The sequence below is a fragment of the Actibacterium mucosum KCTC 23349 genome (assembly GCF_000647975.1).
GTDB classification, from domain to species: Bacteria; Pseudomonadota; Alphaproteobacteria; order Rhodobacterales; family Rhodobacteraceae; genus Actibacterium; species Actibacterium mucosum.
In genome coordinates, this window is sequence record NZ_JFKE01000004.1 from 111,313 (window position 1) to 168,599 (window position 57,287).

The 57,287-nt window shown below is 60.4% G+C and carries 55 protein-coding genes and 1 tRNA gene (2 of these 56 only partly in view); 17 read left to right on the plus strand and 39 right to left on the minus strand.

Annotated elements, in window-relative coordinates; translation table 11 throughout:
* The 9 genes from ACMU_RS09835 to ACMU_RS09875 all read right to left on the minus strand — a co-directional run.
* Positions 1-1,075 carry the 5' portion of a M20/M25/M40 family metallo-hydrolase gene (locus ACMU_RS09835; protein WP_035259698.1) on the minus strand. 278 nt of this gene lie to the left of the window's left edge, so the window shows 1,075 of its 1,353 coding nt (coding positions 1-1,075); the start codon lies at positions 1,073-1,075; its stop codon lies off the left edge, out of view.
* A complete protein-coding gene (locus ACMU_RS09840; protein ID WP_035259100.1) occupies positions 1,075-3,120 on the minus strand; it encodes a hydantoinase/oxoprolinase family protein in 2,046 nt (681 codons plus the stop codon). The genes ACMU_RS09835 and ACMU_RS09840 overlap by 1 nt, the downstream gene beginning before the upstream one ends.
* Positions 3,107-4,915, minus strand: a complete 1,809-nt coding sequence (locus tag ACMU_RS09845; RefSeq protein ID WP_035259101.1) for a hydantoinase B/oxoprolinase family protein — start codon at positions 4,913-4,915, stop codon at positions 3,107-3,109. Before ACMU_RS09845 ends, ACMU_RS09840 begins: the two co-directional genes overlap by 14 nt.
* The gene (locus tag ACMU_RS09850; protein ID WP_035259102.1) at positions 4,912-5,931 is read right to left on the minus strand and encodes an NADPH:quinone reductase; all 1,020 of its coding nucleotides are present in this window, start codon (positions 5,929-5,931) and stop codon (positions 4,912-4,914) included. The genes ACMU_RS09845 and ACMU_RS09850 overlap by 4 nt, the downstream gene beginning before the upstream one ends.
* Positions 5,931-6,908, minus strand: coding sequence for an ABC transporter ATP-binding protein (locus ACMU_RS09855; RefSeq protein ID WP_051588298.1), 978 nt, complete (start codon positions 6,906-6,908; stop codon positions 5,931-5,933). Before ACMU_RS09855 ends, ACMU_RS09850 begins: the two co-directional genes overlap by 1 nt.
* Positions 6,905-7,921, minus strand: a complete 1,017-nt coding sequence (locus ACMU_RS09860) for an ABC transporter ATP-binding protein (protein WP_051588237.1) — start codon at positions 7,919-7,921, stop codon at positions 6,905-6,907. Before ACMU_RS09860 ends, ACMU_RS09855 begins: the two co-directional genes overlap by 4 nt.
* Before the next feature lies 1 nt (position 7,922).
* A complete protein-coding gene (locus tag ACMU_RS09865; protein ID WP_081805479.1) occupies positions 7,923-8,822 on the minus strand; it encodes an ABC transporter permease in 900 nt (299 codons plus the stop codon).
* Positions 8,815-9,792 carry an ABC transporter permease gene (locus ACMU_RS09870; RefSeq protein ID WP_035259104.1) on the minus strand — a complete coding sequence of 326 codons (978 nt, stop codon included), beginning with the start codon at positions 9,790-9,792 and terminating at the stop codon, positions 8,815-8,817. Before ACMU_RS09870 ends, ACMU_RS09865 begins: the two co-directional genes overlap by 8 nt.
* 109 nt (positions 9,793-9,901) lie before the next feature.
* On the minus strand, positions 9,902-11,458 hold the full coding sequence (locus tag ACMU_RS09875; protein WP_236626233.1) for an ABC transporter substrate-binding protein: 1,557 nt from the start codon (positions 11,456-11,458) through the stop codon (positions 9,902-9,904).
* A gap of 340 nt (positions 11,459-11,798) precedes the next feature.
* Between ACMU_RS09875 and ACMU_RS09880 the strand changes: the two genes are divergently transcribed.
* Both ACMU_RS09880 and ACMU_RS09885 read left to right on the plus strand, forming a co-directional pair.
* Complete coding sequence (locus ACMU_RS09880; RefSeq protein ID WP_051588238.1) at positions 11,799-12,581, plus strand: IclR family transcriptional regulator; 783 nt, start codon at positions 11,799-11,801, stop codon at positions 12,579-12,581.
* Positions 12,582-12,725: 144 nt separating this feature from the next.
* On the plus strand, positions 12,726-14,453 hold the full coding sequence (locus tag ACMU_RS09885) for a M28 family metallopeptidase (protein WP_035259108.1): 1,728 nt from the start codon (positions 12,726-12,728) through the stop codon (positions 14,451-14,453).
* 99 nt (positions 14,454-14,552) lie between these two features.
* Here ACMU_RS09885 and ACMU_RS09890 read toward each other — a convergent pair.
* The 12 genes from ACMU_RS09890 to iscR all read right to left on the minus strand — a co-directional run bounded on the left by ACMU_RS09890 (position 14,553) and on the right by iscR (position 23,755).
* A tRNA-Arg gene (locus ACMU_RS09890) sits at positions 14,553-14,629 on the minus strand.
* Positions 14,630-14,677: 48 nt separating this feature from the next.
* Positions 14,678-15,898 (minus strand): cysteine desulfurase, encoded by a 1,221-nt coding sequence (locus ACMU_RS09895; protein ID WP_035259110.1) that lies wholly within the window; start codon positions 15,896-15,898, stop codon positions 14,678-14,680.
* The gene (locus tag ACMU_RS09900; protein ID WP_035259113.1) at positions 15,891-16,487 is read right to left on the minus strand and encodes a YIP1 family protein; all 597 of its coding nucleotides are present in this window, start codon (positions 16,485-16,487) and stop codon (positions 15,891-15,893) included. Before ACMU_RS09900 ends, ACMU_RS09895 begins: the two co-directional genes overlap by 8 nt.
* Positions 16,484-16,975, minus strand: a complete 492-nt coding sequence (locus ACMU_RS09905; RefSeq protein WP_035259115.1) for a hypothetical protein — start codon at positions 16,973-16,975, stop codon at positions 16,484-16,486. Before ACMU_RS09905 ends, ACMU_RS09900 begins: the two co-directional genes overlap by 4 nt.
* Before the next feature lie 4 nt (positions 16,976-16,979).
* Positions 16,980-18,266 (minus strand): SufB/SufD family protein, encoded by a 1,287-nt coding sequence (locus tag ACMU_RS09910; RefSeq protein ID WP_035259116.1) that lies wholly within the window; start codon positions 18,264-18,266, stop codon positions 16,980-16,982.
* Positions 18,266-19,021 carry a Fe-S cluster assembly ATPase SufC gene (gene sufC / locus ACMU_RS09915; RefSeq protein WP_035259120.1) on the minus strand — a complete coding sequence of 252 codons (756 nt, stop codon included), beginning with the start codon at positions 19,019-19,021 and terminating at the stop codon, positions 18,266-18,268. The genes ACMU_RS09910 and sufC overlap by 1 nt, the downstream gene beginning before the upstream one ends.
* Complete coding sequence (locus tag ACMU_RS09920; RefSeq protein WP_051588239.1) at positions 19,014-19,799, minus strand: FkbM family methyltransferase; 786 nt, start codon at positions 19,797-19,799, stop codon at positions 19,014-19,016. The genes sufC and ACMU_RS09920 overlap by 8 nt, the downstream gene beginning before the upstream one ends.
* A gap of 3 nt (positions 19,800-19,802) precedes the next feature.
* Positions 19,803-20,114 (minus strand): heavy metal-binding domain-containing protein, encoded by a 312-nt coding sequence (locus ACMU_RS09925; RefSeq protein WP_035259121.1) that lies wholly within the window; start codon positions 20,112-20,114, stop codon positions 19,803-19,805.
* A 33-nt stretch (positions 20,115-20,147) separates the two neighbouring features.
* Positions 20,148-21,659 carry a Fe-S cluster assembly protein SufB gene (sufB, locus tag ACMU_RS09930; RefSeq protein ID WP_035259123.1) on the minus strand — a complete coding sequence of 504 codons (1,512 nt, stop codon included), beginning with the start codon at positions 21,657-21,659 and terminating at the stop codon, positions 20,148-20,150.
* A gap of 10 nt (positions 21,660-21,669) precedes the next feature.
* Positions 21,670-22,851 (minus strand): cysteine desulfurase family protein, encoded by a 1,182-nt coding sequence (locus ACMU_RS09935; RefSeq protein WP_035259124.1) that lies wholly within the window; start codon positions 22,849-22,851, stop codon positions 21,670-21,672.
* A complete protein-coding gene (locus tag ACMU_RS18760) occupies positions 22,848-23,297 on the minus strand; it encodes a hypothetical protein (protein WP_051588240.1) in 450 nt (149 codons plus the stop codon). Before ACMU_RS18760 ends, ACMU_RS09935 begins: the two co-directional genes overlap by 4 nt.
* Positions 23,297-23,755: a Fe-S cluster assembly transcriptional regulator IscR gene (gene iscR, locus ACMU_RS09945; RefSeq protein ID WP_035259127.1), complete on the minus strand. Its 459-nt coding sequence runs from the start codon at positions 23,753-23,755 to the stop codon at positions 23,297-23,299. Before iscR ends, ACMU_RS18760 begins: the two co-directional genes overlap by 1 nt.
* 150 nt (positions 23,756-23,905) lie before the next feature.
* Here iscR and ACMU_RS09950 point away from each other — a divergent pair, with 150 nt between their 5' ends.
* The 5 genes from ACMU_RS09950 to ACMU_RS09970 all read left to right on the plus strand — a co-directional run bounded on the left by ACMU_RS09950 (position 23,906) and on the right by ACMU_RS09970 (position 27,901).
* Positions 23,906-24,559: an alpha/beta hydrolase gene (locus tag ACMU_RS09950; RefSeq protein WP_035259129.1), complete on the plus strand. Its 654-nt coding sequence runs from the start codon at positions 23,906-23,908 to the stop codon at positions 24,557-24,559.
* Positions 24,560-24,562: 3 nt separating this feature from the next.
* Positions 24,563-24,787 carry a hypothetical protein gene (locus tag ACMU_RS09955; RefSeq protein ID WP_035259131.1) on the plus strand — a complete coding sequence of 75 codons (225 nt, stop codon included), beginning with the start codon at positions 24,563-24,565 and terminating at the stop codon, positions 24,785-24,787.
* Positions 24,784-25,938 (plus strand): HD domain-containing protein, encoded by a 1,155-nt coding sequence (locus tag ACMU_RS09960; RefSeq protein WP_035259133.1) that lies wholly within the window; start codon positions 24,784-24,786, stop codon positions 25,936-25,938. Before ACMU_RS09955 ends, ACMU_RS09960 begins: the two co-directional genes overlap by 4 nt.
* 85 nt (positions 25,939-26,023) lie before the next feature.
* Complete coding sequence (locus ACMU_RS09965) at positions 26,024-26,587, plus strand: hypothetical protein (RefSeq protein WP_152544577.1); 564 nt, start codon at positions 26,024-26,026, stop codon at positions 26,585-26,587.
* Positions 26,588-26,692: 105 nt separating this feature from the next.
* Positions 26,693-27,901 (plus strand): NADP-dependent isocitrate dehydrogenase, encoded by a 1,209-nt coding sequence (locus ACMU_RS09970; protein WP_035259137.1) that lies wholly within the window; start codon positions 26,693-26,695, stop codon positions 27,899-27,901.
* A 63-nt stretch (positions 27,902-27,964) separates the two neighbouring features.
* Here ACMU_RS09970 and ACMU_RS09975 read toward each other — a convergent pair whose 3' ends face one another.
* Entirely contained in the window at positions 27,965-28,171 is a 207-nt protein-coding gene (locus ACMU_RS09975) for a DUF6356 family protein (RefSeq protein ID WP_035259139.1), read from the minus strand.
* A 118-nt stretch (positions 28,172-28,289) separates the two neighbouring features.
* Here ACMU_RS09975 and ACMU_RS09980 point away from each other — a divergent pair, with 118 nt between their 5' ends.
* Positions 28,290-28,751 carry an Lrp/AsnC family transcriptional regulator gene (locus ACMU_RS09980; protein WP_035259141.1) on the plus strand — a complete coding sequence of 154 codons (462 nt, stop codon included), beginning with the start codon at positions 28,290-28,292 and terminating at the stop codon, positions 28,749-28,751.
* On the opposite strand, the gene ACMU_RS09985 is transcribed toward ACMU_RS09980, so the two are convergent.
* Together ACMU_RS09985 and ACMU_RS09990 are read right to left on the minus strand one after the other, a co-directional pair.
* A complete protein-coding gene (locus ACMU_RS09985) occupies positions 28,748-29,617 on the minus strand; it encodes a M48 family metallopeptidase (protein WP_152544578.1) in 870 nt (289 codons plus the stop codon). The two genes, ACMU_RS09980 and ACMU_RS09985, sit on opposite strands and share 4 nt — an antisense overlap.
* Before the next feature lie 139 nt (positions 29,618-29,756).
* A complete protein-coding gene (locus ACMU_RS09990) occupies positions 29,757-30,737 on the minus strand; it encodes a YjgN family protein (RefSeq protein WP_236626247.1) in 981 nt (326 codons plus the stop codon).
* Between ACMU_RS09990 and ACMU_RS19730 the strand changes: the two genes are divergently transcribed.
* The 3 genes from ACMU_RS19730 to typA all read left to right on the plus strand — a co-directional run bounded on the left by ACMU_RS19730 (position 30,618) and on the right by typA (position 33,095).
* Positions 30,618-30,899, plus strand: a complete 282-nt coding sequence (locus ACMU_RS19730; protein WP_236626254.1) for a hypothetical protein — start codon at positions 30,618-30,620, stop codon at positions 30,897-30,899. The genes ACMU_RS09990 and ACMU_RS19730 overlap by 120 nt on opposite strands.
* Complete coding sequence (locus ACMU_RS09995; RefSeq protein WP_407636993.1) at positions 30,899-31,216, plus strand: DMT family transporter; 318 nt, start codon at positions 30,899-30,901, stop codon at positions 31,214-31,216. The genes ACMU_RS19730 and ACMU_RS09995 overlap by 1 nt, the downstream gene beginning before the upstream one ends.
* Before the next feature lie 61 nt (positions 31,217-31,277).
* Positions 31,278-33,095: a translational GTPase TypA gene (gene typA, locus ACMU_RS10000; protein ID WP_035259147.1), complete on the plus strand. Its 1,818-nt coding sequence runs from the start codon at positions 31,278-31,280 to the stop codon at positions 33,093-33,095.
* On the opposite strand, the gene ACMU_RS10005 is transcribed toward typA, so the two are convergent.
* From ACMU_RS10005 to recA, 5 genes are all read right to left on the minus strand, one after another.
* Positions 33,087-33,488 (minus strand): hypothetical protein, encoded by a 402-nt coding sequence (locus ACMU_RS10005; protein ID WP_035259149.1) that lies wholly within the window; start codon positions 33,486-33,488, stop codon positions 33,087-33,089. The genes typA and ACMU_RS10005 overlap by 9 nt on opposite strands.
* A gap of 4 nt (positions 33,489-33,492) precedes the next feature.
* Complete coding sequence (locus tag ACMU_RS10010; RefSeq protein WP_035259151.1) at positions 33,493-33,780, minus strand: DUF1330 domain-containing protein; 288 nt, start codon at positions 33,778-33,780, stop codon at positions 33,493-33,495.
* A 1-nt stretch (position 33,781) separates the two neighbouring features.
* A complete protein-coding gene (gene alaS / locus ACMU_RS10015) occupies positions 33,782-36,436 on the minus strand; it encodes an alanine--tRNA ligase (RefSeq protein WP_035259154.1) in 2,655 nt (884 codons plus the stop codon).
* 69 nt (positions 36,437-36,505) lie between these two features.
* On the minus strand, positions 36,506-36,718 hold the full coding sequence (locus ACMU_RS10020; RefSeq protein ID WP_035259156.1) for a DUF1127 domain-containing protein: 213 nt from the start codon (positions 36,716-36,718) through the stop codon (positions 36,506-36,508).
* Positions 36,719-36,795: 77 nt separating this feature from the next.
* The gene (gene recA, locus ACMU_RS10025; protein WP_035259157.1) at positions 36,796-37,863 is read right to left on the minus strand and encodes a recombinase RecA; all 1,068 of its coding nucleotides are present in this window, start codon (positions 37,861-37,863) and stop codon (positions 36,796-36,798) included.
* A 42-nt stretch (positions 37,864-37,905) separates the two neighbouring features.
* Here recA and ACMU_RS10030 point away from each other — a divergent pair, with 42 nt between their 5' ends.
* Positions 37,906-38,655 carry a gamma-glutamyl kinase gene (locus tag ACMU_RS10030; protein ID WP_236626234.1) on the plus strand — a complete coding sequence of 250 codons (750 nt, stop codon included), beginning with the start codon at positions 37,906-37,908 and terminating at the stop codon, positions 38,653-38,655.
* Here ACMU_RS10030 and ACMU_RS10035 read toward each other — a convergent pair.
* From ACMU_RS10035 to ACMU_RS10075, 9 genes are all read right to left on the minus strand, one after another.
* Positions 38,649-41,012 (minus strand): ATP-binding response regulator, encoded by a 2,364-nt coding sequence (locus ACMU_RS10035; protein ID WP_236626235.1) that lies wholly within the window; start codon positions 41,010-41,012, stop codon positions 38,649-38,651. The genes ACMU_RS10030 and ACMU_RS10035 overlap by 7 nt on opposite strands.
* A gap of 104 nt (positions 41,013-41,116) precedes the next feature.
* The gene (locus ACMU_RS10040) at positions 41,117-42,274 is read right to left on the minus strand and encodes an RsmB/NOP family class I SAM-dependent RNA methyltransferase (protein WP_035259160.1); all 1,158 of its coding nucleotides are present in this window, start codon (positions 42,272-42,274) and stop codon (positions 41,117-41,119) included.
* Positions 42,275-42,277: 3 nt separating this feature from the next.
* On the minus strand, positions 42,278-43,732 hold the full coding sequence (gene guaB, locus ACMU_RS10045) for an IMP dehydrogenase (RefSeq protein ID WP_035259162.1): 1,455 nt from the start codon (positions 43,730-43,732) through the stop codon (positions 42,278-42,280).
* Positions 43,733-43,798: 66 nt separating this feature from the next.
* Entirely contained in the window at positions 43,799-44,758 is a 960-nt protein-coding gene (locus ACMU_RS10050) for a TDT family transporter (RefSeq protein ID WP_051588243.1), read from the minus strand.
* Positions 44,759-44,834: 76 nt separating this feature from the next.
* A complete protein-coding gene (locus ACMU_RS10055) occupies positions 44,835-45,941 on the minus strand; it encodes an ABC transporter ATP-binding protein (RefSeq protein WP_035259166.1) in 1,107 nt (368 codons plus the stop codon).
* Positions 45,934-47,511 (minus strand): alpha-amylase family glycosyl hydrolase, encoded by a 1,578-nt coding sequence (locus ACMU_RS10060; RefSeq protein WP_152544579.1) that lies wholly within the window; start codon positions 47,509-47,511, stop codon positions 45,934-45,936. The genes ACMU_RS10055 and ACMU_RS10060 overlap by 8 nt, the downstream gene beginning before the upstream one ends.
* An 11-nt stretch (positions 47,512-47,522) precedes the next feature.
* Positions 47,523-48,659, minus strand: a complete 1,137-nt coding sequence (locus ACMU_RS10065; RefSeq protein ID WP_035259168.1) for a carbohydrate ABC transporter permease — start codon at positions 48,657-48,659, stop codon at positions 47,523-47,525.
* On the minus strand, positions 48,659-49,651 hold the full coding sequence (locus tag ACMU_RS10070) for a carbohydrate ABC transporter permease (RefSeq protein ID WP_035259171.1): 993 nt from the start codon (positions 49,649-49,651) through the stop codon (positions 48,659-48,661). Before ACMU_RS10070 ends, ACMU_RS10065 begins: the two co-directional genes overlap by 1 nt.
* A gap of 76 nt (positions 49,652-49,727) precedes the next feature.
* A complete protein-coding gene (locus tag ACMU_RS10075; RefSeq protein WP_035259174.1) occupies positions 49,728-51,080 on the minus strand; it encodes an ABC transporter substrate-binding protein in 1,353 nt (450 codons plus the stop codon).
* Between the two features lie 228 nt (positions 51,081-51,308).
* On the opposite strand from ACMU_RS10075, the gene ACMU_RS10080 reads away from it, so the two are divergent.
* From ACMU_RS10080 to ACMU_RS10100, 5 genes are all read left to right on the plus strand, one after another.
* Positions 51,309-52,346: a substrate-binding domain-containing protein gene (locus ACMU_RS10080; protein WP_035259176.1), complete on the plus strand. Its 1,038-nt coding sequence runs from the start codon at positions 51,309-51,311 to the stop codon at positions 52,344-52,346.
* A 3-nt stretch (positions 52,347-52,349) separates the two neighbouring features.
* Complete coding sequence (locus ACMU_RS10085; protein WP_035259177.1) at positions 52,350-53,663, plus strand: GH1 family beta-glucosidase; 1,314 nt, start codon at positions 52,350-52,352, stop codon at positions 53,661-53,663.
* A gap of 12 nt (positions 53,664-53,675) precedes the next feature.
* Entirely contained in the window at positions 53,676-54,626 is a 951-nt protein-coding gene (locus ACMU_RS10090; protein WP_035259182.1) for a glucokinase, read from the plus strand.
* A 100-nt stretch (positions 54,627-54,726) separates the two neighbouring features.
* On the plus strand, positions 54,727-55,377 hold the full coding sequence (locus ACMU_RS19280; protein WP_152544580.1) for a hypothetical protein: 651 nt from the start codon (positions 54,727-54,729) through the stop codon (positions 55,375-55,377).
* A gap of 162 nt (positions 55,378-55,539) precedes the next feature.
* Positions 55,540-56,118 carry a sulfotransferase family protein gene (locus ACMU_RS10100; protein ID WP_035259183.1) on the plus strand — a complete coding sequence of 193 codons (579 nt, stop codon included), beginning with the start codon at positions 55,540-55,542 and terminating at the stop codon, positions 56,116-56,118.
* Positions 56,119-56,122: 4 nt separating this feature from the next.
* Here ACMU_RS10100 and ACMU_RS10105 read toward each other — a convergent pair whose 3' ends face one another.
* Positions 56,123-57,287 carry the 3' portion of an HlyD family secretion protein gene (locus tag ACMU_RS10105; protein WP_161635661.1) on the minus strand. 1,526 nt of this gene lie beyond the right edge of the window, so the window shows 1,165 of its 2,691 coding nt (coding positions 1,527-2,691); the start codon falls outside the window, past its right edge; its stop codon occupies positions 56,123-56,125.

Genomic DNA, 57,287 nt, shown 5'->3' on the forward strand with positions numbered 1-57,287 from the left:
GCAGCATCCCATTGTGGCGCACAACATCGACCCCGGGAGCGTATCGGGCAACATGCGCTTCGATCCGTTCGAACACGTATTCGGGTGTCAAAGGCTCGACGAGGCGGACGTCGCATTTGGCGATGGCTTCATTGGGCAGCACCGTTTTGGTGCCCGGGCCGCCATAACCCCCGTGGAACCCGTTGATCGTAAGTGTCGGGTGGAACATCAGGCGATCCCAATAGGGTCGCTCAACCGGGCCGTCGAGTTGTTGCAGCGCCAGGTCCGCCTTCACTGCGCTTTCGTCGTCGGGCAAACGCGCAATGGCTTCGCGTTCAAGGTTCGTTGCGGCGATAACCGGCTCGTTGATCCCTTCAATCGTGATGTTGCCGTCAGGGTCCTTCATGGTCGCCAACAGCTGAACAAGCGTCCAGATCGGGTTGGGCACAACGCCGCCATAGTTGCCCGAATGCACATCGCGCGACGCGCCCCTGGCCACCAGGTCAAACGACGCCACGCCGCGCACACCAAAGGTAATGACCGGCGCACCGCTTTCATGCAGGGGCCCGTCCGAGGTCACCACAAGATCGGCTTGCAGCTTATCCGCGTTTTGCCGAACGAATTCCGCGATTTGGGGCGAGCCGATCTCTTCCTCGCCTTCAAGAAGGAAGATGATGTTGCAGGGCACCGTACCATGCACCTTCAGATGCGTTTCAATCGCCAGCAATTGCGCAAAATGCTGTCCCTTGTTGTCGCCAATGCCGCGCGCCCATATCCGTCCGTCGCGCAATGTCGGCTCAAACGGCGGGCTGACCCATGCCTCCAGAGGATCCGGAGGCTGCACGTCATAATGCCCATACAGCAGCACTGTCGGTTTTTCGGGATCAACGGTCAGGTGACCCAGAACAAAGGGGTGGCCGGGCGTTTCAACCAGCCCCGCGTCGAACCCCAACTGTTCCAGGTGTTCAACCAGAATCCCGGCCACGTTCCGAATTCCGATATCATGGGCCGAGATCGATGGATGGCTGACATAGTCCATGACCCGCGCAACAAAATTGTCAGCTTCGGCGTCGATATGGGCAAAAAGCGCGTCCATCATGCGGCGTCCTTTGATATCAGCAAAGCGCCCGACGGGTGAACCTCGGCGGTCCAGCCCGGCGCGATGAGGGTTGTGGTGTCCAACTGTGTCAGGATCGCCGGACCCGCCAACCGCGCCCCCGCGCCCAGCGCATTGCGGTCAAAGATCGGTGTGTCTGCCGTGCCGTCGGGCCAATGCACCTGCTGCAATTGCAACGGCGCCGGCATCTCGATCGAGGCCAGGTTGGGAACGGGCACAGGTTCGGTCCGGCCCGTCGCCTCGACCCGCAGCGTCACCAGTTCAATCGGTGCATCCAGAATGAAACCGTAAAGCGCGGTGTGCGCGGCCCGAAAGCTGTCTTCGGTGTCTTCCGCCGTTTGTCCCCATTCAACCGCGATTTCGCCGCCTTGACCGTGAAACCGCACCAATGCACGCGCGACAAGCTCCCGTTGATCCGTTGGGATGTTCTCGGTATCCATCCAGCTGCTGGCATCGGCACTTAGCGCGGCAATGATGGCGTCGCCCTCGGCCTGATCGATTGCGCCTGCAACAGGCAGGGCGCGCGTGAACTCGGCCTTCATATCGGCCGCCAATAGGCCCGCGGCGCACAGCAATCCCGGTGCGGCCGGGATCATCACTTGCTGAATGCCCAAAAGCTCGGCCAAGGCGCAACCATGCAGCGGACCTGCACCACCAAACGGAACTAGCGCAAAATCACGCGGGTCATGGCCGCGCTCGACCGAGATCGTGCGCACCGCGCCAACCATGTTGTTGTTCATGATGGCCAGAATACCCTGCGCGGCCTTCTGCGCCGTCAGCCCAAGCGGGCGCGCGACGTTGGATCCTACAACCTCCTGCGACGCAGCGACATCCAGCGACATGGACCCGCCCAACAACGCGTGTGGCAGATTCCCCAGAACCGCGTGGGCGTCTGTTACCGTTGCCTGCTGGCCGCCATGGCCATAAGCCGCAGGTCCGGGGCTTGCGCCCGCCGAATGCGGCCCAACCGACAGCGTGTCGTTGACCACCGACGCGATAGAACCGCCGCCTGCGCCAATGGTTACCATGTCCACCATCGGCAGCGACAAAGGCCATTCCCCCACCTTGCCCTGCTGGGTCAAGGCAACATTGCCGTCGCGGATCAGGCAGATATCGGCGGATGTGCCCCCAATATCGACCGTGATGAGATCCCTGATGCCACAAGCCGCGGCCGCATCCACGGCGCCAACGACACCGGCCGCTGGACCGGACAACGCCGTCAGCGCCGGTGCCGTGCGAATAACTTCGGTCCCGGCCACCCCGCCATTTGACTGCATCAGCAACAGGGGCGACGCGGCATGGGCCGTATCCAGACGCTGTTGCAGGCGCGAAATGTAACTGGAAACCCCGGGCATGACCGAAGCGTTGAGAACCGTCGCGAGCGAGCGTTCGAACTCGCGCACCACCGGCAGGACGTCTGTCGAACAGGTAATCGCAACACCGGGCAACGCGGCACGAAGAGCCGCCACAACCTGCTGTTCGTGGGCGGGGTTGGCATAAGCGTGCAAAAGACAGACGGCCACGGCTTCGACATTCTGCTTGGCAATGGCGTTGGCAACGCGGGCCACGCTGACCTCGTCAACCGGAGCCAGAACCTTGCCGCCGGTTCCGATCCGCTCGTTGACCTCGTGAATCCGCTCTGCCGGGACCGGACGGGCGGGCTTCACCCACGTAAACAGGTTCGCATGGCGCGGGATATCCTGCCGGCCAATTTCCAGAACATGCCGAAAGCCCTGCGTTGTCACCAACGCCGTCCGCGCGCCCTTGTCTTCGAGGATCATGTTGGTGGCGACTGTTGTGCCATGCAGCACCCGCGAAAGGTCAGCGGCGGCGATCCCGGCATCATCAAGAACCATGTTCACCCCGGTCATAAACGCCTGCGAAGGGTCCGAGGGGACCGACGGCGTTTTTGCCCGCCAAACCTGTCCCGACTGGCGGTCCAGCAAAGAGATATCCGTGAATGTTCCACCGATATCGACGGCCACGGCATAAGACGCATCAAAGCTCATATCAGACGAGGGCATCGACGTACTCCTGACGGTAAAAACGGCGGGTTTCAGGGCGTTGGGCGCGCAATGCCCGTGTTGCGGCGACATCCAGCATGTCACCATTGATGACCACGCCGTATTCCTTGCAAGCGGCATCGGCGGAAACAAAGCCGCCCAGAACATCCTGATGCACGATCTCTGCAGGCCGGTCGAACGGATGGCCGAAACCGCCGCCGCCACCGGTTTCGATCCGCAGAATATCGCCTTTCTTCAGCATGTTGCCATCAGACAAGGGATCCAACCGGATCTCGTGCTCTGTTCCCGGGTTCACGATTGCAACACCGTGGCGCCCCGACTTGCCGCCATGAATGCCCCATGGCGGGTTTTTGACGCTGTCGATCCGGATGGCCAGCATCGTTTCTTCGGCGAGGATCTCGTATTCGCGCACAATGCCGCAACCGCCGCGATAACGACCCGCGCCGCCCGAATCCTGCGCGATGCCATAGGCGCGCATGGTCACGGGATATCCGGCCTCAAGGAACTCTACCGGATAGTTTTCCTGCGCCACGAAATAGACCGCGTCGATCCCGTCCGACGTCGCACGCGCGCCGTATCCAACACCAATCCCGTCTGCCAACAGGTAGGGTTCCAGATCTCCCGCCGCGGTGCGGTACTTGCCGCGCATGATGTTGACCACATAGGCCGAATTGGCGGCTGGCGCCTCGCCCCCGCCGGTGTTCAACAGCCCACACATGGCCGAGATCATCCGCATCGCCGTCAGTCCGCGCAAGCCAAGGGGCGCAGGAAACTCGGGCTGCAGGAAACTGCCTTTGCGAAACAGAACCTCATCCAGCGCGTTTGGCCCGCCGGCATTGCATACCTGGCTGGGATCTCCGCCCAGATAGAACAGGCCCAACGCCATGCCCGGTACACCGTTATTCATCAGATAGTTTATTGGACCGGGGGCCTGATCCGAGCTGTCTCGGGCATCGAAAATGAAACGATCCTCGCCTCCTGTGCCCTTTTGGCGGGTCAGCGAAAACCGCATGTGGAACGGCCCGTTGCCGTGACCATCCGTGTCGATCGCATCGGTGAAGGAATGCGTGCCGTAGTCGAACGTGTCCGCCAACTTGTCACGCACCAGTTTGCGCGTGCGTTGCAGCAGTTGCGCCAACGCGTCCTCGGTCACATCGGCTCCGAACCGGTCAAGGATTTCACCAACCCGGCGCACCCCCAGATCGACCGAAGCCATAAGCGCGCGCATATCGCCGACGCTCTGGTCAGGATAGCGCGAGTTGCGGTGGAAGATGTCCAATACCGCCTGGTTCACGGTTCCGGCCTCGATCATCTTGGTAACCGGGATCATCACGCCTTCCTGGAAGATGTCCGTGGCATCGGGGCTGATCGACCCCGGCCGCAGCCCGCCGATATCGGCGAAATGCGCCCAACTCATCACAAAGGCACAAACCCGCCCCTCGCGAAACACCGGAGCCAGCAGCACCTGATCATTGGAATGCGAAATCGCGCCGTACGAGCCATAACAGTCATTGTACCAATAAACGTCGCCTTCCTGCATGGTTTCCATGGGAAACTTCTCAAGAACCGGTCGCGTCATATCTCCGAAAATCGGCACCATCGACCCAACGGCCATGGTTCCGTTGCCATCAAACAGCGCGGTATAAAAGTCCTTCTTTTCGCGGATGAACGCTGAAATGGCGGTGCGTTCGATCAGAGCCTCCATCTCGGATTGAGCGGCGGCAATCGCGCCGCGGATGATCTCGAGGGAAACCGGATCGCAAAGCGCCTCGGCTGCCCGAATTTGCGTGCTCATCGGAGGGTCCTTTCTGAACGAGACAGCGACAGCACGGTCTGACCCGGCGCGCCGGATTCGACGCGGGCATGGGCACTGGCAATGTCTTCAAGTGAATAGCTGGCCCCGATCCGCGGGCGCATTTGCCCCTCGCGGATCAGGGTGTTGATCGTGTCCTCGGCCTTGCGCCTCTGGTCTGCTGGCAAACGGAATCCCTGAAGGAACCGAATGGTCGCACCCAGGTTGGCCAAATCGTAATAAGGCAGCACCGGGTTGGGGTCCGAGCTTGACGAATAGCTGGCGATCACGCCGTGGGGCGCAAGGCAGGCAATATCGGTGTCCAGATTGGCCGCCAGATCCACTTCGACAATCCGGTCAACGCCACGGCCGTCCGTGGCGGCCATTACCCTTTCGACCAGATCGGTGCCGTGTCGGTCGAACACAACAACATCGCCAGCCCCGGCGACCACGCTGGCCGCAGCCCTGCGACCAACGGTTGCGATGACGCGCGCGCCCATGCCCACGGACATCTGCACACAGGCCCAGCCCACGGCCCCTGCCCCACCCTGAACCAGCACGGTCTTTCCCGCCACCGGCCCGTCGCCCGCCACGGCCAGCCACGCCGTCAAAGCCGGAACGCCCAGACAGGCGCCTTCCTGGAAACTCAGCTCTTCGGGCAGCGTGACGGCCTGATCTGACGGCAAGGCGATATACTCGGCCGCTGTTCCATCGGATCGCCCCGCCGTGCCATAGCCACCCTGCGCATTCCATAGCCAGACCCGCTCGCCCACCCGTTCCGGTAAGATTTCGGCCCCCACAGCTGCAATTACACCAGCGCCGTCGCAATGCGGGATAACCGCCTCATGGGCCATCGCCATCCCGTTCCAACCGGCGCGCCGCTTGACGTCAGCGGGATTGATGCCCGACGCCCTGACCTGAACCAACACCTCGTGCGCGTCCGGCACCGGGCGCGTCATCTGCACCATTTCCAACACTTCGGCGGCCGGGCCAGTGCGTCGATATACGGCTGCACGCATCATGAACCGGCAAAGTGACACGCCACAAGGCGGGTCCCGATCTTGCGCGGCTGCGGGATGTCCGACGCGCACCGGTCCTGCACCAGGGGGCAACGGTCGCGGAACACACAGCCCGATGGCGGGTTGCGCGGATCCGGGGCGCCGGCCCCAATGGGCAACGGCGCATGGCTTTGATCAACATGTGGCGTCGGCACAGCCGCAACCAGCGCCTGCGTATAAGGGTGCAACGGCGCATGCACGATGTCTTCGGTTGGGCCGTCTTCCATGATCCGGCCCAGATACATCACGATGGTTCGCTCGCAGACATACCGCACCAGCGCAAGGTCATGACTGATATAGATCGCCGTCAGCCCCAGCCGGTCACGCACGTCACGAAAGACATTCAGCACCCCTGCGCGCACGGACACGTCCAGCATCGACACCGGCTCGTCGGCAACCACAAATTCTGGCTCAAGGATCAAAGCCCGCGCCATAACCACGCGCTGCAACTGCCCCCCCGAAAGCTGGTGTGGGAACCGTTCAAGAAACTGCTCGGGATCACCCAGCCCCACCAACTCCAATGCGGCGATCACCCGATCGTGCCATTCCCCGCGTTTGATCCCGGCATTCGAAAGGGGCTCTTCAAGGGTGCGGCGGATCGAATAGCGGGGGTTAACCGCGTCAAACGGGTTCTGGAAGATCATTTGCGACCGGCTGCGAAACGCTTGCAGCTCGGCCCCTTTCATCTGCCCGATCTCTTTGCCATCAAACCGTGCAGAACCGCCGGTGACCTGCTCCAACCGAACCAGCACCCGCCCCATCGAGGTCTTCCCGCAACCGGATTCGCCCAAAAGGCCAACGCTTTCGCCGCGCTTCAGTGTCAGGCTGACGCCATCCACCGCCTTCACGGTCGACGGCAGCCCCATCATTGCAGAAATGCTGTTGCCCACTTTGTAATGCAGTTGGGCGTTGGTCATTTCGATCAAGCTGTCGCTCATGCCATCGCCTCCCATGTCTGCGGTTTGCTGGCCTCAAGTCGCAATTGCGCCGCCTCGCTGGCCCGGTGACACGCAACGATATGGCCCTTCTCGACCTCCAGCGGTGCAGGTTCGGTGCTGCGACACAGCTCGGCCGCAAATGGACAGCGCGCGGCAAAGCGGCACCCGTCAGGTGGGTCGGCAAGGTCCGGCGGGCTTCCGGCAATGGGGGTCAGCACACCACTGCCCGCCGATTTCAGGTCCGGAAACGCATTTTTCAGGCCCATCGTGTACGGGTGCAAAGGCCGGTTCAGCAGCGTGGCCGTATCACAATCTTCCACGACCTTGCCGGCATACATCACCACCGTGCGATCGCAGGTATAGGCCACCACCGAGATGTCATGGGTCACCATGATGACAGACAGGCCCAGCTCTCGCTGCAACGTCCGCAACTGGTCAAGAATTTGCCGCTGGATAATCACGTCCAGCGCCGTAACCGGCTCGTCCGCCACCACCAGCTTGGGGTTCAGCGCCAGCGCCAGAGCAATCGCTGCACGTTGCCGCATCCCGCCCGAGAACTGATGCGGAAAATCGCGCAGCCGCCCCTTGTCGATGCCAACCATTTCGAACAGTTCCGCCGCACGTGCACGGGCGGCGCGGCGCGTCATGCCCCCCCGGTCGCGCAGCACTTCCATGATCTGGTATTCGACGCGATACACCGGATCCAACGAGTTCATGGCCGATTGCGGAATGAACGAAATGTCCCGCCACCGCAGTGCGTTCATCTTGGCTTCCGGCAACGCGGCAAGATCTTGCCCGTCGAACGCGATTTCTCCACCCGCAATCCGGGCGTTGTCGGCGATAACACGCGTCAGCGCGCGGGCCATCGTGGTTTTGCCACAACCGGATTCACCCACAAGCCCGACGATTGTGCCCTTCGGCACGTCGAACCCGGAATTGCTGACCGCAACCACGTCGTTCGATCCCACCTTGTAGGCGATGGAAAGGTCTTTGACTGAAAGCAACGTGGTCATGTCAGCGCCCCAGTTTCGGGAAAAGCAGGTTCTCGTATCCACGAGAAATGAAGAACCCGGCGCTGACGACCAGAATGATCGCCAATCCGGGTGGGATGAACCAGTGATAGGCCTGCCGCGCCAGCGCCTGGCTGTTGAACGCGTCCTGCAACATGAAACCCCAGCTGATTGCGTCTGGGTCTCCGAAGCCAAGGAAACTGATGGAGGCCTCGGTCAGGATCGCCCACCCGATCGCGATCGAGCCATAAAGGAACGACAGCGGCAGGATGTTCGGCGTGATATGGCGCAGGATGATTTTCAAATCCGACGAACCGCTAACCCGCGCCGCCTCCACATAGCCGCGCGAACGCAGCGACAGCACCTGCGATCGGATCACACGCCCGGTGTCACGCCACAATACAAGGGCCATCGCAATCACCGTGTTCCATATCGACGGTTCCGAAAACGCCGAAATCACGATGACAAATGGCAGGAACGGAATCCCGAACGCCACATCGGCCAGCCGCATCAACAGCGCATCCACCCAGCCGCCGAAATAGCCCGAAAGCAACCCGACAATCGACCCGATAAAGGCCACCATGAAGGCCGCGGTCAGCCCGACAAGCAAGGCCGACCGTGCGCCCCAGACAATTTGCGAGAATATGTCGCGTCCCAGGGACGTTGTCCCCAGAACATGCCCCTCTTCCCCCGGCAACAGGTCCGAAGCGAGGTCGTAGTTTTCGGTATAGAGAATCTCGGTCGGATCATAGGGCGCGATCAGCGGCGCGCTCAGCGCGGTCACGATGAACAGCGCATAAATGACCAATCCGACAACGGCGAACGGGTCTCCGACCGGCAATCTGACAGCAGAGAAAACCCTGCTCAGCACGCGCGGTTTGCGGATTACAGCGGCCTCAGGCATGCGAGATCCTCGGATCAAGGATGGAATACAACAGGTCCGCCAGCAGGTTCATCGCAATGACCACAACCGCGATCATCAGGAACGCACCCTGCGCCAGCGGATAGTCTGACGCGGCCACGGCGTTCACCAGCTCGCGTCCAAGGCCGGGCCATGAAAAGACACTTTCGACCACAACATTGCCCTGCAACTGATAGCCGACCGAGATGGCGAACGAGGTCATGACCGGCAAAAGCGCATTGCGTGCACCGTGCCGGATCACCACGGCAAAAGGCGACAGGCCCTTGATCTTGGCCATGGTGATGAAATCCTCTTTCATCACGTCCAGCATGTTGGACCGCATCAGCAAAAGCGGCAGCCCCTGCGAATAGATCGCCAAGGTCATCATCGGCAGGAACAAGTGCGACAGAAAGTTGGAAGACGTGTAAAGGGCCCAAAGACTGTCATAGCTTGTCCCTGCCGACCGTGTTCCCCCCGCCGGAAACCACCCCAGCGAGAAGGAAAAGATCGCCAACAGCACCATGCCCAGCCAAAACTCGGGCATCGCACGCGTGGCCAAAACAACCGGCAGCGCCGCGGCCTCGGTCCGGGTGCCCCGCCGCCATGCCAACCACGCACCGGCCAGAATGCCAAACGCATAAGCCACGATCAGCGACGAGAAGGTCAAAATCAGGGTGTTTGGCAGCAGCAGCCAGATCCGGTCAGCGACCGGTGTCCGGTACCGAAAGGAATAACCAAGCTCACCCTGAAGCAAATTCGCGAGGTAAGTGAAATATTGCCGCCACAATGGCTGATCCAACCCGAATTGACGGATCAGCGCTTCTTGCTGTTCGGCAGTAAATGTCGGGTCGATATAGGCCGCCAGCGGGTTGCCGGGCATCAACCGGAACATCAGGAAAAGGATCGTGACAACGGCCCAGAGGACAAGCGCCAATTGCAGGGTTCTGATCAGGAAGGACTTAAATTTGCTCATGACATATCCAGCGGTGGAAGGGACCGCGGCAGTTTAGACGAGTTTGTGGGCTCAGGCGCGGGGGATCATGCGCGGCGCGCAATGGCGCCGCGCATATTGTTTGTGCGGATCAGTCCGCCAGCGTTTCCGAGACACCTTCCGGGTAGGTCAGCTTGTCGCCGACACCGCCATAGCCCGCCTCTTCGAGGATGCTTTTGGCCACGTCTGTCCCGGCCTGGAACCCGTCGACCACGTCTGCGGCATGCCAGTATTCCAGCGCCGGCGACACCACCGAATTCGACGCAACCGCGAACTTCTTGAAGGCGGCGTTGACGATCAGGCGACGGTCCACGGCGGCCGACAATGCGCGGCGGAACGCGGGGTCGTCAAAAGGCGGACGGCGCAGGTTGAACGCCACATAGCGGAACCCGATATCCACGGTCGACACAACCTCAAGATCGCCGTCCTGCTCTGCCGCATCCAGCAGCACCTGAGGATCGCCCTGAAAATCGGTCAGGAAGTTGATCTCGCCCGACCGCAGCATGCCCAAGGCAGCTTCGGCATTGGGAACAAGCCGCAGAATGAACCGCTCGGCCTTCGGCGCGTTGAAGTGATCCGCATTGGCTTCCAGCACGATTTCCTCGTTCGGCAGCCAACGCACGAATTTGAACGCGCCCGAGCCGATCGGCATGTCTTCCTGATGGCTTTCCGCGTTTTCATCCTTGGTCGACAGATCCGCCAGCACCGGGTCCCAGACGTGTTTCGGGATGATGTTGATCTTGGCAAGGCTTGACGTCAGGAACGACGCCGACTGCGTGCCCAGCGTAAAGACAACGGTGTTATCGCCTTCCACAGCGATGCCTGAAACATTGCTGCCGAACGGCGCGTACATGGGTGCCTCGCCACCGGTGGTTGCCTCGTACGAGAATACAACATCCTCGGCTGTCACGGGCTGCCCGTCGTGGAACGTGGCGCCTTCGCGCAGGGTCACCGCAATTGTCGTGTCATCGCGCCACTCAAAGCTTTCGGCCAGCCACGGTTGCGGCAAACCATCAGCACCAACACGGAACAGGCGGTCATAGATCAGCTCGGTCAGCCAGTTATCCGTCACGCCCGAAATATACAGCGGGTTCACGGCAATCACATTGTCCGAGCTGTTGACGATGATGTCCTTCTGGTCACCGGTGGGCGTGATGTTCAGCCACGACCAATAACTGCGAATACCAATACCCGACTGGTCCACAACCGATGTCGGATCGAACACGGTCTTGTCGAAGGCAAAGGCCTGCTGCGGGTGCACCAGCATCATGTTTGGCTGATCAGCAGCCAGGATTTCCTGCGCTTCGATCACCAACGCCTTGCGCTGTTCCGGGTCAACCGTCACGCGCTGCTCTTCGACGATCTTGTCATAGGCAGGATTGTTGTACCCGATGAAGTTGTACCCTTTCTCGGCGGTCGAGGAGTGGAACAGGTTGAAAATGATCTCGTCCGGGTCGGACCGCTCCGGGCGGCCGGTCATCTGCCACGCGGTTACGTCCCACGTGTCGCGGTTGTACCAGACCGCATCCGCCATCTGCGACCACGGCATGACGTTGACCTTCACATCCAGCCCCAGCTTGCGCCATTCCTGCGCGATCAGCTGAATGGCCTGAAACTCGGCAGGCTGCGCCGCCTGAGGACGGGACAACAGTTCAATCTGACGAATGGGATCCTGCGCAAAAGACGCAGTGGCCCAAAGAGATGCGGCAATGCCCGCACCCAAGCTTAAATTTCGAATAGCCTTCACAGTCGTTCTCCTGTTGGTTCAGACCGCCCAAATGGCGGACCTTGCGTTCAAAAACGGCCGACTTGCCCAACCGGGATCAGCCCCGGGCGGCCAAACCGCCCATGTCCCGCACCGTTCACGACTCTCTTCCGGCAGCCTGGCAGAATGATGCGTTTTTCGTTTTACTCAGCAAAACAATTACGTTATCCTTCATTCAGTAAAACACATCCAAAAGTAAAAGCAATACAAACGGACCAAACAAATGACCGGCCAGCCGCCCCATCAGCCAGAAGAGAAGAAATCTTACCGGATTGACGCCGTCGCCCGCGCCTTGCGCGTTCTGGAGGCACTTGGCGACTCTCCGGGCATTGGCGTCACCGCCCTGGCCGAACGCCTGGGCCTGACCAAATCGATTGTCTTTCGCCTGCTGCAAACGCTGGAGGAAGACGGTTACGTTCAGCGCGATGAAGAGCGTGCGATCTTCTCGCTGGGCTACAAGGTTGCGATGCTGGGCGAGCGGGTTGGGCGCGAAGGCGCCCTGCAACATGTCGCCCGCCCCGTTATGGATGTGCTGCGCGATGAGACCGGGGAAAACGTCAACCTCGTGATCCGCGAAGGCACGGCCACCGTTGCCATCTCTACCCGCGAAGGCCTTCATAGTATTAGGCTTTTCGCCCAAACAGGCCGCCGCGGCCCCCTGCATGCGGGCGGCGCCTCGATGCTGCTGCTCGCCTTTGCCGAGCCCAGCATCCGCGAACGCGTCCTTGAAGGGCCGCTTGAACGCTTCAGCCCCCACACGATCACGGACCCCGATCGACTGCGTGACGCCTTGGTCCTGATCCTCGCCAATCGCTACAATGTCGCGATCAACGATCTGGACGATGGCGCCTTCTCGATCGCGGCCCCGATCCAGAACGGCGCGGGCGAAGTTATCGCGGGCCTGTCGATTGCCGGCGCGTCTGTGCGCCTCGACGAGGTCCGGCGCGCCACCTATATCGAAAAGGTCGTCGCGGCCGCACAGGAAATCTCTGACCTTCTGACCTGACGACAAGCCTGCAAAAATTTTGTGCGAAACAGAAATCCGGATGCACACGCACCCGGAACCACCGGCTTGCGCAGAATCGTCTCTTTCGCTAGCGTTTTATTAAACGGAACGCCGTTTCACTGGATAAAACAATGGAGAGATCTCATGACCCCCACCGAATCTGCCCTTCTGGACCAGGTTTCCATCGACGAGCCTTGGGCGCTTGTCGAAAGCTTTGCCACGTTCAAACGCGAACACCCTGATGATGTGAACCGCGGTATGGACGAGGTTGTTCAGCGGCTGCGCAAACACGGGGTCGAGGTCGACATTCACGAACCCGAACTGTTCCTCAGCCTGCCCGGCCAGGCCCGGGTCGAGGCAGACGGCCAGACCTTTCGCGCAAAACCCCCTGCTTTTTCCGCCAGCGCGCCGGATGGCTTCACCGGTCCGCTGGTCTATATCCGCGGCACCACGAACATGGACGAGGAAGACGCATTTGAAAGCCAGCTGGAAGCCGGCCCTGAAATGGAGGCCAAGGTCAGCGGCAAGATTGTTCTAACCGAAGGCTTCGCCAGCCCCGCCATCATCTCGCTCATGGAAAGCTGCGGCGCTGTGGGTGTGATTGCCATCAACCCCGGCGTTGACGTGCATTGGGGGATTTGCACAACGATCTGGGGCATTCCGGGCACCAGCGACTTGTCGCGTAAACCCGCAATCCCCGCAGCAGCCGTGAACATGGACAGCGGCAAGGCCCTGATCGAGATCGCCAAGGCCGGTGGCAGCGCCACGATCTTTACCCAGACGGAAGAAGGCTGGTTCACCTCGAAACTGCCCGAGATCACCATTCCCGGCACCGAAGAGCCTGAGAAATACGTCCTGCTTCACGGCCATCTCGACAGCTGGGACGTTGGCGTTGGGGACAATGCCACCGGTGACGCGTCGATGTTGGAAATTGCCCGCGTTCTCTGGGCCAACCGTGACAAGCTGCGGCGCACGGTCAAGATTTGCTGGTGGCCGGGCCACTCCACCGGCCGCTATGCCGGATCCACATGGTATTCCGACACATTTGCCCTGGACCTCGACGCCAATTGCGTGGCCCAGGTCAATTGTGACAGCCCCGGCTGTCGCTGGGCGACCGAGTTCCTGAACGTGTCTGTCATGTCCGAGGCCCATGACTTCCTCGCCGACGTCATACGCGATGTATGCGGCAAGGAACTGCACTCGGAACGGCCGCACCGGGCGGGGGATTATTCGTTCAACGACATTGGCCTGTCCAGCTATCTGATGTTGTCCTCGGCCATGACGGACGCCCATCGCGAAGAGCTTGGATATTACGCGGTTGGTGGATGCGGGATGAACATTGCGTGGCACACCGAGAACGACACGCTCGAGATCGCCGATAAAGACATCCTGCTGCGCGACATCAAGGTTTATCTGCTCGCTGTATTCCGCAACGCGAATGCGGACATCTTGCCAATGGACTGGTGTGCAACCGCGCGCGAATTCCTTGCAACGATTGCGGATTACCAAACCCAGGCGGCGGAGTTGTTTGACTTCACCCCGGCCCGCCTCGCGGTCGAGGCCCTTTTGAACGATCTCGACGCCTTTTATCTGGCCGCGGCCAACGGCAATATCCCCGCAGACATCGCAAATACCGTGATTCAGGAACTGGCGCGCATTCTTGTGCCGGTGAATTTCAACCGCTCGCCGCGGTTCCGCCATGACCCGGCCCTGACCATCCCCCCTTTGCCTGCGCTGGAAGAGGCCACAAAAATTGCCGCCCGCCCGGCAGACCAGCTTGGGTTTGCGCGGACCGAGCTGGTGCGGGGACAGAACCATGTCATCGCCGAGATCACGGCCGCCCGCCGCCTGATCGCGCGCCTGACGGCCTGACACCTTCCCCGGCACGGTTCATGACCGGGCCGGGGGACGCAAAAACCACGTCCAGACCCGCCAAGGTGACCGGAATTCAGGGGATGTGTCAGGAGAGTTTGGCGCACCCGAGAGGATTCGAACCTCTGGCCTCTGCCTTCGGAGGGCAGCGCTCTATCCAGCTGAGCTACGGGTGCCTGAGGCCAACGATATAGGTCATGCGCCAAATGGCTGCAATCGCTATTTCACGCGAACAGCTCGTGGCACAGTTCCAGTGCGTCAATCAGCGTGTCAACTTCGGCTTCGGTGTTATACAGACCAAACGACGCGCGGCAGGTGGCCGATACACCAAGGTGATCCATCAGCGGGCCGGCGCAATGGTGGCCGGCGCGCACCGCGACACCCTTTTTGTCCAAAACGGTCGAGATGTCATGCGCATGGGCCGGCCCGTTCAGGGTAAAGCTGAAGATGCCGCCCTTGGTGGCCGAATTGCCCTGCACGTTCACCCAGTTCAGCCCGTCCAGCTTGCCCCGCGCATAGGTTGTCAGCGCCTTTTCATGCGCCGCGACATTCTGCATGCCCAGATCCATCAGGTATTCCAGCGCCACGCCCATGCCGATCTGCTGCACGATGCCGGGGGTGCCGGCCTCGAACTTCATCGGTGGGTCGGCATAGCTGACGGCGTCTTTGCTGACCTCACGGATCATGTCACCGCCGCCGATAAAGGGCCGCATCTCGGCCAGCCGTTCCTTGCGGATATGGATCGCACCCGAGCCTGAGGGGCCGTAAAGCTTGTGCCCGGTGATGGCATAGAAATCGGCGCCGATCGCGTCGACATTCACCGGCTGGTGCACCGATCCCTGGCTGCCATCAACCAGAACCGGCACGCCCACCGCATGGGCACCGGCCACAATCGCCGCAACATCCACCACGGTGCCCAGAACGTTCGACATATGGGTCACCGCAATCAGCTTTGTGCGCGGCGTGATCGCGTCCAGAACCGCCTGTGGGTCCAGATCGCCCTTGGCATCCACATCCACCCATTTCAGCACCACACCCTGCCGTTCGCGCAGGAAATGCCACGGCACGATATTGGCGTGATGCTCCATCACGCTCAGGATGATCTCGTCGCCGGCCTCAAGTCGCGGCATGGCCCAGCCATAGGCGACAAGGTTGATGGCCTCGGTTGTGCCGGACGAAAAGACGATCTCGTTTTCATCCGCCGCCCCAAGAAAACGCGCGACGGTGCCGCGCACGGCCTCGTATTTCTCGGTCGCAAGGTTCGAAAGATAGTGCAGCCCGCGATGCACATTCGCGTATTCGGCAGAATAGGCCCGCGTGATCGCGTCGATCACCACCTGCGGTTTCTGGGCCGAGGCGCCATTGTCCAGATAGACCAGCGGCTTGCCGTTAACGTCCCGCGACAGGATCGGGAAATCGGCCCGTACCTTGTTGATATCATACATTTTGTGGAACCTCTGGAACCGCGATCAACCCGGTTGCAACAGCCAGAACCGACAGCAAGCTGCCAACCAGGAAGCCGGCGCCCATGACGCCTAGAAAAACAAGAGCGATGTGTTGAAAGCCGTGCAGTTCCGCGACGAAAACCACGAAAATCCAGACCGACACCAGCAAAAGAAGGATCGTGGCCAAAGCCTCGACCACCGGCAGAGCCAGCCCGATCACCGTCAACCCCACCGACAGCACGGTCATCACAACCTGCAACCAGCCCGACAAGGCCAACGCCCCGGACACGTCGCCCGTGCCACCAAAAATCCGGCCCAGCTTGGCCATGCACCACACCGTGATCGCTGCCACGATGAACACAACAATCGCCGCGCGCAGCGGGCCGCCAAACATCGGCAGCGCGTTCACCTGGTCCTGGCTAAGCCCGGACAGCATCACTTGGCCAGAGACCATGGCCGACGAGATGATGGCGCTCAGCGCCAGTGCCATCCACCACACCTGGTCCGGAATACCCAGTGCCAGCACCTTGCGGGCGGCTTGCCGGGGTTTGGTCAGGGTTTCGCGCCCCAGCTCGATCCATTCATTCATGCCGTTACCTCGGGTCGTTCCGCCGCCCACAGACTGCCCATCCAGATATAGACGAAACCAGCCAACGCCAAGGCCGCGATGGCCGTGGCAAAAGGACCGTTAGTGACCGCTTGCACCGCCGTGGCCAGCATCCACAAAGGGGCCGCGGCCAATAATGACCAGAACAGGGCCAGCCTTGCGCTGTACCAGTTGCCCTTGCCGCCAACCGTGCGGGCCACAATATGGCTGAGCGCAGCGATCGCATATGCCGCCAGAGGCATGATCGCCAGCCAGGCAAACAGCCCCGCCGCCAACCGCGCAGCCAAAGGCACCGTGGGGTCGCTTTCAGCCAGCCGAAACGCCTCTGGCAAACTGGACACAAAGATCAGGACGCAGGCCATCACCAGAATGGCCAAGGCCCGGTCCTCGCGCTGTCCGGCCTGCAGCATGCGCCGCATCACCGGTGCCGGTGTGCGGTAGGCGGCCACGATATTGGCGGCGATGCTCACGCGCTTAGCCGCGGCGACGCAGCAGCCAGCTTTCCAACCGGCTGAGGATGTCGTCGGCCAGCGCCTCGTCGGCGATTTCTTCCAAGGCTTCGGCTAGGAACGCAATCGTCAACATGTCGGTGGCTTCGGCCCGCTCGATCCCGCGCGCACGCAGGTAGAACAACGCCTCTTCGTCGATCGCGCCTGAGGTTGACCCGTGCGAGCACGCCACGTCATCGGCATAGATCTCCAGTTCAGGCTTGGCCAGGAACTGCGCATCATCATCCAGCAACAGCGATTGGCTGATCTGGTAACCGTCGGTCTTCTGCGCGCCTTCCTTCACAAGGATCTTGCCTTGAAACACGCCAACCGCGCCGTTGCGCAGCACCTTCTTGAACACCTGACGGCTTTCGCAATTCACCGCGTCATGGGTGATGAACACTGTGTCATCGTGGTGGAAATCACCATCGCCCATCGCGGCACCGGCCACATGGGCGCTGACGTCGTCGCCGGTCAGCTCCAGCACCGCCTCGTTGCGGGTCAGCGCGCCATTGGCGGTCAGGGTGAAGGATTTGAACAGGCTGCGCGTGCCCAACCGGCCAAAGATATGCGTGGCGGCCACGCGGTCATGGTCGCGCCCCTGCGCCCGCACGTGGTGAAACGCCGCGTCATCGGCCACGTCCACTTCCAGCACGCTGTTCAACCGCGCCGCGGCAGGGCCATTTTCCAACAGCGTCAGCTCGGCCCCGGCCTCGACCCGCACCACGTGGTGCATCATCGCGTCCGAAGTCTCGGACACATGGCGATAGATCAGGTTCACCGGCTTGGCCGCCTTGCCCGTCACGCGGATCACCACGCCCTGCTCCGCAGCGGCCGTGTTCAGCGCGGCCAAGGGCCGTTCCACAGGCACCTGCCCGGCGGCCTCCAGCACCCCGTACAGGTCTTTGGCCCAATGGATATCGGCCGCGCCCGCCTCGGCCAGCTGCGTGATCTCAACCCCGGCCAGTTCCGGCGCGTCCGAAGCTTCGGCGTCAAAAACACCGTCCACAAAGACCAGCTTGACCCGGTCAATCGCGTCGAAAACCGGTGCCTCGTCGGTGACCAGCACCGCGGCTGTACCGGCCTTGGGCGCGGTCAGGGCGGCGGGGCGGGTGTATTTCCAATACTCGTCGCGCGCGCCCGGCAGGCCCATCGCCCGCACCCGGCCCAGCGCCGCGTCACGCGCCGCGCCCAGCCAACCGCCATCCTGCGGCAAGGCCAGCGCGCTGAGACGCGCCTGGGTCGTGTCCTGCTTTGCTTGCGGCAGCGCCATCAGGCCACCTCCGCCAGAATGTCGGCATAGCCGTTGTTTTCCACTTCCAGCGCCAGTTCCGGCCCGCCGGTTTTCACGATCTTGCCGTCAGCCATGATATGCACCACGTCGGGCTGAATGTGGTTCAGCAGACGCTGGTAATGGGTGATCACCAAAAACGACCGGCCCGCATCGCGCAGCGCGTTCACACCTTCCGAGACCAGCTTCATCGCGTCCACGTCCAGACCCGAATCCGTTTCATCCAGAATGCACATTTTGGGTTCCAGCATCGCCATCTGCAGGATCTCGTTGCGCTTCTTCTCGCCGCCCGAGAACCCTGTGTTGACCGGGCGCTTCAACATGTCGGCGTCGATCTTCAGCGATTTGGCCTTTGCGCGCACCAGCTTCAGGAAATCCCCCGCGCTCAGCTCTTCTTCGCCCCGCGCCTTGCGCTGCGCGTTCACCGCGGTGCGCAGAAAGGTCATATTGCCCACGCCGGGGATTTCCACCGGGTACTGAAACGCCAAAAACAGGCCAGCGGCGGCGCGCTCTTCGGGTTCCATCTCCAGCAGGTCCTCGCCCAACAGCGTCGCGTCGCCGTCGGTCACCTCATAGCCATCCTTGCCCGACAGAACGTAAGACAAGGTCGACTTGCCCGAGCCGTTCGGCCCCATGATCGCGTGCACCTTGCCGGGTTCGACGCTCAGCGACAGACCTTTGATGATGGCCTTGTCCTCTTCCTCCAACTTCACGTGAAGGTTATTGATCTCAAGCATTTACAGCGCCCTCTTCGTCTAAATTCAGCTTCTCGGCCGCGTCTTTGTCGACCAGAAGGTGGTTCTTGTTCAGCCTGTACCGTTGATAGGTGCGCAGAACCGCGTACCCATTGTCTTCGGCCCAGGCCATGAATGCGTCTTCGTTGGTGTTGTCGATCTCGGCCAGGATCATCGGGCGCGCCCGCGCGACGGTTTCGGCCAGACCAGCCAGCACCGGCATCTCCATCCCCTCAACGTCGATCTTGATCATCGCCGGGGTCTCGTCCGCCAACAGCTGATCGGCCGGGAACACTTCCAGGTCGCCCTCACCTTCCAGCATCTTGGCCCCGCCCAGATTGCGCTCGCGATCTTCCATCGCGAAGCCACCGGAATGGCTGTCGGACAGGCCCACGCCCAGCTTACTCAGGTCAAAGACATCCAGCAGCTGATTGGCCAGCACGTTCTGGATCAGCAAGTTATAGGCGCGCGGGTTCGGCTCGAACGGGATCACCCTGGACGGTTTCAGGAACTTGGCGGCAAAGATCGAATGGTTGCCCACATTCGCGCCGATATCGACAAAAACGCCGCCCTCGGGGAACAGGTCGATCAGCCGTGTCAGCTCTTTCAGCTCGTAAAACGTGCCGCGCTGATGGTTGCGCTGAATGGGGTCGTTGTCCATGTTCACGCAGAACGCCACCGGGGTGTCCATCACCTGCGTATGGATCACCCGCTGCGGCCCCGAAACCACGGGCCGCCCCAGCCGGAGCCGTTTCAGAATGCGTTCAACATGGGGGGTCATGGCTTATCCCAGCACCACAGCGGTGCCCGAGGCACTAACCATCAGCATGTTGTTGACCACCTCGTAATCCAGATCGACGCCAACCACGGCGGTCGCCCCTTTGGCCGCCGCACGCTCTTCCAACTCACGCAGCGCGGTTTCGCGCGCCTCGGCCAGCGACTTTTCATAAGCGCCCGACCGGCCGCCCACGATGTCGGTGATCTGCGCAAAAACGTCCCGAAACACGTTCGCGCCCAAAATAGCCTCGCCCACCACGATGCCCTTGTATTCGGCGATCTGGTAGCCCTCGACGGTTGGTGTGGTTGTTACGATCATTGCGGATGCTCCTTTGGTCCAGGGGTTCATCGGTTAGCCGACCGATCCCTCCAACGAGATTGCCACCAGCTGCTGCGCCTCCATGGCAAACTCCATCGGCAGGGCCTGCAACACTTCTTTGCAGAACCCGTTCACCACCAGCGCCACGGCCTCTTCCTCGTCCATGCCGCGTTGGCGGCAATAGAACAACTGGTCGTCGTCCACCTTGCTGGTGGTCGCCTCGTGCTCGACCCGGCTGGAGTTGTTCTTGACCTCGATATAGGGCACCGTGTGTGCCCCGCATTTATCGCCGATCAGCAGGCTGTCGCATTGGGTATAGTTTCGGCTGTCCTTGGCCTTTGGGTGCATCGACACCAACCCGCGATAGGTGTTCTGCGCCTTGCCCGCGCTGATGCCCTTGGACACGATCCGCGATTTGGTGTTGCGGCCCAGATGCACCATTTTGGTGCCGGTATCGGCCTGCTGCATGTTGTTGGTGATGGCGATCGAATAAAACTCGCCCTGGCTGTCCTCACCACGCAGGATGCACGAGGGGTATTTCCACGTCACCGCCGACCCGGTTTCAACCTGCGTCCACATCACCTTGGCCCGGTCGCCCCGGCAATCGGCGCGTTTGGTCACAAAGTTATAGATGCCACCCTTGCCCTCTTCGTCACCAGGGAACCAGTTCTGAACGGTCGAGTATTTCACCTCGGCATCTTCTTCGATAACGATCTCTACCACCGCGGCATGCAGCTGCGCGGTGTCGCGCTGCGGCGCGGTGCAGCCCTCCAGATAGGACACATAGCTGCCCTTGTCGGCAATGATCAGCGTGCGTTCGAACTGTCCGGTGTTTTCGGCATTGATGCGGAAATAGGTGCTCAGCTCCATCGGGCAGCGCACGCCGGGCGGCACGTAAACAAACGACCCGTCCGAGAACACGGCCGAGTTCAGCGTGGCGTAGAAATTGTCCGACACCGGCACAACCGAGCCAAGGTATTTCTTCACCAGCTCCGGATGCTCGCGGATCGCCTCCGATATCGAACAGAAGATCACGCCGGCCTTCTTCAGTTCCGCCTGGAACGTCGTGCCGACCGAGACGCTGTCAAACACCGCATCCACGGCCACTTTGCGCTCTTCCTCGGGCACTTCGACACCGGCCAGAATGGCCTGTTCTTTCAACGGGATACCCAGCTTGTTATAGGTCTCCAACAGCTTGGGGTCGACCTCGTCCAGCGATTTGGGTTTCTCTTCCATCGACTTCGGCCGGGCATAATAATACTGGTCCTGAAAGTCGATTTCCGGATAGTTGACCATCGCCCATTTCGGCTCGTCCAGCTGCTGCCAGCGGGCAAAAGCCGCCAGCCGCCATTCGGTCATCCATTCCGGCTCGTCATTTTTTTCCGAGATCAGCCGCACGATGTCCTCGGACAGGCCCTTGGGGGCGTATTCCATCTCGATCTCGGTTTCCCAGCCGTATTTGTATTTCCCGGCAAGGGATTTCACGGCCTCAACCGTTTCTTCCTCGACCCCGTCTTTGACGGTTACGCCATCCAGTGCGCTCATCTTTCTCTCCTCAAGCTGCCCGGGCCCGGAATTTCCGGTATTGGGCCAGCCACGCTTCGGCAAAGCGCAGCACATCATCTTCTGTTGTTTCGAGGCCCAAAGACACCCGAATGGCGCAACGTGCCACGTCCGCCTCGTATCCCATTGCGCGCAGCACGCGGCTTTCGCGGACCTTGCCCGACGAACAGGCCGAGCCCGCGGAAACCGCAAACCCGGCAAGGTCCATCTGCATCACCTGCGTCTCACCCTTCCAACCCGGAACGGCAAAGCAGGACGTGTTGGGCAAGCGTCGCGCGTCTTTCCCGACAAAAATAGTCGCATTAGCCTCGGCGGCAAGGCTTTTTTCTAGAATGTTTCTAAGTTTTTCGACACGGCCCCACAAGCCCGCATCCAAATCGCGCGCCGCCGCTTCGGCCGCGGCGCCAAATCCGGCAATACCGATCACGTTCTCGGTGCCAGACCGGCGGCCCATTTCCTGCCCGCCGCCCATCAAGGCGGCGGCAATTTCTGTTCCCTGTTTGACGATCAAAGCACCAATGCCCTTGGGACCGCCAATCTTGTGGGCCGAAACACAGGCGTATTCGCACTGGGACCAGTTGAACGCGAAGGGGATTTTACCAAAGGCTTGCGTGGCATCGCAAAACCGATGGGAAATTTCGAATTCGCCGACGAACTCTCTGAACACCTTGCTGTATGGTTGAACCACTCCGGTCTCGGAATTAGCTGCCGTCAGGGCAAACAATCCCCGCGCGATCCTTGGATATCCTTTGTCGCCTTTTTGTAGGACTTTGGCGGACAACCCGAAACCTGAAACAAACTCGCCCGTGAAGACGCCCGATTTATCCAAAAGGCTCGTTGACGACCCTGCATAGATGTCTTCTCGTATCACTTCATCAGCACAGCTGAACACCGCATCATGCTCAAGCGGTGAACAGGCCGTGACGTCCCAGTCTTGGCTGAAAACCAGATTGGCCGCCTCGGTCGCACCGGACGTAAACACCACCTCCTGCGGCAGACACCCCACCGCTTGGGCCACTTGCCCCCGCGCGCGCTCGACCAACGCATTGGCCGCCCGCCCCTCGGCATGCACCGATGACGGGTTGCCCACAACATCCATCGCCGCAACCATCGCCGCGCGCGCCTCGGCCCGCAGGGGCGTCGTGGCGTTGTGATCCAGATAGGTGCGGTTCACGCGATCATTCCCGAACGTTTGGCCTTGTCCTTGAACAAAAGCAAAAGCCCCTGCGCGTAATCGCGGCGCAGCAAATAGTCCTGCCCGCGATCCAGACCTTCCGGCACGGTATGTCCGGAATAGCGCATGGCACCGGCCAGAACGGCGCCGGACAGTTCAACAAAATCCGCATTCTCGCCGGCCATCCGGTTGTACAGGCGGCCGCCGAACCACCCGCTGCGCGCCTGCGCCTGTTCTGCATTGGACACGCGGCGCGCCAAGTACATCAGGCAATGCTCGTCCGACATATAGAGCTTGTCCGCCACCTGCGCGAAGGAACTGGCAAGCTTCACCCTGGGATCCGCGCGGGCGATGGCTTTGCCGATTTCACCGAACGAGCCAAAACCCATCGGCACACCTTTCAGCATGATCTTCGGCAGCCTTTCCAGTTCAGCGCCGATTGCCATCACTCATCCACCACCTGGAACAGGTTCGGCACCGCCGGGCATGGCGTCACGTCATTGCCAATCACGTCCGACAGGCGCGTCTGGTGCAGAAAGACATAGACATGGGCGCTCAGCCCTTCCCACAGCCGGTTGGTCAGCGATTGGGCCTTGCTGCCCGACAACCCGCCCGAGGCACCGGCACCGGTATGCAGGGCGCTGACCGTCTCGTCCACCGCCTGCAGCACGTCGGCCACGCGGATATCGGACGCGCCGCGTGCCAGCTTGTATCCGCCGCCCGGCCCGCGCACACTGTCCACCAGACCGGCCCGGCGCAGCTTCACAAACAGCTGCTCAAGATACGGCAACGAGATATCCTGACGCTCGGAAATCTCCGAAAGGCTGGTCAACCCACCGTTGGGCTGCAGCGCCAGATCGGCCAGCGCCACCATGGCATAACGCCCCTTGGTACTGAGTTTCACGCCGAACCCTCCCGCAAATGGTTGACTGATCGCGACAGGGTCTTTACCTCCCTATCAACTTGGTCCCGGTATACGACCCGGATTTAGAATTGTTCTAGGTTGCCTGAGCGTTTTCGTCAAGAAGCCAGGCCCCGCAGATGAGAGACATATATGCCCGAGGTCATCTTTCCCGGCCCCGAAGGACGGCTTGAAGGCCGCTACCATCCGCAAAAAGACAAAGACGCCCCCATTGCGATCGTGCTGCATCCGCACCCGCAATTTGGCGGCACGATGAACAACAAGGTTGTCTATAACCTGCACTACGCCTTTTACAACATGGGCTTCACGGTGCTGAGGTTCAATTTCCGCGGTGTCGGACGCAGTCAGGGCGAATACGACCAGGGTGTCGGCGAATTGTCCGATGCCGCCTCGGCGCTGGATTATCTGCAGTCGATGAACAACAACGCCAAGCATTGCTGGGTTGCCGGCTTCAGCTTTGGCGCCTGGATCGGCATGCAACTGCTGATGCGCCGCCCCGAGATCACCGGCTTTGTGTCGGTCTCGCCGCCCGCCAACATGTATGATTTCAGCTTCCTCGCCCCCTGCCCCAGCTCGGGCCTGATCATCAACGGCGCCGCCGACCGCGTTGCGCCGCCGGCAGACACACACGCGCTGGTGGGCAAACTGCACGAACAAAAGGGCATCACTATCACCCACGAAGAGGTGGACGGTGCCGGGCACTTCTTTGAAGACCCGCATATGGACACCATGCTCGACACCGTCGACGCCTATGTGCGCCGCCGCCTGACCGAAACCACGAGGTAACCGATGGGTGTTGTCGAAGATCTGGCCGACGATCTGGCGGTGAAAGTGATCGAAGCCTCGAAGGCCACGGACAATCCCAAGCTGATCGACGACGTGGCCGAGGAAATCCTCAAAACCTCGTCGACCACGCAAGAGGCCTTTTTGTCCGCTGTTCGCGTGCGCCTTTCCGTTGAACGGGCCGAAAAATACCTTGCAGGCCGTATGGCCAAGGAAAAACCGCAGACATGACCCGACTGGACGCGCAGCTGACCTTCCTGCGCGAGGCGGACAAGCTGAAATCGGTTGACCGGGCCAACCTGTTGATGGATCTCAGCCGGGTCGAGAATACAGCCGAACATTCATGGCACGTCGCCCTGTGCGCCATGCTGTTTGCACCCGATTTTCCCGATGTGGATGCCGACCGCGCCATCGCGATGTTGCTGCTGCACGACCTGGTCGAGATCGACGCGGGCGATCACCCGATCGATTCCGTCTTTGATGCCGACCAAGTGGCCCGGGCCGAGGCCGCCGCAGCCACCCGGTTGTTTGGCTTGCTGCCCGCCAATCAGGGGGCAACGCTTGCAGCCCTTTGGCAGGAATTCGAGGCCGCCGAAACCGGCGATGCCCGTTTCGCAAAGCTGATCGATCATTGCCACCCGATGTTTCAAACTCTGCTGGCCACCCATCCGCATCCCGAACACGTGGCGGTGGTGCGTGACAACCTTGCAACCGGGCGTGCCTCTGATCTGGGTCAAAGGTGGCCGGCGGGCCACGCGGCTGTCACGACTTTGCTGCAGGGCCGTCGTGGGGTTGGACCGCTTTGGGATCGGCTGGCGCTGCTGGCCGAGGCCGACCGGCTGAAATCCGTTCAGCGCGCCACCACCCTCTTTGACGGCAGCCGCAACGAGTTTACCGGCGAGCATTGCTGGCACGTCGCATTGTTTGCATTGGTGTTGGCCGAACACGCAATCCGGCCCGCCAACGCGGCCCGCGTTGTGCGGATGTTGCTGTTGCACGATCTGGTCGAGATCGATGCAGGCGACACGCCGATCCATGCCGGGGGCGATCCGGCTGTACAAGAGGCGGCCGAGTTGCGCGCCGCTGACCGTCTGTTTGGCCTGCTGCCCGCTGATCAGGCAACCGAATGGCGCGCGCTTTGGGACGTGTTCGAAGCCGCCCAATCGGATGACGCGCTTTTTGGCAAAGCCCTCGATCGCCTCCAGCCTGCCAAGGCGAACCTGCTGACCGATGGTGGGAACTGGCCGCATTACCGGGTCACGCGCGCGCAGCTTGATACCCGCGTTGGGGTCAAGATCCGCGCCGGTGCGCCGGCGCTTTGGGACTGGCTGGAACCGCGCGTTGATGCCTGGTTTGCCCGGACACGGTCGGCGGTTTTTTAAACAATCTCCATTTCGGCGCCACAAAGTTTAAAAACAACGTGCAAGTTTTCCGGTCACGCTGGGCCCGTGTCGCAGGAGGGTTATCGTGTTTCGAGTCTTTGGTTTTTGCTGTTTGGCGGGTTTGTTCTGGCCCGGCGCGGCCCTGTCCGAGGTGGCAATCTGGCTGGATGACGGCCACGGAACGCAACAGGTCTGGCATGCCGAATGCAATGAAACGGGCTGCATGGCGCGCACCGGAGATCTGCAGTTTTTCTTCGTAAGTACCTCGGAAATATGGGTAAAACACCCCAAGTCGACCTCGGCCAGGGTTTCTGTTTTTGATGGCTGGGGCACGGTGGAACTGCCCAACCTCTTCTTTCATCCCGTGACGCCGGCCGAACTGGGCCACCTTGCCCGCCCGCGCCATTGGCTGGTATTGGAGTTTCCGGACCGCCCTACCACCCATATCCCGCTGGCCGGCCTTGCCTCGATCATCGAAGCCTGGGCCCCCAACGCAATAAATGGCAGCGTTCCCAACGCGTTACAGCACCTGTCGGACACTGACCCCGCGAATTCAGTTGCCCCGTGGAACTTTGTGCCCCACACCAAACCTCAGATCGAGTTCGCGATTCACGCCCAAGGTGGCAATTCCATCGACCTCGGGCGGTAAGACCCGCGACAAAACGGTATACGACCGCATACAGCGCTTCCCATCCCGTCCATTATCAGGTACACCCCGGCCAAAATCCCGATTCCACAAAAACCGGAGTGACCCATGTCCAAGATCAAGGTTGAGAACCCCATCGTCGAGATGGATGGCGACGAGATGACCCGCATCATCTGGCAGTTCATCAAAGACAAGCTGATCCTGCCCTACCTCGATGTGGACCTGCTGTACTACGATCTGGGCATCGAAGCACGCGACGACACCAACGACCAGATCACCATCGACGCCGCCGAAAAGACCAAGGAAGTTGGCGTTGCTGTGAAATGCGCCACGATCACCCCCGACGAGGCCCGTGTTGAAGAATTCAACCTGAAAAAGATGTGGCGCTCGCCCAACGGCACCATCCGCAACATCCTGGGCGGTGTGGTGTTCCGTCAGCCGATCATCTGTAACAACGTGCCGCGCCTTGTACCCGGCTGGACCCAGCCGATCGTGATCGGCCGTCACGCCTTTGGCGACCAGTACCGCGCCACCGACATGAAGTTCCCCGGGCCGGGCAAGCTGTCGATGAAATTCGTCGGCGAAGACGGCACCGTGACCGAGCATGAAGTGTTCGACGCCCCCTCGTCGGGCGTGTTCATGTCGATGTACAACCTCGACAACTCGATCATCGACTTCGCCCGCGCCTCGATGAACTATGGCCTGAACCTGGGTTGGCCGGTCTACCTGTCGACCAAAAACACCATCATGAAGCAATACGATGGCCGCTTTATGGAGCTGTTCCAGAAGGTCTACGAGGAAGAGTTCGAAGACAAGTTCAAAGCCAAGGGCATCACCTACGAACACCGTCTGATCGACGACATGGTCGCCTGCGCGATGAAGTGGAACGGTGGTTTTGTCTGGGCCTGTAAGAACTATGATGGCGACGTGCAGTCGGACACCGTGGCACAGGGCTTTGGCTCGCTGGGCCTGATGACCTCGCAGCTGATGACGCCCGACGGAAAAATCGTCGAGGCCGAAGCCGCCCACGGCACCGTGACCCGCCACTATCGCCAGCACCAGAAGGGCGAAGAGACCTCGACGAACTCGATCGCGTCGATCTTTGCCTGGACCGGCGGGCTGAAGCACCGCGCGAAACTGGACGGCAATGAGGCACTGGCCAACTTTGCCCAGACCCTGGAAAAAGTCATCGTGGACACCGTGGAAAGCGGCGACATGACCAAAGACCTGGCCCTGCTGGTGGGTCCGGATCAGAAATGGCTGACCACCATGGGTTTCCTGGAAAAGGTTGACGAGAACTTGCAGGCCGCGCTGTAAGCCCCTGCAAATTAAACGAAAAGCCCCGCCAATCGGCGGGGCTTTTTGCGTTTTAAATGGGGCTTACTTGCCACGATTATGCGTGCGCGCATACATCTCGGCAATCATGCGGCTGGCTGTTTTTTCAAACAGACAAGGGATCACCGCGTGCACTGCTGCCGCCATCGCCGCGCCGAACAGTTTGATCGAGAACCCACCCGCAAAGGCTGCATGCTCGAAATAGCTTTCCTCGACACTGCGGGGATGGGTCAGAAAGATGCGGGTGATCATGTGCCGTGCTCCAGTTCGCTAAGTCCCCTGCATTTTATCGCCACAGCGATCGGCAAAGCTCCCAATTTGCTGCCCGGCATGCTAAAAATGTGGGACATAATCCCACAAGGAACCCAAATTGACGAACCTTGACCAAACAGACCGTGCGATTCTGAGCGTATTGCAACGTGACGCCGGCATTTCAATGGAGGATCTGGGCACCGCTGTGAACCTGTCGCGCAACGCGGTCTGGCGGCGTGTTAAGCTGTTGGAAGATGCAGGTGTGATCCGTGCCCGCGTTGCATTGCTGGACCCGGTCTCGGTTGACTTGCCGTTGACTGTTTTCGTGCAGGTCCGCACCAGCACCCATTCAGCGGATTGGCTGCGCAAATTCGCCACGGCAACTTCTGCCATTCCCGAGATCCTGGGTGTTCACCGCATGACTGGCGATCTGGACTACCTGATCCGCATTCAGGCGCGCGACGTGGCCGATTACGACCGGATTTATCAAAGCCTGATCGCCCGCGTGCCGTTAAGCGATGTTTCCGCCAGTTTCGTGATGGAGAACATAAAAGACACCCACGCCCTGCCGTTGCGCTAAAACTCGTCCAACGCGTCGCGCAAAAGGTTCGCCCTTTCATGGCTGTGGGGATGTGTGGACCACCAATTCGCACGGTCATCCGCGCCATAGATCTTTTCCATGATCTCGAAGAACTCAATAAGCCCTGCCGGATCGTATCCGGCCTTCTCGGCGATCTGCATGCCAAGAAGGTCCGCCTCAAGCTCTTGTTCGCGCGAGTTGGCAAGAGACAGCAGGATCCCCCCCTCGAACACAAGCTCTTCGAGAATCGGACCAACATCCCCAAGAATGAGCGCGACCAGTACAAATACCGACAGGCTTCGATACAGCTGTTTCAGCGCATGGTTCTGTTCAACATGCACCGTCTCGTGACTTAGAACACCGGCAATGATGTTGGGGTCAACAAAGTTCTGCACCAGTTCATCGGTGATGATGATCGCTCCACCCGGCAGGGCCAGGGCGTTGGCCCCCAGCCCGTCCATATACCTGAAATGCAACGTATAGTCGCCAAAGTCGGGCTTTGGTGCACTGCGAACAACATCGTCGAATATGGCCTGTACGTTTGCCTTCAGATCAACTGGCAACGTGCTGGGCTGCGCAATCGAACGGTCCAGAAGCGCCAGGTTGCTCTGGTCAATCAACTGAACAGCGGGTTCAGGTGTCAAAGCGATGGCGCCTGCCACCAAGAGCGCAATGCCAAAGCGCCAAACCAGGTACGCCGCGACAAATACACCTGCAACCACATAGGCCAACCGCATCGTCGGGCGTTCGATGTGCATCAGCCAGTCATCGGCCGCCGGACCCATCAACGCATCCAGCTGCCGGTGCTCCAGCGTTTCGAAGCGCCAGCCATTGCTGAACGACACGATGGATTGCCCCCCGGACACCCTGCTTTCGCGCGCGGCCTGCCCTTGGGTCAAAAGCTTACTGCTTAAATCTCGCAGGACGAATGTATCATTCTCGACCCTGATAAGGCAGGGCACCCGCGCAGCCCTGCCCGGCACATAGGCAAATCCGACGACTTCGTTAGAGGGGGAGGCCAATATCCAGACCTTCTATGTCACCATAGGCGTCGCCCACGGCGGTTTGAGCTTGCTGTGGCGATCCTACGAAATCATCAATGTTGCCTGCAACATGCACCTGTGTGTGCGCGGCAAGATAGCCCAGCATGCGGATCCGCGCCCAAGGCAACAGCAGGCCAACTGACACCACGACCAAAAGGGCGTTCGACAGGGCGATCCAGATCATTTTCAACGGTTGCACATTCGATCCAAAGCTGTGGCCGCCCTGCAGTTTGGTCGTGTTGTAAACGGCGTTTCGCAAGAAAGCTTGGACAATAAACCCGGCCGGAATAATCGCCGCAAAAATCACCGCGTAGGTCAAAAGCGGGGCAAACATGGCCCAGGCTAGACTTGGGTTCGCTCCCAAAAAATCGTCAGCAGACTGAATCGGCGGCAACAGCGCATAAACGACCAGCGCAACCGCCAATATCCAAGCACCTGCAATAAGAAAGGCCTTGTAAAACGCGCCTCGGCTGCAGTCGAACTCAAAATTGCTGCGCCCAAAGCGGAAGTTGTCGATCCGAAATCGGCGCTGACTTCTGACGACCAGCGGGTAAGTCAGATACAGCGTAAACACCGACACAATGGGGTACAGGATATAGACAACAAACGCCTCAACCGCTTCGCCAACAAAGTCGAAACGGAGACCGGACCAGCTGGTGACGCGGGCATTGAACCGGATCGAGCGGACGATGAGCCACGGAAGAAGGAAGAGCCACGCGATCAGGATCAATATGTTCAAGATCAATATGTTTGCCGCCAGCGTATAGGCCACAAGGCCTAGTACAATGATGATCCGGCCAATCAGGATCTGTTTGCCCGTCGCGTGGTAATCGAACGGGCGACCGTCGATTTTCAGGTGCTGGTAAAGATACTTGTTGGTGCGCACCTTGGCCCAGGCGGAATAGATGCCCAACGTCAGGATGGACAACAGGACATTAACAATCCATATCCCAAAGAAATCCTTGGTATTGCCGGTAAAGGTTACCTTATGAGTGGTCGTTTCGCGCATCTTTTACCCAACTGGTCAATCAACATTTACGTGCAACTTAAACCGGCTGCACCCGCAACACGAAAGGCAATTGCCTCATGTCCAAACCCCATCTGATGCTGTTGCTCGCAATCCTCACCGAGACGATTGGGACAACCGCATTAAACGCCAGTCAACAATTCACAAAAGCTTGGCCCACGGCGCTGATGGTTGTTGCCTATGTCGCATCGTTTTATTGTATGTCGCATGCGCTGAAGACCATGCCGGTTGGGATCGTTTATGCCATCTGGTCCGGATTGGGCATCGTGTTGATCGCGTTCATGGGGTTCTTGGTGTTTGGTCAACGTCTGGACCTTCCGGCCGTCGCGGGAATGGGGTTAATCGTCGCCGGTGTGCTGGTGATGCACCTGTTTTCGAACACCACGTCACACTAGGGCTGGCCTTTTCTGCGGGTGCACGCTATGGCCCCGGCAACCCTCGAATAAGGCTGTACTCATGGAACTCCGCAATATCGCGATTATCGCGCACGTTGACCACGGCAAGACGACGCTGGTGGACGAGCTTTTGAAACAATCGGGCGCCTTTCGCGAAAACCAGGCTGTGGACGAACGCGCCATGGACAGCAACGATCTGGAGCGCGAGCGCGGCATTACGATCTTTGCCAAACCCACCTCGGTGGAATGGAAATCCACCCGCATCAACATCGTCGACACCCCCGGCCACGCCGATTTCGGTGGCGAGGTTGAGCGGATCCTGAGCATGGTCGACGGCGTGGTCTTGCTGGTGGACGCGGCCGAGGGGCCGATGCCGCAGACCAAGTTCGTGACCTCCAAGGCGCTGGCGCTGGGTTTGCGCCCGATCGTGGTGTTGAACAAGGTCGACAAACCCGATGCCGAGCCCGACCGCGCGCTGGACGAGGTGTTTGACCTGTTTGCAAACCTCGAAGCCAATGACGATCAGCTGGACTTTCCGCATATGTACGCCTCGGGCCGTTCGGGCTGGGCCGACCATGCGCTGGACGGCCCGCGCAAAGACCTGCACGCGCTGTTTGACCTGATCGTTAACCACGTGCCGGCTCCGCGCCAGATCGCGCGTCAGGACGAAGATTTCAGCATGCTGGCTACCACGCTGGGCAGCGACCCGTTCATGGGCCGCATCCTGACCGGTCGTGTTGAAAGCGGCCGACTGAAGGTGGGTTCCACTGTTCAGGCGCTCAGCCGCGTGGGCCAAAAAATCGAACAGTTCCGCGTCACCAAGATTCAGGCGTTCCGCGGCCTGGCTCAGCAGGATATCGACGAGGCTGTGGCCGGCGACATCGTCTCGCTGGCCGGTATGGCCAAGGCCACCGTGGCCGACACGATCTGCGCGCTGGCGGTTGATGACCCCCTGGACGCACAGCCCATCGACCCGCCCACCATCACCGTGACCTTTGGCATCAATGACAGCCCGCTGGCCGGCCGCGACGGCAAAAAGGTGCAGTCGCGCGTCATCCGTGACCGGTTGATGAAAGAGGCCGAATCCAACGTCGCCATCCGCATCACCGACACCCCCGGCGGCGAGGCGTTCGAAGTTGCCGGCCGTGGCGAATTGCAGATGGGCGTTCTGATCGAGAACATGCGCCGCGAAGGGTTCGAGCTGTCGATCTCGCGTCCGCAGGTTCTGTTCCGCGAAGAAGACGGCACCCGCCTTGAACCGATCGAAGAAGTCACAATTGACGTCGATGACGAATATACCGGCGCCGTGGTCGAGAAAATCACTGGCGCCCGCAAGGGAGAACTGGCCGAGATGAAGCCCGCCGGCGCAGGCAAAACGCGTATCATCGCCCATGTCCCGTCGCGCGGCTTGATCGGCTATCATGGCGAGTTCCTGACCGACACCCGCGGCACCGGCGTTCTGAACCGCGTGTTCCACGAATGGGCCCCGCATAAAGGCGCCATTCCGGGCCGTCGGGCCGGCGTTCTGATCTCGATGGAACAGGGCGAGGCGGTGGCCTATGCGCTGTGGAACCTCGAAGAGCGCGGCAAGATGTTCATCGGCGCGCAAGAGGCCGTTTATCAGGGCATGATCATTGGCGAACACAGCCGCGACAATGATCTGGAGGTGAACCCGCTGAAGGGCAAGAAACTGACCAACGTGCGCGCCTCGGGCTCGGACGAGGCGGTGCGCCTGACTACGCCGGTCACCATGAGCCTGGAAGAAGCCATCGCCTATATCGACGATGACGAACTGGTCGAGGTTACGCCCAACGCCATCCGCCTGCGCAAACGCCACCTTGACCCGCATGAACGCAAGCGGGCGGCCAAATCAGCCTGATCGGCGATACACCTGAAAAATCTGTGACACGCTGCCATCGGGCAGCGTGTTGCGTTGCCGCACCGCCATCAACTGGCCGTCATCCGCCACCCGGCGCGCGGCATAGGCGCGCTCCGTTTCACCGTCAAAAGCGCGGCTGATCAACACGTGATCGCTTTCGGCAGTGTATTGCGCGTGGGTGATGCCGGGGATGTCCGTCACCGCGTGGCGGGGCCCCAGCGGGCCGGAAAACGCGATCTGCATCTCATCGCCCGACACCGGCTGCCAGGCAATCTCGAACCGAACGCTGTCTTGGTGCTGGGCGATGGCATAGCGCCCCCAAAGCGGCGCCGACCCGTGATCGTAAAAGGACAAGGACGGGATCATGGTCCATTTGCCCGCCCAAAGCGCCATGGCGTTACTCCGACGTCTCCACGATCAGCAATTCGCGCTCTGACGCGCCGCGCGCGTGGTTCAGCGCCTCTTGGTATTCGGGGCTGTGGTAACACGCCTCGGCGGCCTCAACCGACGGGAACTTGGCCACCACGTTGCGCGGGCGGTCGGTGCCCTCCAGCTGAACATAGCGCCCGGCGCGGGCAATGAAATAGCCGCCATGTTTCTCGATCGCGGGGCCGGCCAGCGCGGCGTATTTGCCATAGGCCTCGTCATCGGTCACGGTCACGTGGGCAATCCACAATGCAGGCATCTTATCCCTCCAATACGGCTTCGGCGGCTTTGATCGCGGCCGCGCCATTGGTGGCGTCCTTGCCGCCCCCCTGCGCCATGTCGGGCCGGCCGCCGCCACCCTTGCCGCCCAGTTCCACAACGGCCGCCTTAACCAGATCCACCGCCGACACGCGGTCAGTCAGGTCAGACGTCACACCTGCGGCCACCGCCGCCTTGCCCCCGGCATCGGCAATCAGCAGCACCGCGCCCGAGCCCAGCCGCGCCTTGTGCTCGTCGATCAGCGGCGGCAGGTCCTTGCCCGACACGCCGGTCAGAACCTGCGCGTGAAAGGCAATGCCGTTCACCTCGCGCGCCTCGGCCGTCTCGGCCGGGCCGCCCGCCATGGCCAGATCGCGGCGAAGCTGCGCCACCTCGTTGTTCAACGCCTTGCGCTCGTCCAGCAGGGTTTTCACCCGTTCGGTCAGCTCACCCGGCGCGGCCTTAACCACATTGGCCAGCTCGGCCACCAAGGCCGCCTGCGCGCCCAGATGGTCCAGCGCCGCCTGCCCGGTCAGCGCCTCGATCCGGCGCACGCCCGCCGACGACGCACTGTCGCCCAGCACCACGCACAGCCCGATATCGCCGGTCTGTTTCACATGGGTGCCACCGCACAGCTCCAGCGACCAGGTGGTGCCATCCAGGCCCTTGCCGGTCGCCGCCTGACCCATCGACACCACGCGCACTTCGTCGCCGTATTTCTCGCCAAAAAGCGCCTGCGCACCAATTGCGCGCGCGTCATCGGGCGTCATGATCCGCGTTTCAACGGCCGAGTTCTGGCGGATATAGGCGTTCACTTCGGCCTGCACGTCGGCAATCTCGGCCCCGGTCATCGCCTTGCTGTGGCTGAAATCGAACCGCAAACGGTCCGCCGCGTTCAACGAGCCCTTCTGCGCCACATGGTCCCCCAGCGTGCCCCGCAGCGCCTCGTGCAACAGGTGCGTGGCCGAGTGGTTGGCGCGGATCGCGCTGCGCCGGGCGTGGTCCACCCGCAGCTCCAGCGCGTCGCCCTTGGCCAGCGCCGCCTTTTCGGGGCGCACCTTGTGGGCAAACAGCCCGCCGGGCATCTTCTGCGTGTCCAGCACCGTGCCATTGGCATCGGGTTTCAGATAGGTGCCGGTGTCACCCACCTGCCCGCCGCTTTCGGCATAAAACGGCGTCTGGTTGACGATCAGCCAGCCTTCGTCGCCCACCGCAATCTCGTCCACTGCCGCGCCGTCCTTGACAAGCGCCAGCACCTGGCCTTCGGCCACCTCGGTGTCATAACCCAGGAAATCGGTTGGCTCGATGGCTTCGGCCAGATCGAACCAAACCGCCGCATCCTTGGCCTCACCCGAACCCGACCACGCGGCGCGCGCCTTGGCCTTCTGCTCGGCCATCGCGGCATCAAACCCGTCGGTATTCACCGCACGGTCCTTTTCGCGCAGGGCGTCCTGCGTCAGGTCCAGCGGGAAGCCGTATGTATCATAAAGCTTAAACGCCGTCTCGCCGGGCAATTCCGCATCTTCGGGCAGCTTCGCCAACTCGTCATCCAACAGCCGCAGCCCGCGTTCCAGCGTCTGCTTGAACCGGGTCTCTTCCAGCTTCAGCGTTTCTTCGATCATCGCCTGCGCCTGGCCCAGTTCGGGATAGGCCGCGCCCATCTGCGTCACCAGCGCCGGCACCAGCTTGTGCATCACCGGATCCTTCGCACCCAGCAGATGCGCATGCCGCATCGCGCGGCGCATGATCCGGCGCAGCACATATCCGCGCCCCTCATTCGACGGCATCACGCCATCGGCAATAAGGAACGAGGTTGACCGCAAGTGATCGGCAATCACGCGGTGATGCACGTTGCCCGGGCCATCGGCATCCTGGCTGGTCGCATTGGCCGAGGCCTCGATCAGCGCGCGCATCAGATCGGTGTCGTAATTGTCATGCTTACCCTGCAGCAGCGCGCCGATGCGTTCCAGCCCCATGCCGGTGTCGATCGACTGCATGTCCAGCGGCACCATCGAGCCGTCCTCGAACTGCTCGTTCTGCATGAACACGACGTTCCAGATCTCGATGAACCGGTCGCCATCCTCCTCAGGGCTGCCCGGAGGGCCACCCCAGATGTGGTCACCATGGTCATAGAAAATTTCGGTGCACGGCCCGCAGGGGCCCGTCGGGCCCATCTGCCAGAAATTGTCAGATGTGTCGATGCGGATGATCCGATCCTCGGGGATACCGATTTTCTTCCACATCTCAAAGGCTTCGTCATCGGTGTGATAGACGGTCGACAACAGGCGGCTCTTGTCGATGCCAAAATCCTTGGTCAGCAATTCCCAGGCAAAGGGGATCGCCTCGGCCTTGAAATAGTCGCCAAAGCTGAAATTCCCCAGCATCTCGAAAAACGTGTGGTGGCGCGCGGTATAGCCGACATTGTCCAGGTCGTTATGCTTGCCGCCGGCGCGCACGCATTTCTGCGAAGTTGTGGCACGCTTGTAGTCGCGTGTTTCAATCCCTGTGAACAGGTTCTTGAACTGCACCATGCCCGAGTTCGCGAACATCAGCGTCGGGTCGTTGCGCGGCACCAGCGGCGAACTGGCTACAACCTCGTGCCCGTTTTTCTCGAAATAGTTCAGAAAGGTCGATCGAATGTCGTTCAGGCTGGCCATGGGCTGGGTCTCTGCGGCAGGTTTCGGCGTCAAACCCGTTTAGCCCCGGCATTGGCAAGTGTCCACCGTTCAGGCCGCCCGCGCGCCACGATCGCAACAAATCCGTTCCGGTGGAAAGGGAATGATGTCGGCAACCGGCCCCTTGTCCGGTTGCAATGCACCATCCAGATAGGCCTCGATCTGATCGCGTGTGATCCCCAGATCATATAGCTGTTCGGCGTCCATAGCCTGCAAGATTGCACGATCGCGGCGACGGGCCAGATAGGTTCTTAAGCGATGCATGGGTACATTCCTTCTATAATTCTAAAAATATAGAAATTAATTGATAAAAGAAAAGGCCGGTTGCCCGGCCCTCTCGCTTAACCTTCCAGAACGTCGGACTCTTCTGGTGGTGCGTCGAAGTCTAGACCATGCGCCGCGCGGATCTTGTCCTCGATCTCCCAGGCGATTTCCTTATGTTCGCGCAGGAAGTTCTTGGCATTTTCGCGCCCTTGCCCGATGCGTTCGTCGCCATAGCTGAACCAGGCGCCCGATTTCTCGACCACACCGGCCTTTACGCCCAGATCCAGCAGCTCGCCGTTTTTCGAGATGCCTTCGCCATACATGATGTCGAACTCTACCTGCTTAAACGGCGGAGCCACCTTGTTTTTCACCACTTTCACGCGGGTTTGGTTGCCCACAACTTCGTCGCGGTCCTTGATTGCGCCAATACGGCGGATGTCCATGCGCACCGACGAATAGAATTTCAGCGCGTTGCCCCCAGTGGTGGTTTCCGGCGAACCAAACATCACACCGATTTTCATGCGGATCTGGTTGATAAAGATCACCATGCAGTTTGACCGTGCAATCGAGCCGGTCAGTTTGCGCATGGCCTGGCTCATCAAGCGGGCATGTACGCCCACGCTGCTGTCGCCCATATCACCTTCCAACTCCGATTTCGGGGTCAGTGCGGCCACCGAATCGACAACCACCATGTTCACAGCCCCCGACCGCACCAATGTGTCGGTGATCTCCAACGCTTGCTCGCCGGTGTCGGGCTGGCTGATCAGCAACTCGTCCAGGTTCACACCAAGCTTTTTTGCATATTGCGGGTCCAGCGCGTGTTCGGCATCCACAAAAGCGCAAACCCCGCCCTTTTTCTGTTCCTCGGCAACGCAATGCAGCGTCAATGTGGTCTTGCCGGAGCTTTCCGGCCCATAAATCTCGATGATCCGGCCTTTTGGAAGGCCACCAATGCCCAGCGCAATATCCAGCCCCAGCGAGCCGGTCGAAGTCGACTCGATCTCGGCGATGGCGTTGTCGCCACCCAGCTTCATGATCGAGCCCTTGCCGAATTGACGTTCAATTTGCGAAAGGGCGCTATCCAGCGCCTTTTGCTTGTCGGTGTTCCGTTTGTCGCTCATGCTCAGAAGATCCGCTGATGCCATTGTTTTCTTCCTTATTTCACACCCGCGCATGCGCGGCAATGTTTGCTGCTGTTCGCCTCTTGTTCTCATATGTATGAGATCAAACAGGGAACATTTCAAGAAAATTCCTTACAATTTGATGTTTTTTCGATTCCGGTTAAAAACTGGTTTACAGAAAACGTGAAAGTGGCAATCGGGCAGGAAAAACACGTCATGCTGGTGTTCTGGAAAGCCGGACTGGTGCTTTTGGCGGTTCCGAAAACCGGCACGCAGGCCTATGAAGCGATGCTTGCCGAGGAAGCAGACGTCGTGCTGCGACACCCTCCCGGCCTGAAACATATGCCCGCGCAGAAATTCACGCGCAAGTTCTTGCCATTGCTCGGCCCCGATGCCGTTGACCGTCTTGAGTCGGCAGCCGTGATCCGAGAACCGTTGGACTGGCTGGGAAGTTGGTTTCGCTACCGCAGCCGACCGCAATTGGATGGCCACCCCAACTCAACCGCGGGTCAAAGTTTTGATGCCTTCGTGGATGCCTATCTGGAAGATGAACCTCCGGCCTTTGCCCGCGTGGGGGCGCAAGCCCGGTTTGTCTCGAACGCCCAAGGCAAAGTAATTGTGGATCACCTGTTTGCATTTGAAAAGCCGGTGGCCTTCCGTGCGTTCTTGTCGGAACGATTGGGCAAGAACACACCCGAGCCACCGCCGCGCAATGTTTCACCCACGCGCAAACTGGTCCTGTCTTCCGAATTAGAGGCGAGGCTGCGCCAAAAACACGCCGCTGACTTTGCGCTGCACGAAAAGCTGGTTCAGTGAAGCTGTCCGTGGACCGTTGACGTCAGTTGCGCCAGCGAGAATGGTTTAGGCAGAAAGACCGAATTGGGGATGCGCCTTTGCGCTTCGGGGAACGTGTCTTCTGCATATCCTGACACGAATACAACGCGGGTGTCGGGCCGTTTTTCCAAAGCCTGGCGCACCCAACTTGGGCCATCCATCCCTGGCATGATGACATCGGTTACAAACACGTCGACGGAAACATCATCGTCCTCAAGCGTTGCCAAGGCTTCTTCTGCATTGCCGGCTTCCAGAACCGTGAACCCTCGCATTCGCAGGGCTCGAGACGCGAATGCACGCACTGGACCTTCGTCTTCAACCAACAAAACAACGCCTTCGGTGCCAACAGCATTTGCGTCATCATCTGCAGCTTGCGAGGCGTCGATTGCCGGGGCCGTTGGGACAAACGGAAGCTGATTGAGCATCGGTTCGCTGGTTTGCATCGGTTGATCGGTGACAACAGCGTCATCGGCGGGGAAATAAAGCGTGAAACACGTACCCGCCCCTACGGCGCTGTCTACAAAGATAAAGCCACCGGTCTGTTTGACGATCCCATAGGCCATCGACAGGCCCAGGCCAGTTCCCTCGCCCACGTTCTTGGTTGTAAAGAACGGCTCAAAGATCTTGGCACGTTTGTCCTCGGGAATACCGTGACCTTCATCGATGACGCGCACCAGGACATAGTCCCCGGCAGGGACCAAGGCACGGTCGCGTTTCAGATCTTCTTCGAGGAAATGCATGGCTGTTTCGATCCGCACCTCGCCACCTTCCGGCATCGCGTCGCGGGCATTGACCACGAGGTTCATCACGACCTGTTCAAGCTGCCGCTTATCTGCGCGGATCGGGGCAAGGTTGGGGTCGTTGTTGACCGTCAAATGCACACGCTCGCCCACAAGCCGGTTGAGCAGGTGGGAGAGGTCCGAGACCGTTTCGCGCATATCGACAACTTCCGGGCGCAGTGTCTGTTTGCGCGAAAAGGCCAGAAGCTGCCCCACCAGACTGGCCGCGCGTGTGGCGTTCTGACTTACCTGCATCAGGTCGGCATATTCCGGGTCCGTCTGATCATGTCGCAGCAACAACAGATCGCAATGCCCAGAAATAGCCGTCAACAGGTTGTTGAAATCATGTGCAATTCCACCAGCTAGCTGACCGATTGCCTGCATCTTCTGCCCTTGCACAAATTGAGCTTCGAGCGTTTTCAATTCGGTTGCATCCTGCAGTACGGCGACCACTTCGACGCGGTCATCGACTTGCACGCGCTGTACTGAAATCTGCAAAAAGACTTCTTGCGTGTCGTCACGAAGGCGCACCACTTCGGACCGGTTTGCCGCCCGGCTGCGCGCCGCATCGCTAACCCAATCTGTGATGGCGCGGCCGGGCCCTTCGACAAGCTCGGAAAGGTCCGTGACATTCTCCGATGCTTTCAGCAGGCCGCGCGCCAGGGCATTTGATTGTAATACCTCGCCCTTGGTCGACAATCGCAGAAGCGCCACCGGCAATGTGTCCAGATCCAGGTCATTTTGGCTTGGCACGGGCTCTGGCTGTTGCGCCGGCACAAAATAAATCTCGTGCCGGCCGTTGCCGCCTGCAATGCAGATAACCCGCACGGGCATCGGGCCTTCGGCGCCTATGATCTCCACGATGCCGTCCGAGGGCAGCTTTTCGGGAAAAATATGCTCGATAGATTTCGCACGCCCACCAAGTATGCGCCGCGCAGCTTCGTTCATGAACAAAATCGTTTGACCGCGCCCCACGGTGATCAGCGGCAAGCTGAGGGTTTCGGCCCCCCGCCCGCCCCCTCGCTCTTTCATTTCATCGAACCGCCAAAAGAAGGCGTTTTTTGCAATTTCCTGGACAGAGATCCGAACATGCCCGTTTCGGGTCACCACATCTTCGCGCGCTCCACCCTCTGTCTCGGCGCGGGACTGCAGCCGATGAATAACGGCTGCAGGGTTGGCAAAAAGCTCGCCCATTGCGCGCACGAGTGTCTCGGCAAGGTCAGAGCCGAACCTCTCCTTCGCGGCGGCATTGCGATAGGTCAACTGACCCAGGCTGTCTGTCACGAAACTTGGCGTGACGTCCTTGCCCGCAAAACTTGAAACAAGTTTCAGAGCATTGGACGGGCCACCAAGCTTAACCCGCGGGATGAGCCGAAGAAGAATGAACAGCCCTGCCATCGTTGCGGCCAACGCAAGGAAAACAATCGCGAAAAGAGGATCCGGCACATACAGGGCCGCCCCACCAAAAACGAGCGCGAACCCCAAAAGGTTCCACGTCTTCGGCGCCAGCATCGAGGCCGAGCGTTCGACGCTGCGTGGTGGCGAAACCAGTCGCGGCAAGGCTTCCTCCGTATCGATTCGAGTCCCCTCCATTTCCACGCGTATTGGTTAAGCCGGGATTAAGAATAATCCATACGACAACCCATGGTTGCTGTGAAGGGGAATTAGTCGGCCTGAAGCAGCGCCACAAAGAAGCCGTCACCGCCATCCAGTGGGGTTAATTGGCGCGTTTTCGAAACACGCCAATTGGGATTGGCCGAGGTGAAACGGCTAATCTGGTCGGCGTTTTCAGCCTGCAATACCGAACACGTGGCGTAGGCCAGCACGCCACCGGGCGCGACGAGACCGGCGCATGTTTGCAGGATGTCAAATTGGATGGCTTGCAGTTCAGCCAGTCTTTGCGGTGTCAGCGACCATTTGCCTTCCGGGCTGCGCCGCCACGCCCCGCTGCCTGAGCAAGGCACATCGCACAAAACGACGTCAAAGGGGCCCTCACCGGCCACTCGGTCAGGTTGCAAAATGTTTACGCGCACGCCGGCCCGTTTGGCGCGGCCTGGCAGATCTTTCATCCGGCGCGGATCGGCATCGTGGGCGTAGAACCGGGCATCGGTTCGGGCCGCAAGGGCCAGCGATTTTCCACCGCCCCCGGCGCAATAGTCCAGCACACGCCCTTTTTGTTCGACGGGGATCAGGTCGCTGATGGCTTGGCTGGCAGCATCCTGCAATTCAACCAGACCATCGCGAAACGGCCCGCTGTTTTGCACCCGCCGCGGGTTAGATGTGACCTGCAACGCTGTGCTGGACAGTGGGTGGGTGACGGTCTCGATCCCCTCTTCGTGCAGAGCTGCGGCGGCTTGCGCCCGTGATGCTTTGCGCAAATTCACCCGCAAAAAGACCGGGGCACGGTGGCGCATTGCCTCTGCCACGGCATCAGCCCGATCACCCAGCGCAGCGTTCCATTGTGGCAGCACCCAATCCGGCAGATCAGTCGGCAGATCATCGGGTGGTTGAAACGCGGCCTCTTCTGGCGTCAGCTTGGCAGGCGCATACCCTTCTCCGGTGAACACCTCGGACGGATTTGCGCCCGTGTCCCGCAATGCGCCCAACATCAATCCCCGCCCGGTCTTGGCCCCACCAAGAGTCGCGAAAGAGCGCCGACAACGCATTGCGCCAAAAACATGGTCCCGGATCGCCGCCCGGTCGCCCGACCCGGCAAAGCGGTTTCGCCGGGCCCAACTGGTCAGCTGTTGCTCGGCCGCCTGCCCCGCTAGGACCGCGTCCAAAATCTCGATCGCGGCGGCAATGCGCGCGGCGGGCGTCATTGGTTACATGACCCGGTAGTTGGGGCTTTCGCGAGTGATCTGCACATCGTGCACATGGCTTTCCTTTAGCCCCGCCCCAGTGATCTTCACGAAATTGCAGTTCTGCCGCATCTCGTCGACCGTCGCGCAGCCGGTATAGCCCATGGCCGCCCGCAAACCGCCCACCAACTGATGAACCACCGCACCGGCCGAGCCCTTGTACGGCACCTGCCCTTCGATCCCTTCGGGCACCAGTTTGTCGGTCGCCGCGTCCTTCTGGAAATAACGGTCGGCCGAACCGCGCGCCATGGCGCCCATGCTGCCCATACCACGATAGGATTTAAAGGACCGGCCCTGGTACAGGATCACCTCGCCAGGGCTTTCATCCGTTCCGGCGATCATGCTGCCCACCATGGCACACGAGGCCCCGGCGGCAATCGCCTTGGCGAAATCGCCCGAGAATTTGATGCCACCATCGGCAATAACCGGCACTCCGGTCTCGCGCGCGGCAGCGGCGCAATCCATGATCGCCGTCAGCTGTGGAACCCCGACACCGGCGACCATGCGCGTGGTGCAGATCGAGCCCGGCCCGATCCCCACCTTCACCGCATCCGCGCCCGCGCCGATCAGCGCGCGCGTTGCCTCGCCCGTGGCCACGTTGCCGGCCACGACCTGCACCTCGTTCGACAGGCGCTTGGCCCGCTCCACCGCTTGGGCAACCCCTTCGGAATGGCCATGCGCGGTGTCGATCACGATCAGGTCACAGCCCGCATCCACCAGCGCCTCAGAGCGTTCGAACCCGGCGTCGCCCACCGTGGTGGCCGCAGCCACCCGTAAACGGCCCAGATCGTCCTTACATGCCTGCGGGTTCAAAACCGATTGTTCGGTGTCTTTCAGCGTCAGAAGGCCGGTTAGCTTGCCCTCGCCATCCGTGATCAACAGCTTTTCGATCCGCCGCGCCTTCATCAAGCTCAACGCCTCACCCCGATCAACAGGCTCACGCAGGATCGCAAGGTTGTCCGAGCTCATCATCACGCTGACCGGTGTGCTGTCATCGCTGGCAAACCGCATGTCGCGGTTTGTGACAATACCCACAACACGTCGCGCCTCGTCGATCACGGGAAACCCGGTAAAGTTATAGCGTTCGATCAATGCCTTGGCGTCGGCGAGGGTTTGGTCAGGCGTCAATGTGATCGGGTTATAGACAACACCGCTTTCGAACCGTTTCACACGGCGCACTTCGCGCGACTGTTCTTCCACCGACAAATTACGGTGCACCACGCCCATACCGCCGGCCTGTGCCATGGCGATGGCCATGCGTGCCTCGGTCACGGTGTCCATAGCCGAGCTGAGCAGCGGAATGTTCAAGCGGATCGATTTGGTCACACGGGTGGCCGTATCCGCTGTGGACGGCAGGACAGAACTGGCGCCTGGAACCAGCAGAACGTCGTCGAAGGTAAGAGCCTCGCGAATCTCCATGGGAGCCTCCTTGGGAGTGTTCGTTTGGCGCTTCCCTATCTCATGGGCCGGGGCGAAAGGAAAGCCCTAAACGCGCGCCGCGTTGGTTTTCACCCCCAGCCCGCCCTTAGCCCAGGCCTGCATGACTTTGGCAAGGATCGGGACCACAACCAACGTTGCCGCCACCAGCAATACCCCCCCCGCAACGCGCAAACCGCCTGATTGCAAAGCTGCAGCCAGCAGCAGGTTAAGCGAAGCAAACGCCGCCAAGGGGAAGGTGAACGCCCCCCAAAGTGGGCTGAACCCGGCAGTGGTGATCCAGCGGGTACAAATCAGCAGCCCGACAAGCACCAGCCAGCCAAAGCCAACAAAAACCAGCGCCAACGGCAGATATCCAAGCAGCAGGGCATTGGTGCCCATCAGGCTGACAGGGGCCAAATGTATGGCTAGCATTGGCCGCAAAGGCGCAGGAGGAACGTTGCGGGTCAATTGCCAGGCGCTGAGTGCCCAGATGGCCACCGCGATCGGCAGCGTAATCCAGAAGATGATCAGCGCAAGCCCCTGGAACCCCAAGGGGATCAACGACAGATCCGCCAAAATGAAACCGACAAAATGCAAGTGCCAACTGGGGTTCAGACCGCGCGCCTCAGCCGGAGCACCGCGCCACCATATGGCAAACAGGACCAGAAACCCAAAATGGCCAACCAATCCAACAGACAGAAGCAAAATCGCAATTCTCGGCGCAATGGGCACTAGCCCAGCCGACGTCAGGTAGAAACACAATATCAGCGCCGTCATCCCCGCCCGGCCCGGAAGAACCGGCATCTCGTCCATCAACACACCCGGACGGCGGGCAACCTTTACGACGTAGGCAAAAAGGCTAAAGGCAAAAAGCGCCACGGCCATGCCAAAGAGCATATCACCCACGCCACGTGAAATGCCGAAGACATCCACAGCGCGGTGCCATGCCAAACCAAGGCCCAGCCCCCCAAAAATCGACGGGAACAGCGCCGGCGGTGTTTGCGTTGCGAATCCGGTGCGTTGCATAGGCGGCCTCATTTAGGACAACTGCCTGCAACCTGCCGCATTTTTGTGCGCAGTACGATGCGCCAATCGCCGCAGATTATGTGCGATAGAGCAGAGACTTGCCATCCGCGAACAGGTGTACCTTGGCCGGGTTCGCCGTCAGCTTCATCTGCTGGCCTCGCAAGTCGGCATGGATGCCCGGCAGTTTGGCAATCACTGTGTCTGTATCTTTGCTGGAACTTGGTGCGTCAAAGTACAGCTGCGTGACCTCACCCAGTGCTTCGACAATCGAAACCGTGTCGGCAAAGGCATAGTCTTCACCCTCGGCGGCCACCATATCCTCGGGGCGGATGCCAACATTGACGGCCAATCCCTTATCCTCGGGATGCGTGGGCACATTGGACCGGATCAGACCCTTGCCCGATTCTACGCGCACAACCGTGGTCTCGCCTGTCTCAACCACCTCGCCCGCCAGAAGGTTCATCGCAGGCGAGCCAATGAACTGCGCCACGAACTCGTTCTGCGGGGTTTCATACAGCTCCAGTGGTGTACCAACCTGTGCGATACCCTTATTGGCCAGCACCACGATGCGGGTGGCCAGGGTCATCGCCTCCACCTGATCATGCGTCACATAGATCATGGTGCTGTCGGGCATGCTTTCCTTCAGTTGTGCGATCTCGATCCGCGTGGCCACGCGCAAAGCGGCGTCGAGATTGGAAAGTGGCTCGTCAAACAGGTAAACCTTGGGATCGCGGACAATCGCCCGGCCAATGGCCACTCGCTGCCGTTGACCACCCGACAACGCCTTGGGCAGACGGTCCAGATACTCGGTCAGTTGCAGAATACGCGCGGCATTTTCCACCGCCTTATCAATCTCTTGCTGGCCTTTCTTTGCGATGCGTAGAGCGAAGGACATGTTCTCGCGCACGGTCATATGCGGGTACAATGCGTAACTTTGGAACACCATCGCAATGCCGCGCTGGCTGGGCGGCACATCGTTCATCACCGCACCGTCAATCTCGAACGTACCGGCCGTGATCTTTTCCAACCCGGCAATCATGCGCAACAAGGTTGACTTGCCGCAGCCGGACGGGCCCACGAACACGATCAGCTCTCCGGCCTTGATGTCCAGGTTGATGTCGCGCAGCACCTCAACCGTGCCACCATATGCCTTGCCTACATCCGTCAGCTTCAGATCAGCCATTAGCGCCCTCCGTCACATTGGCCTGCCAGGCAGCAAGCGTTTCATTTTCAATGGTTTGCGCGGTATCGCTCAGGTTAAACGCGCAATGCATTTCCTGCCCTTCAAACCGGCGGGTGAACCGCAACACGCTGCCCTCGACGCGCATATCTTCCAGCGTGCCCTTGGCCAGCGCAGGATGCGTTTTGCGCAGGGCGATCGCCGCGCGATAATGGTGGATCAGCGCCTGCGGATCAGCCTCTTGGCGGTTTGCGGCGCGGCTCAGGTGCTCGGCTGCAACGGGCAGCCAGGGCTTGCCGTCCGAAAAGCCACCATTGCCATTGTCAGCAGTCCAGACCATCGGCGTGCGGCAACCGTCGCGGCCCTTGAATTCCGGCCAGAATTCAATGCCATAAGGATCTTGCAGGTCGTCAAAATCAATCTCGGCCTCGCTCAGGCCCAGCTCCTCGCCCTGATAGATACAGGCAGACCCGCGCAGGCACATCAACAGCGTGATGAAACAGCGCGCCCCGGCATCCGACAGGTTCCAGCGCGAGACATGGCGTTGCACATCGTGGTTCGAAAACGCCCAACAGGCCCAGCCATCGGCGGCCACATCGGCCACGTGCTCCATCACATCGCGGATCCGCGCGGCGTCGGGCTGGGTGCCCGACAACAGCTCAAACGCGTAACACATCTGCATCAGATCATCGCCAGCGGTGTACTGGCCCATAATCTCCAGCCCTCTCAGGGCATCGCCAACCTCGCCCACCGCGGCGGCACCGAACGGTGCCATCTCGGCACGAAGTTTGCGCAGGAAATCAATATTTTCCGGTCGGTTCTTCGAGTAGATGTGTTCCTGGTGGTTATACGGGTTCACCATCGGCGCGATCGAGGCATTGCGCCGCTCGACCGGCAATGCCGGGTTATCGCGCAGCTGGTCGTCATGGACGTAGAAGTTGATCGTGTCCAGCCGGAACCCATCCACCCCGCGCGCCAGCCAGAACCGCGCCACGTCCAGCAGCGCCTCCTGCACCTGCGGTTCGTGGAAGTTCAGATCGGGCTGCGATGTCAGGAAGTTATGCAGGTAATATTGCTGCCGGCGGCTGTCCCATTGCCAGGCGGGGCCGCCAAAGATCGACAGCCAGTTGTTGGGCGGGGTGCCATCAGGCTTGGGGTCAGCCCAAACATACCAATTGGCCTTGTCATTGTCGCGATCCGCCCGGCTTTCGCCAAACCATGCATGTTGATCCGACGTGTGGCTGAGCACAAGGTCGATCATCACCCGCAGGTTCAGTTCATGCGCCCGCGCAATCAGCGCGTCAAAATCCGCCAGCGTGCCGAACATCGGATCCACGTCGCAATAATCGCTGACGTCATAGCCGTAATCCTTCATCGGCGAGGTGAAAAACGGCGAGATCCACACCGCGTCCACCCCCAGGCTGGCAATATGGTCCAGCCGCTGCGTGATGCCCGCCAGATCGCCGATACCATCCCCGGTGCTGTCCTGGAAACTGCGCGGATAGACTTGGTATATCACCGCCCCGCGCCACCAGTTCGCGTCGCCACCCAATTGTTTTTGAAGGCTTTCCATCTTCATCCCGCTTATCCGCCTTTGACCGAGCCGGCCAGCAGGCCGCGCACCAGGTATCGTTGCATTGTAAAGAACACCACCAGAGGTACCGCGATGGACACGAAGGCACTGGCGGCCAGAATTTCCCAATCTCCACCGCGCGAGCCCAAAAGCTCGCGCAGGCGGCCCGTCATCACCAGCTGCTCTTCGTTATTGCCAAGGAACACCGTGGCCACCAGCAGGTCGTTCCAGACCCAGAGGAACTGAAAAATCGCGAAACTGGCCAGCGCCGGGAAGCTGAGGGGCAGGATGATGCGCCGGAAGATCTCGAAATCGGTGGCGCCATCGACACGCGCGCTTTCGATGATCTCGCGCGGCAACCCGGCGATATAGTTGCGCAGCAGATAGATCGCCAATGGCAACCCGAACCCGGTATGGGCCAGCCAGATGCCAAGGTAATCCTTGCCGATGCCGATCTGGTTATGCAGCTTCAGCAGCGGGATCAGTGCCATTTGCAACGGCACAACCAGCAGACCGACAACCGCCGCAATCAGCAAGGCACGGCCTGGAAACTCCATCCAGGCCAGCGCATAGGCGGCGAAGGCGGCGATCAGGATCGGGATAACCGTTGCCGGAATTGTCACCGTGAAGGTATTGATAAAGCTTCGGAAAATACCCTCGGAAAACAGCACGCGGTCATAGTTTGCCAGCGTGAATTGCGGCGGCGTGAGCGTTGTGGCGAAAATGCGTGTGCCGCGGCTGCCCGAAAACTCTACCGGCGACGTGATGCGGTAATTGCCCGACGCGTCCACCGTCATGGTGCGGTCCTTGGACATCTCTCCAACGGTCCCGGGGGTCAAGGCCGTGGGCGCCCGCGAGGTTACGCCAAAAGCGGTCACCTCGCCCTCGCCATCCTCAAAGATATTGCCTGCGATCACCCACAGGTCGCCCTCGGCCACCTGCGCATCGGGTGGGGCTGAACGGACAATCACGTTCTGCTCGGACGCGGTCAGCGCGCGCCACCAGCCGGTGGTCGAGATCTGGTCGCGGTCGCGGAAGGACGACACCAGCAACCCGATGGTCGGGATCGTCCACAGCAGCACCAGCGCCACCACCGCGATGTTCACGGCCCAGCCCAGGGCGGATTTCTGTCCGGCTATGTTATCCATCAGACCATCTCCCGCCGGGCGTTGCGAATGTTCCAGACCATGATCGGGGTCACCAGCACCATGATCACCAGCGCCACGGTCGAGGCGCGGCCAAAGTCACCGGCGCGGAACATCCAGTCAAACATCAGGTTCGCCAGAACCTGGCTGCCCCATTGCCCGTTGGTCATGGCCAGCACGATGTCGAACACTTTCAGTACAAGGATGGTGATCGTCGTCCAGACCACCGCGATGGTGCCCCAAATCTGCGGCACCTTGATCTTCCAAAAGATCTGCCACGGGTTGGCACCGTCCAGGATCGACGCCTCGATCGTCTCTTCGGGGATGCCACGCAGCGCGGCCGATAGGATCACCATGGCAAAGCCGGTCTGAATCCAGATCAGGATGATCATCAGGAAAAAGCTGTTCCACGGCTCCAGCGTGATCCAGGCCTGCGGTTGCCCGCCCAGACCCACAAGGATGGCATTGATAATGCCGATCTCGTCACCGCCGGTACCACGATAATCATAGACAAACTTCCAGATCACCGAGGCGCCCACGAACGAGATCGCCATCGGCATAAAAATCAGCGATTTCGCCAGGTTGCCCCATTTGATCCGGTCGGTCAGGGTGGCGGCGATCAGCCCGAAAAAGGTCGAGGCCGCAGGCACCACGATCAGCCACCAGAAATTGTTGATCAGCGATTCATAGAATTTCGCGTCGCTCAGCATCCAACGGTAATTGTCCAGCCCCACCCATGCATCACCCGATGCGTCACGGAACGACAGATCAATCGACCGGATCACCGGATACACGAGGTAGAGGCCCAACAAGGCCACGGCGGGCCCTAAAAACAGCCACGGGCGGATCATGTTTGACAGGTTGATATTGCGCCCGGCCTTTTCCCCGCGCGGTGGCAGCGCCACATCCAGCAACAGGTTCGAGCCATAGAAATAGGCCACGCAGCCAAAGACACCGACGATGATCGTGGCAGATGCGTACAGCAGCTGTTCCATGTCCGCTCCTTGTTGTCGGGGGTTACGGGTTGGCCCCGCCCGGACGCGCCGGACGGGGCCTGTTCACGAGTGGAGGTTAGTTCAGGTTGTCCCAGGTGCTCTGAATGTCGGCGGCCACGGCGGCGGCATCTTTGCCACCGGCGTAATCGACCATTCCGGTCCAGAACACGCCCGCGCCAATCGCGCCGGGCATCAGGTCCGAGCCGTCAAAGCGGAACGTATCTGCATTCAGCAGAATGTCGTTCATCTTGGCCACGGTCGGGTCGGTGAAGACACCGGTGTTCACGCCGTTATGCGGGGTCAGGAAACCCTTCTGGGCCATCCAGATCTCGTGCGCAATTTCGCTTTGCAGGTACTCCATGAACGCACGGGTGCCTTTGCTGTCCTTGGTGATGGCGAACAAAGTGCCCGCACCCAGAACCGGTTTACCCAGATCCTTGCCCGCATAAGCCGGGAAGTAGAAGAAATCGGCGTCTTCGCCCACCACGGTGCCCTCAGGGAAGAAGGCGGGGATAAAGCTGGCCTGACGGTGCATGTAGCATTGCGGCGGCGAGGCAAAGAGGCCCTTGGGTGCATCGCGGAAATCGGTCGAGGCAACAGCCCCGGCCCCACCGGCCACATAGGCGTCATTGCGGGCAAAGGCGCCAAATTCTTCAATCGCGCCAACCACTTTGGGGTCAGTGAATTTCAGATCGTTGGCCACCCAGGCGTCGTAATCCGCCGGGCTTTGGGTACGCAGCATCAGGTCTTCAACCCAGTCGGTCGCCGGCCAGCCGGTCGCACCGCCCGATCCCAGACCGATGCACCACGGGGTTTCGCCATCGGCGACGATCTGATCGGTCAGCGCCTTCAGGTCTTCCATGGTTTCCGGCACATCGTAGCCGGCGTCTTCAAAGTTCTCGGGGCTGTACCAGACCAGCGATTTCACATCGACCTTGTAAAAAAAGCCATACAGCTGATCGGCGCCGTTTTCGTCGGCATAGGTGCCCAGATCCACCCAGCTTTGGCCCGCGGCATAGTTTTCGCGCACCCAATCGGCGGTGCCATCCGCCAGCGGCACCAACAGCCCCTTGGCGGCCAGGTCGGCGGCCAGGCCCGGCTGCGGGAAAACCGCGACATTCGGCGGCGAGCCGGCTTCGGTATCGATGCGGATCTGCTGCTCAAAGCTGTCCGAGCCCGAGTATTCGACATTGGCGCCGGTGGCCTCTTCGAAATAGGCGATGACGCTTTCCACCAGTTCCTTGTCCGGGCCCAGCCACGGGCCAAAGACCGATACGGTTTCGCCGCTGAGATCCATGGATTTCAGCGCCTCATAGCTGTCCCAGCTAAAATCGCCCGAGCCCGGCGCAAAGGCCAGGTGCCCATCGGCGTACGCCGTGCCAGCAGCAAGCGCCAGCGCTGCCGCACCGGCCAGATAAGTGTTCTTCATGACAACCTCCCAGTTCCGCCAACATGGCGGGGTTCATCCAGCGCCAAATTCTCCAAAGCGCTTTGACAAACTCAGGGTGCCGGATTCCCCTCCTTGAGTCAACAGGCGGCGCAAAAATCCGTTAGCGCCACCATTTTCTTAATAAATTGGCGATTTCCCCCTTTGACCGGCGCGAATTGCGCCGCTAAGCTGAGCTTCAAATTTTGAAAGCGCTTTGAGAATCACCAGATGAACCTGAAAGAACTCTCGGACATTCTGGGCCTGTCCCAGACCACCGTCAGCCGCGCGCTGAACGGGTATCCCGAGGTGTCCGAGGCGACGCGCCGCAAGGTTCAGGCCGCAGCTGCTGCGCATAACTATCGCCCCAACACGCGGGCCAAGGCGCTGGCGACCGGGCGGGCCATGGCCATTGGGCATGTCATTCCGATTTCGACCAAGCATGAAATGGTGAACCCCGTTTTCGCAGACTTCCTTGCCGGTGCTGGCGAAAGCTATGCCAAGGCCGGATATGACATGCACCTGTCGCTGGTCGCCGACGACGATCAAGAGCACGCCTTCCGCGAGCTTGCCGCCAAACGCAATGTGGACGGGCTGATCGTGCACGCACCGCTGGCGAACGAACCGCGCATCCCGCTACTGCGCGAAATCGGCCTGCCCTTCGTGGTGCATGGCCGGTCCTCGGGCGAAACCGGCCCCTATTCCTGGCTGGATATCAACAACCGCCGCGCCTTTTCACGCGCCACCGGGTTTCTGTGCGATCTGGGCCATCGCCGCGTCGCCCTGATCAATGGCCTCGAACATATGGATTTCGCGCTGCGCCGTCGCGATGGGTATGTGTCGAACCTGATCGACCGGGGCATAACCCCCGACCCGGCCATGATGGAAGCTGCAGAAATGACCGAGATCAACGGCCACCATTCCGCCCGTGCCATGCTGGATATGGATAACCCGCCGACGGCGTTCCTTGTCTCGTCCATGATCTCGGCCATGGGCGTGCGCCGCGCTATCGAGGAACGCGGGCTGGTCATGGGGCGCGACGTGTCCGTCATCGCACATGACGACGACCTGAGCTATTTCAAGAACTCGGACGGGGTGGATGTGCCCATGTTCACCGCCACGCGCTCGTCGGTGCGCGAGGCTGGACGACAGGCCGCCGACATGTTGCTGACCCAAATCTCGCACCCGTTCAGCGACCCAGAGAACCGGTTGCTGGAGGCTGAGCTGACGCTTGGCCAATCCACAGCCCCCCCACCGTCAAAAGGTTGAGCCATGGAGTTTACCCGCGCCGATTTCCCCAAGGATTTTCTCTTTGGGGCTGCCACGTCGAGCTATCAAATCGAAGGCCACGCCCATGGCGGCGCCGGCCCGACCCATTGGGACACGTTTGCGGCTACACCCGGCAATGTCGTTCGTGCAGAAGACGGCGCGCGCGCCTGCGACCATTATCATCGCTGGCCGGAAGACTTGGACCTGATGGCGAAGGCAAATTTCGACGTCTACCGGTTTTCCACCTCCTGGGCACGCGTCTTGCCCGAAGGGACCGGTCCGGTGAACGACGAAGGGCTGGATTTCTATGACCGGCTTGTCGACGGCATGCTGGAACGTGGCCTGAAGCCGGCTGCAACGCTTTATCATTGGGAACTGCCTGTTGCACTGGCTGACAAAGGCGGCTGGCGCAACCGTGATATCGCCAATTGGTTTGCCGATTTCACCGAGGTGGTGATGGCCCGGCTGGGGGACCGTGTCTGGTCGGCCGCGCCGATCAACGAGCCGTGGTGCGTGGGATGGCTTAGCCATTTCCTGGGCCAGCACGCCCCGGGTTTGCGCGATATCCGGGCCACCGCGCACGCCATGCACCATGTGTTGCTGGCCCATGGGCGCGCGATCGAGGTGATGCGCGGGCTGGGCATGTCGAACCTGGGCGCGGTGTGTAATTTCGAATATGCCCAACCGGTGGATGACAGCCCCGCCGCTCATCAGGCCGCGGCGACCTATGACGCCTATTACAACCGGTTTTTCCTCAGCGGCCTTTTTCGCGGCACCTACCCGGACGAGGTGCTAACCGGTTTTGCACCGCACCTGCCCTCCGGCTGGCAAGACGATTTTGGCACGATCCAGGCGCCTTTGGATTGGGTTGGATTGAATTATTATACGCGCAAGATCATCGCACCCAATGACGGCCCGTGGCCCCATCATCACGAGGTCCCCGGCTCGCTGCCCAAGACGCAGATGGAGTGGGAGGTGTACCCGGAAGGTCTGCATCACTTCCTGACCATGGCGGGCGAATATACCGGCGACCTGCCGTTATTTGTGACCGAGAACGGTATGGCAAACCCGGACCAACCAGATCAACCGGACGATGCACGCAGCGCCTATCTGACCGCCCATCTGGCCGAAGTGATTCGCGCGATTGATGATGGCGCTAACGTCCGAGGCTACTTCATCTGGTCGCTGCTGGACAATTATGAGTGGGCTTTGGGCTATGAAAAAAGGTTCGGGCTGATTCATGTGGACTTCGACAGCTTGAAGCGCACCCCGAAAGCGTCCTATCACGCGGTCAAACGGGCGCTTGCCCGAGACTGAGGAGGCATTCGCATGACCATGGCCCTTGTTGCCGATATCGGTGGCACCAATACACGTGTGGCTTTGGCAAAAGGGCGCGCATTGCAGGCCGACAGCATTCAGCGATTCCGCAACGCGGATTTTGAAGGGCTCGAGCCGATCCTGCATACCTATCTGGGCGCGCAGCAACCCGGCCCTCTTTCGGGGGTATGCGTTGCCATCGCCGGTCCGGTCAGCGATGGGCGTGGCAGTCTGACAAACCTGAACTGGACCATCGCACCGGAACCGCTAAGCGCCCTGGCAGGCGGCGCTCCAGCGTTGGTCGTAAACGACCTGCAGGCGCAGGGTTTTGCACTGGACCACCTTTCGGATTCGGCACTGCAAGCGCTGATCCCCGGTCAGGTTTCCACTGCGGCCACAAGGCTGGTGATTGGGGTAGGAACAGGGTTCAACATCGCGCCTGTCTTTCGGTCCGGTGACACGCTGATCGTGGCCCCTGCCGAAGCGGGTCACCAAACATTGCCCGTTCAGGATTCCACTGAATTGGCGCTGGTCCGGGCGTTGGCTGCGGATACCGGGTTCGCGGCGGTCGAAGAGGCACTGTCGGGGCGCGGATTGGGCAACGTCTACCGTTTCGTCGCCGGGCAAAACGGGCAAAACAGACCTGCGGATGGAAAGGAACTCACGCGCCTTCTTGCCGATGGCGAGGACGCGATTGCGAAAGAAGCCATGGCCATGTTCGCCCAGCTATTAGGCCGTGTCGCCGGAGATTTGGCGCTTTGCTTCTTGCCGAAGGGTGGGATCTACTTTTGTGGGGGCATGTCGAGGATCGTGGCCCCCTATCTCGACCAGGGCGGCTTTGCCGACGCGTTTCGGGCAAAAGGTAGGTTTGCCGAGTTTATGCAGGATTTTCCGGTCTTTCTGATCGATGACGACTATGCCGCGCTTACCGGTTGCGCAGAGTGTTTGCTGCAACACAGATAGCAAAACAGCGCCCACCGGGGGCGCTGCCAAACAATCTGCGTTGGTGTGTTGATCAGCTTTCCTGATCGTCGGAGTCTTGCCGCCAGTTGGCCCAACCACCTTGCGGTGCGTTTTCCGAAGGCTGCTGGCCTTGTGTCGCGGGTTCCTGACGCGTTGCCGCACCAAAGGATGCGCCGGCACCGCCGAAACGACCGCCTGCGCCACCAAATGCGCCACCACCTTGCTGCTGACCGCCACCAAAGCGGCCTTGGCCAATGCCGCCGCCCTGCTGGCCGAAGCGACCCTGCTGACCGCCACCAAAGCCGCCGCCTTGCTGACCGAAGCGACCCTGCTGACCGCCACCAAAGCCGCCGCCTTGCTGACCGAAACGGCCCTGCTGACCGCCACCAAAGCCGCCGCCTTGCTGACCGAAGCGACCCTGCTGACCGCCACCAAAGCCGCCGCCTTGCTGACCGAAGCGACCCTGCTGACCGCCACCGAAACCACCGCCCTGCTGGCCGAAACGGCCCTGCTGACCGCCGAAACCACCGCCCTGCTGGCCGAAACGGCCCTGCTGACCGCCACCAAAGCCGCCGCCTTGCTGACCGAAGCGACCCTGCTGACCGCCGCCAAAGCCGCCTTGTTGTCCTCCGAATTGCCCCTGGCCACCGCCAAATTGGCCACCCGTTTGCGCCGCCGGTACGCTCGAATTTTCTTCGGCCTGCGCTTCAGTTTCTTGCGATTCCGTGGCCTTATCCTCATCCGCCATTAAATCGATCCCTCTAATTGTCAAAAAAATCTTTGAACATGGAATACACCAGTCGGTCCGCTGTCTCAACAATTCCCGCATGACGCGAGGAAAATCGGCCCTTGGAATGCCATATGGTTTCGCTGTATGTGCGAAAAGCAACCAATTGCGCCGAAAGGACATTTCATGAGCAGCTTTTCCGACTTCGTAACCGTGGTGTCCGGCCTTCCGCGTTCAGGCACGTCCATGATGATGCGTATGCTTGAAGCCGGCGGAATTGATCCGGTCGTCGATGGTTTGCGCGAGGCAAATGAAGACAATCCCAAGGGATACTACGAATTTGAGCCGGTCAAAGCGCTGAAAGAGGATGACAGCTGGGTTGCCGGGGCCCGTGGTCAGTCGGTCAAGGTGATCTATAAACTCGTTTATGATCTGCCGGCCAATGTCGACTATCGCATTATCTTCATGCAGCGAGACCTGGAAGAGGTTCTGGCCAGTCAGGAAACGATGATGCGCCGCGATGGGCTGGATCCAGACGCGATTGGTCGCGACATTTTGCTGCAGCTGTTTCAAACCGAAGTGATCGAGTTTCGTCGCTGGGCCGAGGCGCAACGCAATATCCGGATTTTTTATGCGGATTATGGCCGCGTGGTGTCGGCGCCCGAAGGTGTTGCGCGCGAGATTGCCGAATTCCTTGGCGGCCCAATGAACACCCGCGCAATGGCCGAGGTCGTGGACCCCAACCTTTATCGCAACCGCGCCTGATTGTTCAGGGGATCCAACCCCAGACTTCGATCCGGAAGAACCTGTCGAACAACCTGGTAAATGCCTGCCACGCGGGCATTTCCGCACCGTCGATCTTGGCGAACCCGGTCATGCCAGGCCGGTAAAAACCACCGGTATTCTCGAATTGTGTTTTCACACGCACAACGCGGCCAAGGTCCAGATCTTCGGCCAGCGGTGCCAGGGCAATCACTTGCCCGGTGCGTTCTTCCTCGGAGGTGGCCCAAGCTTTCAGGCGCACCGTGTCGCCAACTTTTACCAGCCCGATATCGGTTTCCGACACGGACACCTCTGCCCGTGCAATCTTGTGGTCTTCGATTTCGACAAACAGGTCGCCAACATCAAGGAACGTCCCCAGGATCAGCGCCACGTTTTCTGTCACCACGCGCCCCGCGACAGGTGCCCGGATTTCCACCGACTCCAAGGCAAGCTGCGCGAACTCCAACTGCGCATTGATCCGTTCAATCTCGGCCTCGGCAATGGCTATTTCCGACGCAGTGGCCGGCGCCAGGACACTTTCAAGATTGGCATTGGCCGAGTTCAGCGCCTGCTGAGCCTCGATAAACGCACGCTGAAAACGCTCTGCCTCTGCGGTCGAAATCGCACCCCGTGACAGCAGGTTCTCGGCACGCTCTGCCTGACCTTCGGCAAATGGCAGGGCCAATTCTGCCGTGCGAACCTGCTCGCGCGCCACCTGAACATCTTCCTCGGGCGGGCCATCCAACAATTGTTGCAGACGGTTGCGTGCGCTTGCCAAGTCCGCCTCGGCGGTGGCAACCATCAGCCGGGGTTGCGCTTCGGACAAACGCGCCAAAACCTGTCCAGCTTCGACCACCTCGCCTTCGGCCACGTTGATTTCAATCAGTTCACCGGCCACACGCGCGCTGACGCTTGATCGGGCATCAGGCAGGATCGTGAAGTCGCCCCCAACATCATAGCTGTACGGCAGGAACGCGGCATAACAAAACGCAGTCAATGCGCCCACGGCAATCAACCGCAAGAACCATCGTGTCGGCGCAACAGGAGCGTCATCTGCATAGACGCCGCTTAACTGTCGCCCACCACCTTGCCGCGGCATGCCAACCGCCGTGGCTGCAGGTCGCGCAATTGCCGTACCGGTGCGCTGCCCCTGCGGGATCAGCTGACCACGC

What these genes read in the sequence shown, in the direction of transcription:
- ACMU_RS09840 (WP_035259100.1), bottom strand. Translation starts at nt 3,120, where the DNA reads ATGCCCTCGTCTGATATGAGCTTTGATGCGTCTTATGCCGTGGCCGTC.
- ACMU_RS09845 (WP_035259101.1), bottom strand. Translation starts at nt 4,915, where the DNA reads ATGAGCACGCAAATTCGGGCAGCCGAGGCGCTTTGCGATCCGGTTTCC.
- ACMU_RS09850 (WP_035259102.1), bottom strand. Translation starts at nt 5,931, where the DNA reads ATGCGTGCAGCCGTATATCGACGCACTGGCCCGGCCGCCGAAGTGTTG.
- ACMU_RS09855 (WP_051588298.1), bottom strand. Translation starts at nt 6,908, where the DNA reads ATGAGCGACAGCTTGATCGAAATGACCAACGCCCAACTGCATTACAAA.
- ACMU_RS09860 (WP_051588237.1), bottom strand. Translation starts at nt 7,921, where the DNA reads ATGACCACGTTGCTTTCAGTCAAAGACCTTTCCATCGCCTACAAGGTG.
- ACMU_RS09865 (WP_081805479.1), bottom strand. Translation starts at nt 8,822, where the DNA reads ATGCCTGAGGCCGCTGTAATCCGCAAACCGCGCGTGCTGAGCAGGGTT.
- ACMU_RS09870 (WP_035259104.1), bottom strand. Translation starts at nt 9,792, where the DNA reads ATGAGCAAATTTAAGTCCTTCCTGATCAGAACCCTGCAATTGGCGCTT.
- ACMU_RS09880 (WP_051588238.1), top strand. Translation starts at nt 11,799, where the DNA reads ATGACCGGCCAGCCGCCCCATCAGCCAGAAGAGAAGAAATCTTACCGG.
- ACMU_RS09885 (WP_035259108.1), top strand. Translation starts at nt 12,726, where the DNA reads ATGACCCCCACCGAATCTGCCCTTCTGGACCAGGTTTCCATCGACGAG.
- ACMU_RS09895 (WP_035259110.1), bottom strand. Translation starts at nt 15,898, where the DNA reads ATGTATGATATCAACAAGGTACGGGCCGATTTCCCGATCCTGTCGCGG.
- ACMU_RS09900 (WP_035259113.1), bottom strand. Translation starts at nt 16,487, where the DNA reads ATGAATGAATGGATCGAGCTGGGGCGCGAAACCCTGACCAAACCCCGG.
- ACMU_RS09910 (WP_035259116.1), bottom strand. Translation starts at nt 18,266, where the DNA reads ATGGCGCTGCCGCAAGCAAAGCAGGACACGACCCAGGCGCGTCTCAGC.
- sufC (WP_035259120.1), bottom strand. Translation starts at nt 19,021, where the DNA reads ATGCTTGAGATCAATAACCTTCACGTGAAGTTGGAGGAAGAGGACAAG.
- ACMU_RS09920 (WP_051588239.1), bottom strand. Translation starts at nt 19,799, where the DNA reads ATGACCCCCCATGTTGAACGCATTCTGAAACGGCTCCGGCTGGGGCGG.
- ACMU_RS09925 (WP_035259121.1), bottom strand. Translation starts at nt 20,114, where the DNA reads ATGATCGTAACAACCACACCAACCGTCGAGGGCTACCAGATCGCCGAA.
- sufB (WP_035259123.1), bottom strand. Translation starts at nt 21,659, where the DNA reads ATGAGCGCACTGGATGGCGTAACCGTCAAAGACGGGGTCGAGGAAGAA.
- ACMU_RS18760 (WP_051588240.1), bottom strand. Translation starts at nt 23,297, where the DNA reads ATGGCAATCGGCGCTGAACTGGAAAGGCTGCCGAAGATCATGCTGAAA.
- ACMU_RS09950 (WP_035259129.1), top strand. Translation starts at nt 23,906, where the DNA reads ATGCCCGAGGTCATCTTTCCCGGCCCCGAAGGACGGCTTGAAGGCCGC.
- ACMU_RS09955 (WP_035259131.1), top strand. Translation starts at nt 24,563, where the DNA reads ATGGGTGTTGTCGAAGATCTGGCCGACGATCTGGCGGTGAAAGTGATC.
- ACMU_RS09960 (WP_035259133.1), top strand. Translation starts at nt 24,784, where the DNA reads ATGACCCGACTGGACGCGCAGCTGACCTTCCTGCGCGAGGCGGACAAG.
- ACMU_RS09970 (WP_035259137.1), top strand. Translation starts at nt 26,693, where the DNA reads ATGTCCAAGATCAAGGTTGAGAACCCCATCGTCGAGATGGATGGCGAC.
- ACMU_RS09975 (WP_035259139.1), bottom strand. Translation starts at nt 28,171, where the DNA reads ATGATCACCCGCATCTTTCTGACCCATCCCCGCAGTGTCGAGGAAAGC.
- ACMU_RS09995 (WP_407636993.1), top strand. Translation starts at nt 30,899, where the DNA reads ATGCTGTTGCTCGCAATCCTCACCGAGACGATTGGGACAACCGCATTA.
- typA (WP_035259147.1), top strand. Translation starts at nt 31,278, where the DNA reads ATGGAACTCCGCAATATCGCGATTATCGCGCACGTTGACCACGGCAAG.
- ACMU_RS10005 (WP_035259149.1), bottom strand. Translation starts at nt 33,488, where the DNA reads ATGGCGCTTTGGGCGGGCAAATGGACCATGATCCCGTCCTTGTCCTTT.
- ACMU_RS10010 (WP_035259151.1), bottom strand. Translation starts at nt 33,780, where the DNA reads ATGCCTGCATTGTGGATTGCCCACGTGACCGTGACCGATGACGAGGCC.
- alaS (WP_035259154.1), bottom strand. Translation starts at nt 36,436, where the DNA reads ATGGCCAGCCTGAACGACATTCGATCGACCTTTCTGAACTATTTCGAG.
- ACMU_RS10020 (WP_035259156.1), bottom strand. Translation starts at nt 36,718, where the DNA reads ATGCATCGCTTAAGAACCTATCTGGCCCGTCGCCGCGATCGTGCAATC.
- recA (WP_035259157.1), bottom strand. Translation starts at nt 37,863, where the DNA reads ATGGCATCAGCGGATCTTCTGAGCATGAGCGACAAACGGAACACCGAC.
- ACMU_RS10040 (WP_035259160.1), bottom strand. Translation starts at nt 42,274, where the DNA reads ATGACGCCCGCCGCGCGCATTGCCGCCGCGATCGAGATTTTGGACGCG.
- guaB (WP_035259162.1), bottom strand. Translation starts at nt 43,732, where the DNA reads ATGGAGATTCGCGAGGCTCTTACCTTCGACGACGTTCTGCTGGTTCCA.
- ACMU_RS10050 (WP_051588243.1), bottom strand. Translation starts at nt 44,758, where the DNA reads ATGCAACGCACCGGATTCGCAACGCAAACACCGCCGGCGCTGTTCCCG.
- ACMU_RS10055 (WP_035259166.1), bottom strand. Translation starts at nt 45,941, where the DNA reads ATGGCTGATCTGAAGCTGACGGATGTAGGCAAGGCATATGGTGGCACG.
- ACMU_RS10060 (WP_152544579.1), bottom strand. Translation starts at nt 47,511, where the DNA reads ATGGAAAGCCTTCAAAAACAATTGGGTGGCGACGCGAACTGGTGGCGC.
- ACMU_RS10065 (WP_035259168.1), bottom strand. Translation starts at nt 48,659, where the DNA reads ATGGATAACATAGCCGGACAGAAATCCGCCCTGGGCTGGGCCGTGAAC.
- ACMU_RS10070 (WP_035259171.1), bottom strand. Translation starts at nt 49,651, where the DNA reads ATGGAACAGCTGCTGTACGCATCTGCCACGATCATCGTCGGTGTCTTT.
- ACMU_RS10075 (WP_035259174.1), bottom strand. Translation starts at nt 51,080, where the DNA reads ATGAAGAACACTTATCTGGCCGGTGCGGCAGCGCTGGCGCTTGCTGCT.
- ACMU_RS10080 (WP_035259176.1), top strand. Translation starts at nt 51,309, where the DNA reads ATGAACCTGAAAGAACTCTCGGACATTCTGGGCCTGTCCCAGACCACC.
- ACMU_RS10085 (WP_035259177.1), top strand. Translation starts at nt 52,350, where the DNA reads ATGGAGTTTACCCGCGCCGATTTCCCCAAGGATTTTCTCTTTGGGGCT.
- ACMU_RS10090 (WP_035259182.1), top strand. Translation starts at nt 53,676, where the DNA reads ATGACCATGGCCCTTGTTGCCGATATCGGTGGCACCAATACACGTGTG.
- ACMU_RS10100 (WP_035259183.1), top strand. Translation starts at nt 55,540, where the DNA reads ATGAGCAGCTTTTCCGACTTCGTAACCGTGGTGTCCGGCCTTCCGCGT.